General features: G+C 53.9%; 56 protein-coding genes, 1 tRNA gene and 1 pseudogene (2 of these 58 cut by a window edge). 26 read left to right on the plus strand and 32 right to left on the minus strand.

All coding sequences use genetic code 11. From position 1 onward, the window contains the following. From trkA to PGS25_RS09680, 3 genes are all read right to left on the minus strand, one after another. A protein-coding gene (gene trkA / locus PGS25_RS09670; protein ID WP_270418476.1) for a Trk system potassium transporter TrkA crosses the window boundary here: on the minus strand, positions 1-420 show its beginning. Its footprint begins 951 nt before the window's first position; 420 of the gene's 1,371 nt are visible here — the first part of the coding sequence; the start codon lies at positions 418-420; its stop codon lies beyond the left edge, outside the window. A 243-nt stretch (positions 421-663) separates the two neighbouring features. Next, positions 664-1,512 carry a hypothetical protein gene (locus PGS25_RS09675; RefSeq protein WP_270418477.1) on the minus strand — a complete coding sequence of 283 codons (849 nt, stop codon included), beginning with the start codon at positions 1,510-1,512 and terminating at the stop codon, positions 664-666. 128 nt (positions 1,513-1,640) lie between these two features. Continuing rightward, a complete protein-coding gene (locus PGS25_RS09680) occupies positions 1,641-3,368 on the minus strand; it encodes a phospho-sugar mutase (protein ID WP_270418478.1) in 1,728 nt (575 codons plus the stop codon). 330 nt (positions 3,369-3,698) lie between these two features. On the opposite strand from PGS25_RS09680, the gene PGS25_RS09685 reads away from it, so the two are divergent. Next, positions 3,699-6,278, plus strand: a complete 2,580-nt coding sequence (locus PGS25_RS09685) for a X2-like carbohydrate binding domain-containing protein (RefSeq protein ID WP_270418479.1) — start codon at positions 3,699-3,701, stop codon at positions 6,276-6,278. 257 nt (positions 6,279-6,535) lie between these two features. On the opposite strand, the gene PGS25_RS09690 is transcribed toward PGS25_RS09685, so the two are convergent. The 3 genes and pseudogenes from PGS25_RS09690 to PGS25_RS09700 all read right to left on the minus strand — a co-directional run bounded on the left by PGS25_RS09690 (position 6,536) and on the right by PGS25_RS09700 (position 10,959). After that, entirely contained in the window at positions 6,536-9,091 is a 2,556-nt protein-coding gene (locus PGS25_RS09690; protein ID WP_270418481.1) for an S-layer homology domain-containing protein, read from the minus strand. Positions 9,092-9,519: 428 nt separating this feature from the next. Continuing rightward, a pseudogene (locus PGS25_RS09695) lies at positions 9,520-10,684 on the minus strand (IS256 family transposase). A gap of 35 nt (positions 10,685-10,719) precedes the next feature. Beyond that, on the minus strand, positions 10,720-10,959 hold the full coding sequence (locus PGS25_RS09700) for an S-layer homology domain-containing protein (RefSeq protein WP_270418482.1): 240 nt from the start codon (positions 10,957-10,959) through the stop codon (positions 10,720-10,722). Between the two features lie 327 nt (positions 10,960-11,286). On the opposite strand from PGS25_RS09700, the gene PGS25_RS09705 reads away from it, so the two are divergent. Together PGS25_RS09705 and PGS25_RS09710 are read left to right on the plus strand one after the other, a co-directional pair. Then, entirely contained in the window at positions 11,287-11,478 is a 192-nt protein-coding gene (locus PGS25_RS09705) for a hypothetical protein (RefSeq protein WP_270418483.1), read from the plus strand. A gap of 53 nt (positions 11,479-11,531) precedes the next feature. After that, a complete protein-coding gene (locus PGS25_RS09710) occupies positions 11,532-12,125 on the plus strand; it encodes a stalk domain-containing protein (RefSeq protein WP_270418485.1) in 594 nt (197 codons plus the stop codon). A 45-nt stretch (positions 12,126-12,170) separates the two neighbouring features. Here the strand turns inward: PGS25_RS09710 and PGS25_RS09715 are convergent, their stop codons facing one another. After that, positions 12,171-13,544, minus strand: coding sequence for an S-layer homology domain-containing protein (locus PGS25_RS09715; RefSeq protein ID WP_270418486.1), 1,374 nt, complete (start codon positions 13,542-13,544; stop codon positions 12,171-12,173). A gap of 372 nt (positions 13,545-13,916) precedes the next feature. Here PGS25_RS09715 and PGS25_RS09720 point away from each other — a divergent pair. Beyond that, positions 13,917-14,003, plus strand: a tRNA-Leu gene (locus PGS25_RS09720). Positions 14,004-14,054: 51 nt separating this feature from the next. Here PGS25_RS09720 and PGS25_RS09725 read toward each other — a convergent pair. Then, entirely contained in the window at positions 14,055-15,329 is a 1,275-nt protein-coding gene (locus PGS25_RS09725) for a dicarboxylate/amino acid:cation symporter (RefSeq protein ID WP_118761681.1), read from the minus strand. Continuing rightward, complete coding sequence (gene rfbD, locus PGS25_RS09730; protein WP_118480617.1) at positions 15,326-16,189, minus strand: dTDP-4-dehydrorhamnose reductase; 864 nt, start codon at positions 16,187-16,189, stop codon at positions 15,326-15,328. Before rfbD ends, PGS25_RS09725 begins: the two co-directional genes overlap by 4 nt. A 131-nt stretch (positions 16,190-16,320) precedes the next feature. Here rfbD and PGS25_RS09735 point away from each other — a divergent pair, with 131 nt between their 5' ends. The 8 genes from PGS25_RS09735 to nagA all read left to right on the plus strand — a co-directional run bounded on the left by PGS25_RS09735 (position 16,321) and on the right by nagA (position 23,075). Then, entirely contained in the window at positions 16,321-16,599 is a 279-nt protein-coding gene (locus PGS25_RS09735; RefSeq protein ID WP_270418487.1) for a hypothetical protein, read from the plus strand. A gap of 133 nt (positions 16,600-16,732) precedes the next feature. Further along, complete coding sequence (locus tag PGS25_RS09740; protein WP_118761683.1) at positions 16,733-17,503, plus strand: copper homeostasis protein CutC; 771 nt, start codon at positions 16,733-16,735, stop codon at positions 17,501-17,503. Then, positions 17,500-18,345, plus strand: coding sequence for a BglG family transcription antiterminator LicT (gene licT, locus PGS25_RS09745; RefSeq protein WP_270418489.1), 846 nt, complete (start codon positions 17,500-17,502; stop codon positions 18,343-18,345). The genes PGS25_RS09740 and licT overlap by 4 nt, the downstream gene beginning before the upstream one ends. 370 nt (positions 18,346-18,715) lie before the next feature. After that, on the plus strand, positions 18,716-19,210 hold the full coding sequence (locus tag PGS25_RS09750) for a PTS sugar transporter subunit IIA (RefSeq protein ID WP_270418490.1): 495 nt from the start codon (positions 18,716-18,718) through the stop codon (positions 19,208-19,210). A gap of 21 nt (positions 19,211-19,231) precedes the next feature. Beyond that, positions 19,232-19,489 carry an HPr family phosphocarrier protein gene (locus PGS25_RS09755; protein ID WP_270418491.1) on the plus strand — a complete coding sequence of 86 codons (258 nt, stop codon included), beginning with the start codon at positions 19,232-19,234 and terminating at the stop codon, positions 19,487-19,489. A gap of 123 nt (positions 19,490-19,612) precedes the next feature. Further along, complete coding sequence (locus PGS25_RS09760) at positions 19,613-21,091, plus strand: PTS transporter subunit EIIC (RefSeq protein ID WP_270418492.1); 1,479 nt, start codon at positions 19,613-19,615, stop codon at positions 21,089-21,091. 118 nt (positions 21,092-21,209) lie between these two features. Further along, positions 21,210-21,947: a glucosamine-6-phosphate deaminase gene (gene nagB, locus PGS25_RS09765; protein WP_110435539.1), complete on the plus strand. Its 738-nt coding sequence runs from the start codon at positions 21,210-21,212 to the stop codon at positions 21,945-21,947. Positions 21,948-21,962: 15 nt separating this feature from the next. Further along, the gene (gene nagA / locus PGS25_RS09770) at positions 21,963-23,075 is read left to right on the plus strand and encodes an N-acetylglucosamine-6-phosphate deacetylase (RefSeq protein ID WP_270418493.1); all 1,113 of its coding nucleotides are present in this window, start codon (positions 21,963-21,965) and stop codon (positions 23,073-23,075) included. Positions 23,076-23,174: 99 nt separating this feature from the next. Here nagA and PGS25_RS09775 read toward each other — a convergent pair whose 3' ends face one another. The 8 genes from PGS25_RS09775 to gap all read right to left on the minus strand — a co-directional run bounded on the left by PGS25_RS09775 (position 23,175) and on the right by gap (position 28,991). After that, complete coding sequence (locus PGS25_RS09775) at positions 23,175-23,333, minus strand: binding-protein-dependent transport permease (protein WP_117490033.1); 159 nt, start codon at positions 23,331-23,333, stop codon at positions 23,175-23,177. A gap of 66 nt (positions 23,334-23,399) precedes the next feature. Beyond that, the gene (locus PGS25_RS09780) at positions 23,400-23,978 is read right to left on the minus strand and encodes a flavin reductase family protein (RefSeq protein ID WP_117490031.1); all 579 of its coding nucleotides are present in this window, start codon (positions 23,976-23,978) and stop codon (positions 23,400-23,402) included. A 57-nt stretch (positions 23,979-24,035) separates the two neighbouring features. Next, entirely contained in the window at positions 24,036-25,226 is a 1,191-nt protein-coding gene (locus PGS25_RS09785; RefSeq protein WP_270418494.1) for an AfsR/SARP family transcriptional regulator, read from the minus strand. Between the two features lie 269 nt (positions 25,227-25,495). Continuing rightward, on the minus strand, positions 25,496-25,756 hold the full coding sequence (locus PGS25_RS15755) for a zinc-ribbon domain-containing protein (RefSeq protein WP_442865264.1): 261 nt from the start codon (positions 25,754-25,756) through the stop codon (positions 25,496-25,498). Further along, on the minus strand, positions 25,757-26,560 hold the full coding sequence (locus PGS25_RS09790; RefSeq protein WP_270418495.1) for a zinc-ribbon domain-containing protein: 804 nt from the start codon (positions 26,558-26,560) through the stop codon (positions 25,757-25,759). Between the two features lie 39 nt (positions 26,561-26,599). Then, entirely contained in the window at positions 26,600-27,376 is a 777-nt protein-coding gene (locus PGS25_RS09795; RefSeq protein WP_118480637.1) for a sulfite exporter TauE/SafE family protein, read from the minus strand. 1 nt (position 27,377) lies between these two features. Beyond that, complete coding sequence (locus PGS25_RS09800) at positions 27,378-27,812, minus strand: MarR family winged helix-turn-helix transcriptional regulator (RefSeq protein ID WP_118480639.1); 435 nt, start codon at positions 27,810-27,812, stop codon at positions 27,378-27,380. Positions 27,813-27,962: 150 nt separating this feature from the next. Further along, positions 27,963-28,991 (minus strand): type I glyceraldehyde-3-phosphate dehydrogenase, encoded by a 1,029-nt coding sequence (gene gap / locus PGS25_RS09805; protein WP_110435898.1) that lies wholly within the window; start codon positions 28,989-28,991, stop codon positions 27,963-27,965. A gap of 392 nt (positions 28,992-29,383) precedes the next feature. Here gap and PGS25_RS09810 point away from each other — a divergent pair, with 392 nt between their 5' ends. Beyond that, entirely contained in the window at positions 29,384-30,463 is a 1,080-nt protein-coding gene (locus PGS25_RS09810) for a sensor histidine kinase (RefSeq protein ID WP_270418496.1), read from the plus strand. Between the two features lie 50 nt (positions 30,464-30,513). Here the strand turns inward: PGS25_RS09810 and PGS25_RS09815 are convergent, their stop codons facing one another. The 3 genes from PGS25_RS09815 to PGS25_RS09825 all read right to left on the minus strand — a co-directional run bounded on the left by PGS25_RS09815 (position 30,514) and on the right by PGS25_RS09825 (position 33,620). Next, a complete protein-coding gene (locus PGS25_RS09815) occupies positions 30,514-30,831 on the minus strand; it encodes a hypothetical protein (protein ID WP_118480645.1) in 318 nt (105 codons plus the stop codon). A gap of 164 nt (positions 30,832-30,995) precedes the next feature. Then, positions 30,996-31,787: an S-layer homology domain-containing protein gene (locus PGS25_RS09820; protein WP_270418497.1), complete on the minus strand. Its 792-nt coding sequence runs from the start codon at positions 31,785-31,787 to the stop codon at positions 30,996-30,998. Positions 31,788-32,477: 690 nt separating this feature from the next. Further along, complete coding sequence (locus PGS25_RS09825) at positions 32,478-33,620, minus strand: iron-containing alcohol dehydrogenase (RefSeq protein ID WP_270418498.1); 1,143 nt, start codon at positions 33,618-33,620, stop codon at positions 32,478-32,480. Between the two features lie 1,481 nt (positions 33,621-35,101). Between PGS25_RS09825 and PGS25_RS09830 the strand changes: the two genes are divergently transcribed. Continuing rightward, a complete protein-coding gene (locus tag PGS25_RS09830; RefSeq protein ID WP_199667462.1) occupies positions 35,102-35,452 on the plus strand; it encodes an LPS biosynthesis protein in 351 nt (116 codons plus the stop codon). A gap of 103 nt (positions 35,453-35,555) precedes the next feature. Here the strand turns inward: PGS25_RS09830 and PGS25_RS09835 are convergent, their stop codons facing one another. Beyond that, the gene (locus tag PGS25_RS09835; protein ID WP_118286227.1) at positions 35,556-36,470 is read right to left on the minus strand and encodes a sugar phosphate isomerase/epimerase family protein; all 915 of its coding nucleotides are present in this window, start codon (positions 36,468-36,470) and stop codon (positions 35,556-35,558) included. A 183-nt stretch (positions 36,471-36,653) separates the two neighbouring features. Here PGS25_RS09835 and PGS25_RS09840 point away from each other — a divergent pair, with 183 nt between their 5' ends. The 3 genes from PGS25_RS09840 (at position 36,654) to PGS25_RS09850 (ending at position 39,578) form a co-directional block, all read left to right on the plus strand. After that, the gene (locus PGS25_RS09840; protein ID WP_118286228.1) at positions 36,654-37,520 is read left to right on the plus strand and encodes an AraC family transcriptional regulator; all 867 of its coding nucleotides are present in this window, start codon (positions 36,654-36,656) and stop codon (positions 37,518-37,520) included. Positions 37,521-37,677: 157 nt separating this feature from the next. After that, positions 37,678-39,066, plus strand: a complete 1,389-nt coding sequence (locus tag PGS25_RS09845; protein WP_270418499.1) for an MATE family efflux transporter — start codon at positions 37,678-37,680, stop codon at positions 39,064-39,066. Between the two features lie 269 nt (positions 39,067-39,335). Then, positions 39,336-39,578, plus strand: coding sequence for an HPr family phosphocarrier protein (locus PGS25_RS09850; protein WP_118361231.1), 243 nt, complete (start codon positions 39,336-39,338; stop codon positions 39,576-39,578). Between the two features lie 298 nt (positions 39,579-39,876). On the opposite strand, the gene carB is transcribed toward PGS25_RS09850, so the two are convergent. The 4 genes from carB to pyrR all read right to left on the minus strand — a co-directional run bounded on the left by carB (position 39,877) and on the right by pyrR (position 45,851). Continuing rightward, positions 39,877-43,062, minus strand: a complete 3,186-nt coding sequence (carB, locus tag PGS25_RS09855; RefSeq protein WP_270418501.1) for a carbamoyl-phosphate synthase large subunit — start codon at positions 43,060-43,062, stop codon at positions 39,877-39,879. Next, positions 43,062-44,156 (minus strand): carbamoyl phosphate synthase small subunit, encoded by a 1,095-nt coding sequence (locus PGS25_RS09860; protein ID WP_119214838.1) that lies wholly within the window; start codon positions 44,154-44,156, stop codon positions 43,062-43,064. Before PGS25_RS09860 ends, carB begins: the two co-directional genes overlap by 1 nt. A 214-nt stretch (positions 44,157-44,370) precedes the next feature. Next, positions 44,371-45,288, minus strand: a complete 918-nt coding sequence (gene pyrF, locus PGS25_RS09865; RefSeq protein ID WP_117752127.1) for an orotidine-5'-phosphate decarboxylase — start codon at positions 45,286-45,288, stop codon at positions 44,371-44,373. Between the two features lie 32 nt (positions 45,289-45,320). Beyond that, entirely contained in the window at positions 45,321-45,851 is a 531-nt protein-coding gene (gene pyrR / locus PGS25_RS09870) for a bifunctional pyr operon transcriptional regulator/uracil phosphoribosyltransferase PyrR (protein ID WP_110435909.1), read from the minus strand. 300 nt (positions 45,852-46,151) lie between these two features. Between pyrR and PGS25_RS09875 the strand changes: the two genes are divergently transcribed. The 5 genes from PGS25_RS09875 (at position 46,152) to PGS25_RS09895 (ending at position 49,370) form a co-directional block, all read left to right on the plus strand. Continuing rightward, entirely contained in the window at positions 46,152-46,334 is a 183-nt protein-coding gene (locus PGS25_RS09875) for a hypothetical protein (RefSeq protein WP_110435910.1), read from the plus strand. Between the two features lie 948 nt (positions 46,335-47,282). Continuing rightward, positions 47,283-47,834 (plus strand): cysteine hydrolase family protein, encoded by a 552-nt coding sequence (locus tag PGS25_RS09880; protein WP_110435911.1) that lies wholly within the window; start codon positions 47,283-47,285, stop codon positions 47,832-47,834. Further along, on the plus strand, positions 47,831-48,091 hold the full coding sequence (locus PGS25_RS09885) for a TIGR04076 family protein (RefSeq protein ID WP_270418503.1): 261 nt from the start codon (positions 47,831-47,833) through the stop codon (positions 48,089-48,091). Before PGS25_RS09880 ends, PGS25_RS09885 begins: the two co-directional genes overlap by 4 nt. A 25-nt stretch (positions 48,092-48,116) precedes the next feature. Beyond that, a complete protein-coding gene (locus PGS25_RS09890) occupies positions 48,117-48,938 on the plus strand; it encodes a 4Fe-4S binding protein (RefSeq protein WP_270418504.1) in 822 nt (273 codons plus the stop codon). Between the two features lie 81 nt (positions 48,939-49,019). Then, complete coding sequence (locus PGS25_RS09895; RefSeq protein WP_117489259.1) at positions 49,020-49,370, plus strand: cupin domain-containing protein; 351 nt, start codon at positions 49,020-49,022, stop codon at positions 49,368-49,370. 44 nt (positions 49,371-49,414) lie between these two features. Here the strand turns inward: PGS25_RS09895 and PGS25_RS09900 are convergent, their stop codons facing one another. Beyond that, entirely contained in the window at positions 49,415-50,086 is a 672-nt protein-coding gene (locus tag PGS25_RS09900; RefSeq protein ID WP_118480661.1) for a prepilin-type N-terminal cleavage/methylation domain-containing protein, read from the minus strand. Positions 50,087-50,502: 416 nt separating this feature from the next. Here PGS25_RS09900 and PGS25_RS09905 point away from each other — a divergent pair, with 416 nt between their 5' ends. Beyond that, the gene (locus PGS25_RS09905) at positions 50,503-50,691 is read left to right on the plus strand and encodes a hypothetical protein (protein ID WP_118361219.1); all 189 of its coding nucleotides are present in this window, start codon (positions 50,503-50,505) and stop codon (positions 50,689-50,691) included. Between the two features lie 64 nt (positions 50,692-50,755). On the opposite strand, the gene spoVAE is transcribed toward PGS25_RS09905, so the two are convergent. From spoVAE to PGS25_RS09930, 5 genes are all read right to left on the minus strand, one after another. Next, positions 50,756-51,112, minus strand: a complete 357-nt coding sequence (gene spoVAE, locus PGS25_RS09910; RefSeq protein ID WP_110435916.1) for a stage V sporulation protein AE — start codon at positions 51,110-51,112, stop codon at positions 50,756-50,758. Further along, entirely contained in the window at positions 51,109-51,537 is a 429-nt protein-coding gene (locus tag PGS25_RS09915; protein WP_227110006.1) for a hypothetical protein, read from the minus strand. The genes spoVAE and PGS25_RS09915 overlap by 4 nt, the downstream gene beginning before the upstream one ends. Beyond that, positions 51,521-53,179 (minus strand): recombinase family protein, encoded by a 1,659-nt coding sequence (locus PGS25_RS09920; RefSeq protein ID WP_270418507.1) that lies wholly within the window; start codon positions 53,177-53,179, stop codon positions 51,521-51,523. The genes PGS25_RS09915 and PGS25_RS09920 overlap by 17 nt, the downstream gene beginning before the upstream one ends. 112 nt (positions 53,180-53,291) lie before the next feature. Then, positions 53,292-53,507, minus strand: a complete 216-nt coding sequence (locus PGS25_RS09925) for a DUF6870 family protein (RefSeq protein ID WP_118480667.1) — start codon at positions 53,505-53,507, stop codon at positions 53,292-53,294. 212 nt (positions 53,508-53,719) lie between these two features. Then, positions 53,720-54,097, minus strand: coding sequence for a hypothetical protein (locus PGS25_RS09930; RefSeq protein ID WP_270418509.1), 378 nt, complete (start codon positions 54,095-54,097; stop codon positions 53,720-53,722). A gap of 173 nt (positions 54,098-54,270) precedes the next feature. On the opposite strand from PGS25_RS09930, the gene PGS25_RS09935 reads away from it, so the two are divergent. The 3 genes from PGS25_RS09935 to PGS25_RS09945 all read left to right on the plus strand — a co-directional run bounded on the left by PGS25_RS09935 (position 54,271) and on the right by PGS25_RS09945 (position 56,981). Beyond that, on the plus strand, positions 54,271-54,594 hold the full coding sequence (locus PGS25_RS09935) for a hypothetical protein (RefSeq protein WP_270418511.1): 324 nt from the start codon (positions 54,271-54,273) through the stop codon (positions 54,592-54,594). A gap of 445 nt (positions 54,595-55,039) precedes the next feature. Beyond that, a complete protein-coding gene (locus tag PGS25_RS09940) occupies positions 55,040-55,426 on the plus strand; it encodes a hypothetical protein (RefSeq protein WP_270418512.1) in 387 nt (128 codons plus the stop codon). 469 nt (positions 55,427-55,895) lie between these two features. Next, positions 55,896-56,981, plus strand: a complete 1,086-nt coding sequence (locus PGS25_RS09945; RefSeq protein WP_270418513.1) for a HipA protein — start codon at positions 55,896-55,898, stop codon at positions 56,979-56,981. 133 nt (positions 56,982-57,114) lie between these two features. On the opposite strand, the gene PGS25_RS09950 is transcribed toward PGS25_RS09945, so the two are convergent. Beyond that, a protein-coding gene (locus PGS25_RS09950) for a recombinase family protein (protein WP_270418515.1) crosses the window boundary here: on the minus strand, positions 57,115-57,338 show its 3' portion. Its footprint extends 346 nt past the window's final position; the window shows 224 of its 570 coding nt (coding positions 347-570); the start codon falls outside the window, past its right edge; the stop codon is at positions 57,115-57,117.

Below are 57,338 nucleotides of genomic sequence, written 5' to 3' on the forward strand. Positions count from 1 at the left end.
GATGGCCGACGGGAAGCGGATCAGACGCGAAACAACACGCGCGGTGGACAGCTCGGGGTTGATGACCATCGAAATACCCAGCTCATCGCGGATAAAGCCGAGGTCGGATACATATTCCGGATCGCGCACACGCGCAATGGCGTGGCAGCCGGATGCTTTACGAGCGATCAGGCAGGAAAGCAGATTGATTTCGTCATGGGTGGTAACGGCGATTAGCAGGTCGGTATCCTGCACGCCGGCTTCACGCAGAACGTGATAGCTGGTGCCGCTGCCCTTTACTGTAGCAAGGTCGTACATATTGGAAAGCTCGTTCAGCCGGCGTTCGGACAGGTCAATCAGTGTCAGGTCGTGTCCGGCCGCGCTGAGCTGTCCTGCCAGCTCCGAGCCGACTTTGCCGCAGCCTACAATAATGATGCGCATAGCGCACCTCCGATCTATTTCTCTATAGCTGTGCTCTGTTGACACAGTCTTGATACGCATATAGCGATTATAGCTGTTTGACCGGGAAAAAGCAATATCCAGACAGGAATTTTGCAGGAGTTTAGCGGAAAACCGACAAATAGGGAGAAATGGTCGGTGTATAGCTGATAATAGTATGTCCGGGAAAAAGGAGAAACCACCCGAACGGGTGGTTTTCACTGCGGATTAAAGTTCCGCGACAGGTCACTTAAACTGTGTATAAGTGGTATCGCTTGCGTAGCCGTCGCTGTCGGTCTGGTGCATGGAGACCAGATTGCCGTTATCATCAAAGGTACGGGTATCGGTCGAGAGGGTGCCGCCTTCGATGGTCGAGCGGGTGGTCTGCGTTTTGCCGTCCACCGAGTACACGGTGAGCACCTCGAACACGACGCCGCTCTCGTCTACGGTGACCGACTGGATGAGTCGCCCCTGACTGTCGTAGCGGTTGTCGGTGGAGGAGGTGATATTGTCCTCGCCCTCGTAGGTGCGGGAGGACAGCACGTCGCCGTTGGTGTTCATGCCCATGCGGACGACCATCAGCTCGTTGCCGTCTGCGTCGTAAACCGTGTTGACGGCAGAGGACTGACCGTTGTCAACCTCGGTGTAAACCGTCTCGGAGGAGGCCGAAAGTTCGCCGTCCTCGTAGTTTTCCGTGCGCAGAACGCGGCTTTTGTCGTCATAGCTGCGGCGATACTCCGAGGTGGAGTTGTTGGTCTTGTCGGTGGTGACAGCATCCGTACAGTTGCCGTTGTCGTCGTAGGTGTAGTCCGTGTAGGTGAAATTAAGCGGTTCTTCCTCGCCTTCCACGGTCTGCATGGTGTAGGAGCGGAAGGTGCTGCCGTCCTTGTCATGGCAGTTGACCGTGTAGCTGCGGTTGCCTTCCTCCGTGCGCAGCTCCAGTTCGTAGGAGGCAGCACGCGGCAGAACGGAAGCCAGCTGTGTCGGCACCTGCTCCATCACGGCAATGCGGCATGCAGGCGTGCGGTCATACGCGATAGTGGCGCCGAGCACGATGACCGTGCTTACAATACAGGAAATAATGCGTTTGATCATATTTTTGTTCCCCTAAAATAATTAAGGTATAATAATTTCGGTAATCAAGGTGATTCCGGAAAAATGCAGCCGAACCGGAATTCGGCTGCATTCAGCGTTGATGGATTTTTACTGCGGTGTTGCCTCAGTTACTTTACGATTTCCTTCGCTGCAGCGGTCAGAGCCTCGACCTTTTCTGCGGCCTCGGCCTTGTTCTCGCCCTTGGCCATGATGTAAACCTTGACCTTCGGCTCGGTGCCGGACGGACGGATGATAAAGGTTGTGCCGCCCTCGAGCTCGTAGTACATCACGTTCTGACCCTTAAGCTCCATCGGCTCGGACTTGCCGTCTGCCATGCAGGTGCGGGTGCCCGGCATATAGTCGCGGGTGTAATCGACCTTGTGGGTGCCGATCTGGGTCAGCGGCTTGTCGCGCAGCTCCTGCATGAGCTCCTTCATGCGCTGCAGGCCGGAAACGCCCGGCATAACGATCGAAATGGTCTGCTCGCAGTAGCAGCCGTACTTTTCGTACATCTCTTCCATTGCGTCGTACAGGGTCTTGCCCTGGGTGCGGTAGTAAGCCGCCATCTCGGCGATCAGCATAGAAGCGGTAACGGCATCCTTGTCGCGGGCATAATCGCCGCACAGGTAGCCGTAGGATTCCTCAAACGCGAAAATGTACTCGTGCGAGCCGTCCTGCTCGAACTGCTTGATCTTCTCGGCAAGGAACTTGAAGCCGGTGAAGGTGTCGAAGCACTCAACGCCGTTCTTTTCAGCCGCCGCGCGTGCCATCTCGGTGGTAACGATGGATTTGAGCACCGCCGGATGTGCAGGCATGGTGTTCGTCAGCTTCTTTGCGGTGATGATGTAATCGGTGAGCAGCACGCCGACCTGATTGCCGGATAGGGTGACATACTCGCCGGACTTGTCCTTGAGGACGATGCCGGTACGGTCGGAGTCCGGGTCGGTGCCGATGATCAGATCAACATCGTTCTGCTTTGCCAGCTCGATGGCGAGCGTAAAGCCTTCCTTGTACTCCGGATTCGGGTTCTTAACGGTCGGGAAGTCGCCGTCGATCTTCATTTGCTCCGGCTCACAGATAATGTGCTTGTAGCCCAGACGGCGCAGGATCTCGGGCACCAGACGGTAGCCGGCACCGTGGAACGGCGTGTACACCAGCTTGAACTCATCGGCAACCTGCTTTACGCAGTCCGGATTTACCGCAACCTTAATGACTTCGCCGAGGTAAGCCTCGTCGGTCTCCTTAGACAGAATACGGATCAGACCGTTTTTGACGGACTCATCGTAGTCTGCAGTTTTTACACCGGTGAAGATATCGGTCTTTGCCATTTCGTTGGCAACCACGTCTGCCTCGGCCGGAGGAAGCTGTGCGCCGTCCTCCCAGTAAACCTTGTAGCCGTTGTACTCCTTCGGGTTGTGGGAAGCCGTGATGTTGATGCCTGCGATGCAGCCGTAGTGACGGACAGCGAAGGACAACTCCGGGGTCGGACGCAGCTCATCGAACAGCAGCGACTGGATGCCGTTTGCGGCCATGATGCACGCAGACTGCTTGGCGAACTCGGCCGAGAAATGGCGGGAGTCATATGCGATGGCAACGCCGCGGTCCATTGCGGCCTGACCGTTCGATACGATCAGGTTTGCCAAACCCTGTGCAGCCTGACCGACGGTAAAGCGGTTCATGCGGTTGAGGCCGACGCCCAGTACACCGCGCAGACCGGCCGTGCCGAACGACAGCGGCGCAAAGAAACGGCTTTCGATCTCTTCCTGATTATCTGCAACAGCAGCCAGCTCGGCATGCTCGTCCGCAGAGAGGGCAGAGCAGTCCAGCCAACGCTTGTATTCCGACATATAATCCATTGGTATCACCTCATCGTGTTAGTTGGCGCATCGCCGCTTTCAGCCGACGGATTGCCACTATCTAAATTATACAATATCCGGCTGTCAATGCAAGGGGTTTTGCGCGAATTTGTGAAAAGATTCCATGAAGAAGAGTAATGATATACAAAACGGCAGAGCAGAAATTGTACGTTCTGTGAGGATACCGGAAAATTCTGCGAAAATGCGGAACCAAAACCGGCAGCAGGCCGTCTATTTAGTCAAAAGCCCTGTCTCAAGATAAAAATAACAGTACACAAATAAACAAAAGAATGGTAGAATAAAGGTAAATTATAATAAGAGGTGATAGCTTTGAAAAAAGTCCTTTCCGCCGTACTGACAGCGGCGCTGCTGGTCAGCACCGTGCCGGCTGCCTTTGCGGCTTCGGATATTGATGGCCACTGGGCAAAGTCCTACATTACTGAGCTGCATGAAAACGGCATTATCAATCCGTCTGCCAGCACGGGCAACTACGGCCCGGATGACAAGGTAACGCGCTGGGAGTTCATGCGATACATCAACCGCGCGTTCGGTTTTACCGAAAAGGCGGATATCAGCTTCTCGGATGTCAATTCGAGCGATATTTTCTACGAAACCGTGCAGATTGCGGTCAAGCAGGGCTATATCAACGGTGTCGGCAACAACCGTATGGCGCCGGAGGGCACGCTGACCCGTGAGCAGGCGGCAACCATCCTCGGCCGACTGCACAAGTACACGCCGACGGCTAACCTGTCTGCGCTGGATATGTTCTCTGATCGGGCCAAGCTGAGCGATTACAGCAAATCCTACGTTGCGGAAGCGGTCAAGCAGGGTTATATCAACGGCTACACGAACGGTACCTTTAAGCCGCAGGGCACGCTCAGCCGAGGCGAAATCGCCAAAATGCTGTACGGCTATATGGGCACCTCGCTGAATAAGAACGGCAACGTGTACTCGCAGGCTACGCTCAAGAGTGATACCAAAAACGTTACGATTTCTGTACCGTGCACGCTGGCCGATGCGGATATCAAGGGCAATCTGTACATCACCGAGGGCGTTCTGGCGGGCAATGTAACGCTTGAGGATGTTACCGTTGCGGGCGATATCATCGTCAGCGGCGGCAATGTAACGCTGGACGGTGTTTCCGCACTCGAGATGGTCGTCTCCAACCCGACCGGCCTGACCCCGCAGGTCATTGCGACCGGCAATACCAACATCGGCACCACCGAGGTAAAAACCTCTGCAACGCTGACCGAGAGCAATCTGGCAGCGACTGCAGGCGGCTTCTCCGATCTTAAAATGAACGGCAGCAGCGTCAGCCTGACGCTGGATGCAGCTGTCTGGGACGTTGCCAATGAGCAGACCGGCACCATCTTGACGACCGGCAGCACCTCCATCAGCACGCTTACCGCGAACGGAAGAACCACTGTCACCGGCGGCGGCTCGGTCCAGAAGGCGGTGCTCAACTCCAACGGCTGTGAGCTGACCATGCAGCCGACCAGCGTTGAGCTGGCGAGCGGCGTTACCGCGAAGATTGCCGGCAAGGACGTTGCGGCGTCCACCAGCGTTTCGGTTTCTCCGTCCACGCTGTCTATCGACGTGAACAACAAGGACGCGATCGCGTTCTCCTACGAGTTCACCTTCAACGCGGACAAGAACGATCTGACCCGTGTTTCGGTCAACGGCACCAATCTCAAGCAGGGCACGGATTACAACCTGCTGAGCGATAAGAACGGCATCCGTGTGTACAAAACCTATCTGTCCACGCTCAAGGCGGGCACCTACACCGCAGAGCTGACCTTTGAGGACGGCTCCAAGGCAGCCATCGGTCTGGCGGTCAGCAACTCGGCGCAGAGCGCAGTCAGCCCGAGCCAGATTACCTTTGACAAGTACGAGCAGTCCGCAAACTATGCCGATCAGACGGTAAACGTCGTTCTTCCGGCGGGCACGCGTCTGGATTCCGTCAAAATCGGCAGTACGGTGCTCGAGCGCGGCACGGATTACACCTATAATGCAACGAACGGCACGATCCGTCTGCTCAAGGAGACGCTTGCCAAGAAGAGCAAGGGCACTTATACGGTTACATTCGTACCCAATCAGGGTTCGTCCTTTACCTGCTCGCTGAGCGTGGTAGATACCGCGCCGGTGAACGAAGTACAGCCGTCCACGATCGATTTTGACGCGAACACCTCGTCCGGCGGATACGCCGATCTGGTGGTAACACTTAACATGGTAGACGGTGCAAAGCTCAAGAATATCCGCTCGAACGGCAAGACGCTCGAGGAGAACTGGCAGTACAAGATCGAGGGCAGCAAGGTCACGATCAACAAGTCTGCGGTTGCGGAATTCGGCAAGAGCGGTGCATCCTATGCGGATTTCGTTTTTGTGATGAGCAAGGGTCAAAGCCCGACGCTGCGTGTCAACTACGTTACCACTTACGCGCTGACGGCTTCCGTGGTAGATGATCTCGGTCTGCCGATTTCGGGTGCGTCCGTCACCTTCACGCCTTCGGACGCGGAGAGCGGTACGGCAGCGCAGACGCTGACCACCGGCTCGGACGGCACGGCAACCGTTTATGTCAAGCGCGGCTCGTACGTTGTAACGGCAACGCATTCGCGCTTTACCGCGGCGGTTACGCAGACGGTCAAAATCTCTGCAGGCCGCACGGTCAAGCTGACCGGCGAGATTCTCGAGAATGTACAGCTGGTTGTCACCAACGCGTACGGCGCACCGCTGTCCGGTGCGGTTGTCACGGTTGGCGGCAAGAGCATCACCACCGGCACGGACGGCACGGCGTCGTTCAGCCTCAAGCGCGGCAGCTATGTGGCGCAGGTGGCGTGCACCGGCTACTCCGCACAGAGCGTACAGCTTTCCGTAACCGATTCGATTCGTGAGCGCGTACAGCTCAAGTAATTTCTCAAAAATGCAAGCCGCCCGGTTTTCCGGGCGGCTTTTTTGCGCGCTTTTACAGGCGGATGAGGGATAGGGCGCAAGGGCGTCAGAACGGCGCACAGCGGCTTGCGGTTGGGGCGCGATAGGGAAATAAGGGCGGCCTGCGGCACGGCGCAGAGCGGCGGCAGACCGCTGGCGGGTGAGGGGGTAAGAAAACCCCCGAGGAGGTTTTCCTCGGGGGTTCCTTTTGCGTAAAATCGAATCGCGGGATTCAGAGATTACTTGGTGATGTTGCCGTCAACGTCAACGAAGATTGCAACAACGTTCTTAGTAGCGTCGTTGTCCTTGAATACGATGTAAGCATTCTTGGTGCCCTTAACGCCATCATACTCGATTGCGCCGTTGTTATCAGCAGCCTTGTCATCATCGCAGCTTACGTAGATGATCTTAACATCATCGTCAACCGCCTTGGTGATCAGCTTAGCCTTGTCGCCGATATCATTGGTCTTATCCCAGTAAGATACGATCTGACCCTTTTCATCGTACTCGTCGATAGCAGCCATGGTGCTCGGCTTGTGGTAGTCAGTATTCTCGTTCTTCAGGTAGATAGTGATATCAGATGCAGAGTATACCTTATCAGAAGCCTCATCGAAGCTTACCAGATAGCCTTCCTTCAGAGTGGTGTCGCTGTCACCCTCGATCAGAACGGTCTTCTGGGTGTTAGTATCAACATCAACAGTGTAGGAGGTGTAGGTGGTGTCGCCATCCTTAACAGTGCCGTTTTCCTTAGATACGATACCGTAAACAGTGTCTGCGGTAGAACCGGACGGCTTGGTGGTCAGCTCAACATAAGCTGCAACAACCTTGTTGTCGTCCAGAATGGAAGCAACAGCTGCACCAGACTTAGCCTTGATATCGTTCAGGTTGCGGATGGTGTATGCGTAGAAGTCACCCGGCTTACCATAAATAGCGGTCTTATTTACGAATACAACAGCATCAGAAGTAGCAACCTTGTTGTTGAAGGACTTAGTGTCCTTAACATATACGGTGGTGTCCTTATTCAGAGCCGTAGAACCCTGAACCTCGGTGATCTTGATCTTGTTATCGGAAACATTCGAATACTTGATCAGAACGCCAGTCTTAACATCGGTAGTCTTCAGCTTGGTAGTACCCTGAGAAGTGGAGTCCTTATGAACAACAAACTTGCCTTCGGAACCGTCAGCCTTCAGGATCTTAACTTCCAGCGGATCGAAGCCAGAGTCAATAGTCTGAGAGTCATTGGTGTCCTCTACGATTGCATAGTTCTTGGTGCCCTCAGAGGTCTGCTTAGCAGCGTAAACAAGACCGCCAATCGTGTACAGGGTGTAGGTCTCGCCAATCTGATCCTTGAAAGAGGTCTCGAAATCAGAATCAACAGCGGTGGTAGCCAGAGAAGCGATATCATAGGAAGTGCCGTCAATGCTTACCTTGCTGGTGCCCTTGAAGCTGGTCAGCTTGCCTTCAACGGTAGCTGCCTTGGTAACAATGCTCTTAGCAGCAGAGTTGGTAGCCTTGGTGTTGTACAGAGTGGTAACAACAACGATATCGTCCTTCTTAACGCCGTCGTAAATGTCGTTATCCTCAAACTTGATGGTACCAACGCCATTGTTGATGGAAACCTTCTCGGTGTTTACAGCAGTAACGCGAGCCAGATTGGACTCAACAACGTAAGCCTTTACGATATCACCGTCATCGTTGCAGATGAACTTAACAGTGTCAGCAGAAGTAGCCTTCAGCTTGGAGATCATGTCATCAGCAACCTGATCAGCGGTCATAGCTGCAGCAGCAGTATCCTTCTTAGCGCCGTAGTTGTAGTTGATGTACTCGTCGTCCTTAGCAATCTTTGCTACATCGTAGTTCTTGTCGCCAAAACGAACAGTGCCGTCATCCTTCTGGGACTGCAGGTCATCCTTGGTGATGTTGTAAACCTTGGTAGTACCGGTTACATAAACGCCGTAGATGGTGTCCTTCTTGTCCGGCTTGTTAGCGGTACCGCCAGTAGCGTCCTTGTACAGTACGGAAACTTCCTCGCCGATGTAGGAGAGATTCAGCTTGCTGAACTTGAAGTCAGCGTTAGCCTTTGCAACGTCCTTGCCGTCCGGAGTGCCGTATACACGGATCAGACCGGTGTCCAGACCGCAAACGTCCTCGTTGCCTTCGAAGGTACCAACCCACTTCTTCATGCTCATGTACTTCTCGCCAACGGTCTCCAGCTTGTCAGTGCCAAGCAGGTTCATGTTGGTGTACTCGCCGTCACGCAGGGTAACAGTGTGAGCAAAAATGGTGTTGTAGATCAGCTGTGCAGCGTACTGACGCGGGCAAGCGGAAGTGAAGGAAGTGTTAACGTCCTCCAGCAGGCCGTTCTCGTCAGCCAGTGCGTTGGTCTTGGATGCCCAACCGGTGCCTACCAGACCAGCCTTCTGAGCGTTGTAACCCAGGGTTACGAGCAGCATCTTAGCTGCTTCCTGAGCGCTTACCTTTTCGTTCGGAACGAACTTGGTGTTGCTCTTACCAGCAATGATGCCCAGAGACTGGCAGTACTTGATGTAGCCGCGTGCCCAGTGGGAGCCAATGTCGGTGAAAGAGGTCTTGTCATCGTTGTACGCAGAAGCGTCAGAGTTACCGGTGCGCAGAACGTAGATCATCTTCGCCATCTCCGCACGGGTTACGGTACCGTTCGGCTTGAAAGAGCCATCGTCGTAGCCGTTAACTACGCCCAGCGATACCAGAGTGTCCACGACTTCGGTGTCAACCTTAATGTCGGCCGAATCCGTGAACGCTGCACCAGCAAACATGGTGAATGCGCAAGCAAACGCCAGTACCAGTGCAAGAACCTTTTTGAGATTCGCGGGAAAATCGCAAAAAGACTTTAAACACCTGAAAATGCCGGAAAATAGACGGTGCATGCAACAATTTCGCAAAAACAAAACCGCTGCAAACATCCACAAACTGGATATCTGCGGCGGAATATGTACCGAAAAATCAACAGAAAAAATTTTAATATTGCTTCACAGCCTGAAACCGCCCATTGGGACTATCCCGAATTCTGTGTAACCGCCCAAATGCGGTGTAAAATAGAGCTTAATATTTCAAGGCGGGAACGGCGTTGGCTGCGCCCGCCTTGTCTACAACATAACGCCGACATGGGCGGAAGTCAAGGGGCACCCTCGTCCATTGGAGCCTCGGCGGCGGCGCAGCGCCCCTTGCCCTTCGAGCCGGATTGTTAATCCGGCATCCGATCCTCGAAGTAGATTGCCAGCTGGACATGAATCATGCTCCAGTCCTGTCTGCGGCCGGTCCACTTTTTCGTGATGTCGATCATCGCCAGATACAGCATTTTGAAAAGGATGTCATCGGTCGGAAACACGGATTTCGACTTGGTTACCTTCTTGAGCTGACGGTTGAATCCTTCGATAGTGTTGGTTGTATAGATCAGCCGCCGAAGTGCCTGAGGAAACTTAAAATAGGTACTGAGATTTGCCCAGTTATCCCTCCACGACTGAGAAATCTTAGGATATTTCTTGTCCCAGTGTTCTGCGAACGTGTCTAACGCAGCCAAAGCAGCCGGTTCATCTACCGCTGCGTAGACTGCTTTCAAGTCAGCCATAAGTGCCTTCAAATCCTTGTAGGAGACATATTTGCTGGAATTTCGAAGCTGGTGAATAATGCAGTTTTGAATCTCAGTTTTAGGGAAAACTGCCTCAATCGCCGCAGAAAAACCGGTCAAATGATCCGTACAGGCAATGAAAACATCCTCGATGCCCCGATTTTTCAGGCTGTTCAGTACGGTAGCCCAGAATTTCGCACTTTCGTTCTCGCCAACCCACATTCCCAGAACATCCTTCCGACCATCAAGATCAATACCGATGGCGATATAGACGGCCTTCTTTACAATCTGTCCTTCACTGCGGACATGGTAGTGAATCGCATTCAGAAAAACAACCGCATAAATGGACTCCAGCGGCCTCTGCTGCCACTCTTTCGCTACGGGAAGGTTTGGAAGGTTTTATCTGTGATACGGCTTACTGTGGTATCAGAGACATCTACGCCGTAAATATCCTGAATATGTGCTTCGATATCGCTGGTCGTCATGCCCTTGCATACATCGACAGGATCTTCTCCTCGATGTCCTGGCTGACGCTGGTCTGATTTTTCCGCAGCACCTTGGGTTCGAATTCGCTCTTGCGATCCCGCGGCACAGATACCTCTACATCGCCAAAGCTGGTGCGCAGGGTTTTTCTGCTATGCCCATTCCGGCCGTTATCCGTGTCCTTGTTCTTGTAGTCATACCGGTTGTAGCCCAACTGATCGTCCAGCTGATCGCCCAGCTCGGCCTCCAGACCGTTTTCCATGAACTCCGCGATAGTGTCCTTGAACGGTTCCTGAATGTCATCCTGCTTCTATTCTACACCTTGTTGGAGGTTTACACAAAGTTTGGGATGGAGTCCGCTCGTTCCACCGTTACAACAGCCTGCTCCTGCGTATACCCATCCTTAGGACGGAACCGGTTATTCTCCTTGCCCTGCATAATGCCGATCTCGCGCATCGCATACACGCTGCTGCGTGCCCAATCGCCAAGCTGGGTATCATCGGCGTTTGGTTTATCGCTTGCAGCACCGACTCCCGCCGCCATGCTGCTCGCGATCAGCGCGGCTGCACACAAATAACGCCGCTTTTCATAAAAAATACCTCCTGCCTGTGAAATTCTTCACTTACTATAACCGGTAGACGGGGGAAGTGTGACAAAGTTCTCTCAAAAAACTTATTTTCATGTCACAGTTGACAGGGGCAGAAGGGTTATATACTATATATAGTATATAAATTCATTTGGCAAGGGGATAGGGAGCATGAAAAAACGAATGGTTATGCTGTCCGTGCTCGTGCTGTGCGGCTGTATGCTGATGCAGGTACCGCATCGCTCGGCATCGTCACCGGCTGCGAGAATGGCACGTTTCAGCTGACGCGCGAGCTTTTGCATTAGGAGGCAGCAGTGATTCTGCATCGACTGTACAACGTGCTGTACGGCACGGTTTCGAGCGGAAATTCTGCGAAAATCTACGCCGACAACGGCAGTATCGGCCTTTGGGCGAAGAATTCGGTTTACGTGATGCAGCAGGGCGGCATCCTGCAGGGCAGGAGTGGCAGCAAATTCTGCCCGAAGGATGGCTGCACCATCGAGTAGGCGCTCGTCATTATGCTGCGCATGACGCAGAGACGTAATCAGGGAGGAAAATCATGCGTATTGTGAAAAAATACTGGCTGCCGCTGCTGGCGCTTGTGCTTGCGATTGGACTGGCTGTCTGGCGAATCGGCTATCTGGAGCGGACGAACACGTCGCTCAGCATAGAAATCGGCAGCAGGGAAGCCCTGCAGAACGGAGAGCCGATCACGCTGGAGAATCCGGTTGTTCTGTATGAAAACGAGCCATATATCCCACTTTACGAGGTCGTAGAGCGTCTCGGCGGTACGACAGACGGCAAAACCTACACACTGCACGGTGCTGAGACCGCTGTCTCCGGCGTGGAACGAAATGGTATACTGTACACACCGTTTTCGTACCTGTGGGACAGTCATATTCCGCAGATACGGTGGGATAAGAGCCGCAACCGCGTTATCATCACCGAGGCACCGGATGAAATTCCACTGACCCGCCGGTGGCTGTTCTGGCGGCACAAAACTGTGCGCGGACTGCGTGTCGGAGACAGCGAAGCACGGTTCCTCGATCTGTACGGCTCACTTGACGCACGGGACGAAATGATGATTGACTTGCTGCATGTCACCATCGAAAACGGTGTCGTCACCGAGATTTCCATGGGACGTTATGAGTAAGCAAAAAGGACTTCGTAAAAACGAAGTCCTTTTTGGTATGGCTGGTTATTTGATGATTTGATACATGCGCTCGATGGTCAAAATGGACTGCTCTGCGGTGTAGCCGTCGGTTGGGCAGAACCGATTATTTTCCTTGCCCTGCATGATGCCGGTCTGGCGCATTGTGTAAACGCTGTCGCGCGCCCAGTCGCCGATTTTGGCATCGTCGGCGAAGGCCTTTTCGGAAACCGCGTCCGTTTTGCCGCCGAGTACCTGATACAGCCGGTCAAGCATGGCGGCAGCCTCCTGACGGGAGATGGTCTTGTACGGACGGAAGGTGCCGTCCTCGTAGCCGGTGACAATGCCGAGTGCGGCGGCATTATTCACGTTCGGGTTGTCACTGCAGTCGGCGAACTTGGTTTCCAGAGCCGGAATCTCCTTGTTGGGATAGATCTTGTTGTACAGGTTCATCGCCAGCATGGTGAAGTTTTCGCGGGTAATGTCCAGCCTGGGATAGGAGAACGACTCGATGAGACCGTGCTCTTCTGCGGCAGCTACTTCGGTCTTGGCCCAGCTGCTGTACTCCTTGACGTTTGCGGGCAGCAGGGTTTCGCCGCCCTTGCCATCCAGCAGATAAGATTTTGTGCCTCTGCTGCGTGTGCCGATAAAGTGCTGATCGTACCAGAAAATCTGGTTAAAATCGTGCCTGCCGACAAATTTTTCGGTTTTCGGGTCAAACAGACCGCAGGTGCCGTTGCCGCTCGTATTTGACTTGTCAATACGTTCCCACTTGGTGCTGCCGGTCTTTGCGATGAAGAAATCGGCGTACCAATCCGGTACCATGTCGATGTCATCGAGGATGATGTTCATGTCTTTGTCGGCCAGAGCAAAGAAGGTGACATCCTCAACCTGTGTGGTTGGACCATCGCCGGAATACGGGTCATATACCGGCTTTTTCTCGTTTTTGAAGAGCACGAACACATTGCTGTTTGGCTCATACGTCGCAAGCTCATAACCGGACGGCAGCTTCATCGGTGTCAGTTTGCCGGTTTCATCGGCGAACCAGTAGCTGGGGTGATGATCCGCATCGTACTGGCTAACCAGTGTTTCCGTGCCGCCAAGCGGAATATAATAATCGTACTCCACCGGAACGACCAGCTTTCCGGTCGTTTTGTCCAGAATACCATACTTGTGTGTGCTGTCAGATGTTAGGTTAACCAAATACTGTTTCGCGTTGAGATTCGAGAGGATAATCTCACAGTTTTCACCGGTAAAGCCGAGTGTTTTCAACTGACCGTAATCCTTGATCTCCTGCTGTACCTTAGTCATAGCCGACTGTAGCGTATCCTGTGCCGCACTGGGCAGTTCCGCCGCCTGTGCCGAGAACAGCAATGCACCGCTCACCACAACACCGAGTAACGCCTTCTGAAACCGTTTCATATTTTTCCTCCTTTTCACTGTTAATGCTTATACTCTCTATCCTGTATATGACAATAACGAATGCCATCGACAGCACGGCCGCTGCTGCGGTGGGGTCATTGCCATATATCAGCTTAGACGTTTGTTCCGTATGGTTTGTTCCGCCTGTTTCAAAATTTTTCTCGGACATCGAACCGGTACGCCAAATGCATAGCCGGAACGCATGGAACGCGTACCGTATGCGCGTTTCTGCACAGGAGAACTGTTATATTTATTGTATAGCTTTTTCCGGAAGGACGCAACAGGAAAGCAGCAGAGGCGGGATTGAAAAATCCTCAAACCGGCGGCGCACATGTTTGACAGACCGTGCCCGTTCTGGTATAATATTTACACGCCGCCATGGCGGAACTGGTAGACGCAGGGGACTTAAAATCCCCCGGAGTTAAACCCGTGCCGGTTCGATTCCGGCTGGCGGCACCAGAAAAACCCCGTATTTCTTACGAAATACGGGGTTTTTCCTGCCAATTTGATTTAATTCTTATTAAATACAGACTTATTCAGTGCGCCGTCCTGATGCGCCACGATCGTGGTGCAGACAGCGTCGCCGGTGATATTAACGGCAGTACGCGCCATATCGAGGATACGGTCGATACCCATGATCAGACCGATGCCAGCAACCGGCAGACCGACCGAATCGAATACCATCGCCAACGTAACCAGACCAACCGACGGCACGCCTGCGGTACCGATGGAGGCGAGCGTTGCGGTCGCAATGACGGTCAGATAATCCGCAGGGGTCAGATGGATGCCGAACGCCTGTGCAACGAATACAACGGCAACGCCCTGCATGATGGATGTACCATCCATGTTGATGGTCGCGCCGAGCGGGATGGTGAAGGACGAAATACGGCGGTTAACGCCGATTTTTTCCTCCAGCGTGTCGATATTCATCGGGATAGTGGCGTTAGAGGTTGCGGTCGAGAACGCAAAGCCCATAACCGGAGCGAATTTCTTGAGGAAACGCAGCGGATTGAGTCTCGTAAGCAGCGCCAGCAGAATCTGGTATATGCCGCAGCACTGGATGAACAGCGCCAGCAGCACCGCGCCCATGTACTTGAACATTGGCACCATGGCGGAGAAACCGAGACCGGCAAAGGTCTTAGAGATCAGGCAGAATACACCAATGGGAGCCAGACCCATGACCATCATGGTCATTTCCATCATAATATCGTTGCCCTGCTGGAAGAAGTTCGTTACCAGCTGGGTCTTATCCTGCAGCTTGGCGAGGATAACGCCGATGATGAGCGCAAACACGATAACCTGCAGCATTTCGCCGTTGGCCAGTGCGCCGATCGGGTTTTTCGGGATGATGTTCAGCAGGGTTTCCGCAAAGCTGACCGAATCCGAAGAAGCGGTGACTTCGGCGGTCTGGATCTGCGACATATCCAAGCCCATGCCCGGCTTGATCAGCAGACCGATGCCGAGCGCAACGGCAACTGCCATCATCGTGGTGAAAATGTAGAAGCCGATGATTTTTACGCCGACCTTGCCGAGCGTTTTACTGTCGCCGATGGCAGTAGCGCCGCAGATCAGCGAGCAGAATACCAGCGGTACGACCAGCATCTGCATCAGGCGGATAAAGCCCTGACCAACAACATAAAATACGCCGTTTACCAGCACGTTCTGCACAAAATCCACATCAGCTGCAAACATATTGAGTGCAATGCCGACAATCGCACCGGCGATCAGCGAGATGAAGATCTTTGTAGTCAGACCGAGTTTCTTTTTCTCTTTTACTTCATTCATTTATTTACTCCCGTCTTCCGGTGGGCCATGTATTCGCTCAGCGCGTCATGCCAGTCCGGCATTTGATACAAACCAGTGATACGCAGCATCATGTTATCCAACAGCGTAAAGCGCGGACGCAGCGCAGTGTTCTCGGAGGCCGAGGTGACCGGCACATTTTCCTTGCCGGCGAGACGCAGAATTTCGCGGGCGTACTCTGCACGGGAGCACGAGCCGTCGCACGATGCGTGAAACAGGCCGTACTCGCGGCTGTGCATCAGGCAGTCGATAAAGCCGGCGAGCGCTTTCGCCGAGGTCGGGGAGGAAATCTCATCCTCCGGCAGATGGACCGCGCCTTCCTTTGCCGCCGTATCGAGCACGCGGTCAACAAAGTCGTACGAGCCAACGCCGTACAGCCACGACGAACGCACGATAACATGCTTGTCGGTCAGTTCGCGCACGAGCTTTTCACCGGCGTACTTGCTCTTGCCGTACATCGTGGTCGGATGGGGATCGTCAAACTCACAGAAAGCCTTGGCCTCGTCGCCGCCGAATACGTCGTCGGTCGAGATCTGAATGAATTTTGCGTCGATGCGTCTTGCAGCGGTCGCCAGATTGCGGGCTCCGATGGCGTTGATCTTATACGCTTCTTCGGGGTTCTCCTCGCAGGCCTGCACGTCGGTCAGGCCGGCACAGTTAATGATGACATCCGGATGGTTGATATCGGCGAAACGGCCGACAACGGATACATCCTCAACCGGTACATCGCGGTCGCTGGTTACCAGCTTATATGCTGTGTTGCCGCCGAAACGATGACTAAGCGCGGAACCCAGTCTGCCGCTTGCTCCCGCGATCCAAACGCGGGTCGTAATACTGTTCATAAAACACCTCTCCTGTCGGCTCGGTGCAGCGGAACTGCTCCGGCGCGCATTACCCATTTTATGGGCTGTATATTTAGTATAGCACAAAATTGTTAAAAAAACAACAAAATATGAGGTCTCTTTGCATAAGTATGCTCGAATTCCTGCAAACTATCCGATTTGTGCAAAACTTGCTTGCATTTTTATACAAACTGACAAGACAGCTCAGCCGAAGAAAAGAAACAGCCAAAAGCGCGGAGAATTTTTTGGGAATATGGACGGCAAATATCTGTCAGCGCTATGATATCCGTACACCGATCGACGGTATCCGCGGTATGGTCGAGATCAGCCGCCATTATGCGGAAAATGCTGTAGATCACCTCTCTGCATACGAAGCGGGGAGATGGTTTATTTTATATGAAAACATCTGATTTTTATTGTGCAGAATGCTGTAAAAACCTGCGTTGACCTATGTGGTTTTCGGTGATATAATTAACGGATAACAGTGTGGATTGAATCACATAATTTGCCAAGCGTTATTTTGTCTCGAAGGAGGAGCAGGAAATGAAACCGGTTCTGGAGGTTTGTGCCCACTCGGTCGAGTCTGCGGTAAGCGCGGAGCGCGGCGGTGCTATGCGGCTGGAGTTATGCGCAAATTTAATGATCGGCGGTACTTCACCGGATGAGGATCTGTTCCGCATGGTGCGGGAACGGGTTTCCGTACCGGTTCGTGTGCTGCTGCGTCCGCGCTGCGGCGATTTTTTGTATACGGAAAGCGAATTTGAGCTGCTCTGCCGTCAGGTGAAGCGCTTTGCCGCGCTCGGCGCGGACGGCATTGTTATCGGCGTGCTCACACCCGAGGGCGATCTTGACGAGGCGCGCATGGAAAAACTGATCGCGCTTGCAGGCGGCTGCGGTGTGACGCTGCACCGTGCGTTCGATGTCTGCCGCGACCCGTTTGCGGCGTTGGAAACCGCAAAGCGGCTAGGTGTGGATACCATTCTGACCTCGGGGCAGCAGGCGGACTGCACCGCAGGCGCGGATTTGCTGCGCGCGCTGGTTGCAAAAGCAGGAGAGGATGTGCAGATTCTGGTCGGTGCAGGCGTAAATGCTGCGGTAATCCGCGCATTGCAGCCGAAAACAGGCGCGAATGCCTTTCATCTTTCCGCAAAGCGGGTGGAAAACAGCAGAATGCAGTTTCGGCGCGAAAATGTGCCGATGGGACTGCCCGGATTGAGCGAATTCAGTCTGTGGCGGTGCGATGAAAATGCAGTCCGTGCGGCGCGTGAAGCGTTTGATGCGTGCTGCGGTGCGGGGCAGGAGGCGCGGACGTGAAAATAGAAAAGGTACTCAACAACAATGTTGTGGTTGCGCTGGATGAAAACGGTGCGGAGACCGTGCTGATGGGGCGCGGCCTGGGCTTCGGCCGCCGCGCAGGTGACGAAGCACCGCTGGACAAGGTAGAAAAGCGGTTCACGCTGCACTCGGATCAGCTTTCCGACCGGTTCCAGCAGCTGATGACAAGCATTCCGCTGCCGCATTTCCTGATGAGCGAACGCATTATCAACCATGCGAAGATCGCGCTCGGCAAGGAGCTGTCGGACAGCATTTACGTTACGCTGCCCGATCATATCTCGGCGGCCGTCAACCGCTACAAGGAGGGCATTGTGCTGCCCAATCCGCTGCTGTGGGACATCCGGCAGCTGTACAAGGACGAATTCCGCGTGGGTCTCAAGGCGAATGAGATCGTCAAGGAGGAGACCGGCGTGGAGTTCACGGATGATGAGGCAGCGTTTATCGCGCTTCACTTTGTCAATGCACAGCTCGGCGGTGAAATCCGCGATATTTACGACATGACCTATCTGCTGCAGGCGGTTTTTCGTATCGTCTGTGACGAATACGGTTTTTGTCCGGACAGTGAATCGCTCAATTACTACCGGTTCGTCACGCACCTCAAGTTCTACGCGCGGCGTATCGTCAGCGGAGAAGGCTACGGCGACGAGGACGGCGATCTGCTTGATGTGGTGCGGTTCAAGTATCCGAAGGCGTATGCCTGTGCGGACAAGATTCGCGCGTACGTCCAGAGGGAGAAAAATTTCCACTCCGGACAGAATGAGCTGCTGTATCTCACCATCCACATCGCCCGTGTGATGGAGCACATTGATGATAAAAAATAATCACGGAGTCCGTGCTGTACAAGCAGTGCGGACTTGCTTTTTGTGCAAAATGCAGAAAAACAACGAGAAAATTTGGTAACTAATTCGACAGGTTGCTCTTGCCAAGGCGAGAAAAGTTTGTTATACTGCAATTAACAAGTAAACAGTATCCGTTTGAAATGGATTGTTACCGCTTCGGCGGGCAAAACCAGATTTCTCGCAGAAGTTGCTATCAAAGAGCAAGTTGTATCTGCGCAGAAGTTTGGTTCTTTTTATTTTCTGTATGTTTTCGGACAAAACAGGCATACTTAAGGCAACACCGCACAATTTACTCGCAAATCACTCGTGTTCAATCATGCGGTATTGCCGAATCAAAAAGGTTGTGAGCTAAATGTTTGGTAAACTGAAAAATCTGTTTGGCGGCGACAGCGGCATCGAGATAACGGCGCCGGTTGCCGGCAAGGTGGTAGCACTGGAGGACGTACCCGATCCCACGTTCGCACAGGGCATTCTCGGTCCGGGCATTGCAATCGAGCCGACCGAAGGACGCATTGTTGCTCCGGCGGACGGCACGGTGGATGTGATGTTTGAGACCGGTCACGCGGTATCGCTGACCACGACGAGCGGTGCAGAGCTGCTCATCCACGTTGGCATCGACACCGTACAGCTGGAGGGCAGGCATTACAAGGCCTGCTGCAAGGCCGGTGATCAGGTCAGGAAGGGCGACACGCTGATCGAATTTGACCCGGAGGCCATCAAGGCCGAAGGCTACAAGATCGTAACGCCGGTTTTAATCTGCAATCCGGATACGTTCAAGGACGTAAAATCCGTGGCAGGAGAAACGGTTTCTGCAGGCGACGCACTGCTGCATCTGGAAACCAAGTAACGGAAAGGAAGTAATTCTGAGATGAAGACCATTGAATATACGATTACGGATGCACTGGGTATCCACGCTCGGCCGGCCGGACTGCTGGTCAAGGAGGCAGGCAAGTTTGCCTCGAAAATCATGATCGCCAGCCCGAAAAAGGAAGTCGATGCCAAGCGCATCATGGGCGTGATGGGACTCGGCGTTAAGGGCGGCGATACCGTAAAGCTTACCATCGAGGGTGAGGACGAGGAGGCCGCTGCAGCCGCAATGCAGGCGTTCCTCGAGGGTAATTTGTAAGGATTTCATTCCGCCGGGTGTGAACGGCGGTGAAATAGGGGGACGGAAACGGAGTTCGGCTCTCCTATCCGTCAACACAATCGGCCGCTTCGGCGGTCCACAAAATAAGGAGGGGAAACTCTTATGATGAAAAAACTGCAAAAGCTGGGCAAGGCCTTGATGCTGCCGGTAGCTGCGCTGCCGATCTGCGGTATCCTGATGGGTCTCGGCTACGCGATCGCTCCGGGCGTTATGGGCGTGCCGGGTGCGGCCACGAGCGGTGCACTGTATAACATTGGCTTCCTGTTGATAAAGGCAGGCGGCGCGCTGATTGACAATATGGCATGGCTGTTTGTCATCGGTGTTGCAGTCGGACTATCCGACGACCGCGAGGGTACCTCGGCACTGGCCGGTCTGGTATCCTGGCTGATGATGACCAACCTGCTGAGCACCGGCGTTGTTACCACGCTGATGCCCGCAATCGCGGATGATCCGGTAAAAACGCTGGCATTTGACAAGATCCAGAACGTATTTATCGCTATCATCGCCGGTATCATCGGCGCAAGCTGCTATAACCGCTTCAAAAACGCGAAGCTCCCGGACTGGCTGGCATTCTTCAGCGGCAAGCGCTGCGTTGCCATCGTAACCGGTCTGGTTTCCATCGCGGTATCCGTTGTCCTGCTGTTCGTATGGCCTGTCATCTTCAGCGCTCTGGTAGCTGTTGGCGAAGGCATCATCGGCATGGACGGTATCGGCGCCGGCATCTATGCATTCCTTAACCGTCTGCTCATCCCGACCGGCCTGCACCACGCGCTGAACAATGTATTCTGGTTTGACACCATCGGCCTGGGCGACCTGTCCCACTACTGGGCCGGCGACACCTCCGCAAACGTAGGCTGGAGCCTCGGTATGTATATGTCCGGCTTCTTCCCCTGCATGATGTTCGGTATTGCCGGTGCGGCTCTTGCTATGATCAAGGCTGCGAAGAACAAGAAGGCTGCTATCGGTCTGGTCCTGTCCGCTGCCATCTGTGCATTCATCTGCGGCGTTACCGAGCCGTTTGAGTTCGGCTTCATGTTCCTGTGCTTCCCGCTGTATGTTGTTTATGCAGCTCTGTACGGCATTTTCACCATCATCACCTACTATGTCGGCTTCCGCGCAGGCTTCTGCTTCTCCGCAGGCGCGACCGACCTCGTATTCTCGTCCTTCCTGCCGGCAGCGAACAACACGCTGATGATCATCCCGCTGGGTATCGCAGCATTCGTTGTATTCTATCTGGTATTCTACTTTGCGATTACCAAGTTCAACCTCAAGACCCCGGGCCGTGAGGATGAAGAAGCCGACTTCGCAGAGGTTGACAAGAATGCCAAGCTGGCAAATAACGACTTCACCGCAATTGCAGCTGCAGTCCTCGAAGGTCTGGGCGGCAAGGAAAATGTAGAATCTCTGGATAACTGCATTACCCGTCTGCGTCTGGAAGTCAAGGACGGCACGCTCGTCGACGAGAAAAAGATCAAGGCTGCAGGCGTGGCTGGCGTAATGCGTCCGTCGCAGACCGCAGTTCAGGTTATCATTGGCACCAAGGTCCAGTTCGTAGCCGACGAAATGGCAAAGATGCTGTAAAATCTACGCAACCAAACCTATCTTGTTTGCATATCACGAAATTGCGCTCCGCGCAATGGAAAGGGCGGGCACATTGCCTGCCCTTTCTATTTCCGGAGACAGAAGAAAGAGGTATTCCATGAAAATCATTCGCGCTAAGGATTATAACGACATGAGCCGCAAGGCAGCCAACATCATTTCGGCACAGGTTATTCTCAAACCGGATTCCGTACTCGGTCTGGCGACCGGTTCGTCGCCGATCGGCATTTACGAGCAGCTGATTAAATGGTATAACAAGGGTGATGTGGATTTCGGCGGCTGCACGACCTTCAATCTGGACGAATACCGCGGCCTGACGCCCGATCACGACCAGAGCTATCACTATTTCATGCACAAAAACTTCTTCGACGCGGTGAATGTGCCGGCAGAGCGCATCAATCTGCCGGACGGCGCGCAGCTTGACGCCGAGCGGGAGTGCAAGCGCTATGATGCGGCCATCAAGGCGGCGGGCGGCATTGACCTGCAGCTGCTCGGCATGGGTCTGAACGGACACATCGGCTTCAATGAGCCGGACGAGTATTTCTCCAAGGGCACGCATTGCGTGAACCTGACCGAGTCCACCATCGAGGCCAACAAACGCTTTTTCGCGTCGGCGGATGACGTGCCGCGGCAGGCGTACACCATGGGCGTGCAGACCATCATGCTGGCACGGCGCATCGTGCTGGTGGTTTCCGGTGAAAACAAGGCAGAGACCGTCCGTGAAGCGTTCTTCGGCCCGGTAACGCCTCAGGTTCCGGCATCCATCCTGCAGCTGCACACAGATGTTTCCATTGTAGCGGACGAGGCGGCACTGTCTAAGTGCGGCGATTTGCTCTAAAAAGGAAGAGAAGTTATGGAATTTAGCAATTTGAGGGTATATCAGCCGGACGGCACGTTCAAAACCGGCGGACTGTCCATCTCGGGCGACCGGATTGCATCCGCAGAGGTGAGCGCGGATGCGGTGGATATGGGCGGTCTGTACGCCGTGCCCGGACTGGTCGATCTGCATTTTCACGGCTGCATGGGCCGCGATTTCTGTGACGGCACGCATGAAGCTATCTCCACACTGGCAAAGTATCAGGCACAGATCGGCGTGGCCGCCATCTGTCCGGCGACTATGACTTATCCGGAGGACAAGCTGACACAGATTGCCGAAGCCGCCGCAACCTATCAGGTGGAGAGTAATGACGCGGCGCTTGTGGGCATCAACATGGAAGGCCCGTTCATCTCCGAGGCGAAAAAGGGTGCGCAGAACGGCGCTTACCTGCATGCACCGGATGCAGCCATGTTCCGCCGGGTACAGGAAAAATCCGGCGGCCTGTTCAAGCTGTGCGACCTGGCACCCGAGCTGCCGGGTTCGATGGAGACCATTGACGAGCTGGCAGGCGAGGTGCGTATCTCGATTGCGCACACGACAGCGGATTACGACACCGCCTGCGAAGCCTTCAAGCACGGCGCGCGGCAGGTGACCCATCTGTACAACGCCATGCCGCCGTTTTCGCATCGGGCACCGGGTGTGATTGGTGCGGCCTTTGACAACGATAACGTGGCGGTTGAACTCATCGCGGACGGCGTGCATGTGCATCCGTCGGTCGTTCGTGCGACGTTCCGGCTGTTTGAGAACCGTGTTATCCTGATCTCGGACAGCATGATGGCGACCGGTCTGGAGGACGGCGAGTATTCGCTCGGCGGACAGGCAGTTACCGTGCGCGGCAACCTCGCTACGCTGCACGACGGCACGATTGCGGGTTCCGCAACCAACCTGATGGACTGCGTGCGCTCGGCGGTCAAGATGGGCGTTCCGCTCGGTCAGGCGATTCGGTCCGCGTCCACCAATCCGGCGCGCGCTATTGGCATTGAGCACGATTACGGCTCTCTCGAGCCGGGCAAGCTGGCCAATGTGCTCCTGCTGGATGAGGAGCTGAACATTCACACGATTCTGCTGCGCGGCAGAATGTTGGGCTGAACAGCGCTTTGATAAAGAAATGAAATGAAAAGAACCGGCATCGAAAGATGCCGGTTTTGCGCTGTTTGGGTTGCATGGTGCGGAAAACTGGAAGTCGTCTTACTTCTTGTCATTGAAGTAGATGATAAAAGCACCCATTACTGCAATAGCAATGAGCAATCCAAACTCATACCAATTACCTAAAAGTTCAACTCCTACGACCGTACCTAAATAACCAACAATCAATGTAACGATTGCTGCCAAAATCGCTTTACCCATATAATCACACTCCTTTGTCAAATTTCGATTTAATATTTCAACCAATAGTATGCAGTTGAAAACGCCTTACTTCTTCCTCTTTTTCTTCTTCTGCACACTGTATCCGAATTTGCCGAGATACTTGCCAAGCGCAAAATACTCGCCGTGGGAGTACATAATCAGGTTCGCATCGTTGATATGAAACCGGTCGTTTTCGTCCAGATATTCGTCATCAACCGTCACGCCGACCACCTCGGCAATGAACATGGTATGGCTGCCGAGTGCGCGACTCTCGGTCACGCGGCAGGCAATGTTGACCGGACTTTCCGCGATAGCGGGTGCGCTGACATGCTCGACCGGCATGGGCGTCAGACCGGTTTTCGCAAATTTGTCTACATCACGGCCGCTGACAACGCCGCAGTAGTCGCAGGCGCGCGCCAGCTTCTCGGTGGTGAGATTGATGACAAATTCACCGGTTTTCTCGATAATATCGTAAGAATACCGCGACGGACGGACCGAAATCGACACCATCGGCGGGTTGGTGCAGATCGTACCGGCCCACGCTACCGTGATGATGTTGGGACGGTGCGCTTCATCGGCAACGCTGACCATCACCGCCGGAACGGGATTGAGCATGTTGCCGGGCTTCCAGCTTTGTTTACCCATGTTTATCTCCTTTATTGTGCGCGGGATAGACGGCACGCAGTTGTTTTGAAGGTCTGATTACGTCAGCGGCTGCACCGTATAGCGGAGCCGCGCAGGCGAGTGCGGATACCGACGGTAAAACGCGCTTACCAGTCGGTCGGCAACCATGCGGCTGTTTTCGTAATTCGCCTGCGGCAGCAGGATGATATACTGCGAAATGCTGCATCGAGCGATCACATCGCCGCGGCGCAGATTGTTCTGGACAAGCACTTGCAGATTGTTCATTGCGGGGTCCAGACTGCGGCGTGCAAGCATTTCGCCGTCCTTGCCGGAGACCGACAGCAGGCAGATATTCGCTGAATGGCCGTTTCGTGCGATCGAACGGGCTTCGGCACGGTACAGGATCTTGAAAAAGTCGTATTCGCATACCATGGCGCCGCCGTGCGGCGCGGGCTCAGCAAGCTGCGAGCAAACCTCGTCCATGGTCAGTGTGCGGTCGTTTACGGTGCGTGTTGCCTGACGATACAGCGTGCGCAGCGTCTCGGACGGCATAACGCCGAAATGCGCAAACAGCAGCTCGCTCATTTCCTCGTAGACCGACATAGTGCCCTTCATATCGCCGGTGCGGAGCAGACCACGCATGAGGTGCTCATACAGGTCCTCCTGATACGGCTCAATATGAATCGCCTGATGGCACAGCGCAACGGCTTCGGCGGTGCGCTCCTGCTTTTCAAGCAGTTCGATCGCCCCGGCTGCCGTACGGGTGTACAGGCTGTGATAGTAGGCCACGATTGGAATGGTCCAGATTTCATCGGTCATGCGCGGAAGCGGATCGCCGGCATACAGTGCCAGTGCAGCCTGATACTCTGCCAGACGGACATCGTCGTCTTCGGCGGCTTCGGCGGCATGAAAATGCGCCTCAAAGTCCTCAATATCGAGGGAAAGCGGTATAACGTTGTTCCAGAAGTATCGTCCTGCTTTGCGGCGGATGAGCAGGCGGCCAAGTCCCGGCTGCAGTTTATCCAGCGCGGTACGAATGCGGTGAAAGATTGATTTGAGCGCATTTCCGGGATCCGCGCTTTTCTCGCCGTTGCTCCAGTATAGATGGATCAGCTCCTCCTGAGCGAACGAGCGGCCGTGGTTATACAGCATATAGGCCAACAGTGACCATACCCGGCGGGAACGGTCGTCGCTGTCGGAAATGGTGCGGTCGCCGTATCGAAGGGTAAACTGTCCGAGCATCTGCACTTGTAATGTAGGTCCGTTCATCTTTGCTCCCCACCTTTGTATGATGTGTTCGCAGATTGACGCGCATGACCGATTACGAAGTCATACGGCATATATTAAAAATATACCACGAAACCGGCAAAAATGCAAACCGGAGAACAGGGAACAGAGGAGTTCCTGCAGGTGCAGCCGCAGATTTGAGGGAGAACTGCCGTTGAGAAGCGAGCGCATAAAATAACATAGTATATGGATTGATTCTGAGGAAAATACGAAAATGCAGTATGATTTGCGATAAAAAGAACATGCATTCTTTATTGAGTGTTCAATTTACTCTGTACGGATAGGAGCAAGGGCAGGGTAGCAGGCTTGCAGACAATACGCTCTGCTTGGACGCCGACCGGAACAATATGGACAGCCATCCCCGCGAATCCGCTTGCTGATGGAACTCTGTCAGACATGTCCCTTCTCGCATCGCCACTCATGGCCTTTTCACATTTCCACCCAAGTTTCTTATTGGATTGCCCTGCTATCTCACTGGGCAAAAGCGGCAAGTTCTTTGTGGGGTGCCAGATTCAAATAAGCGCAGGCTCCGGCGGCCTCACCAAGCCGCATCGCGTCCCAGTTCTCGGATGACAGATAGGGCATCTGCTTTTTCGGGAATTGGTGCGGGAACAGATGGCTGCTTTCCAAACATGTCCTTCCGAACAGATCCAGTATACTTTCTTTTCAGAGCCGGGCACTACATCATAAGGTGTCAGAGGGGAATTTAACGCAGAATGCCACTCTGCGGCAATTTCCGGCCGGAGCACTGCCAGGCAGTTTTTCTCATACGCCTGAAGATTGGCACAGAACGGACAGTTGGAGCGGCGCTTGGTCTTGTTAGCGATCTTGGCTCGATATTTCTGCTGACATTTTGGACAGTGCCACCAAACTTTTCGAGGTGAACCGCTGAATACAGTATCAGGCTTGTCGGCGTTGCGGGTGCTCCACTCCAACGCGATTGCAGGATATTCTACCGCCAGAGTGCGTTTCTTTCGCTCATGAAAATACATTTGATTAATTGCATATTGATCCCGCCGGTGATGAAAATCGAGCGGCGGTAAATCAAGATAGCAAAATACAGAGGCGATCATTTGGTCAAGATGCCTGTCCTGCTCATCAAACCGATACAGAATTTTCGTCTTCTGCAATACAACCGGCTCAGATAGCTCCCGGCTGTCACAGATTCGAAGCACCTGATATCCCGCCTCTCGCAGGGCGCGGTCTTTCCGTTCTGCCCTCTCTCTGGCCGCCAGACTGCTGTGATAATAGTACCCATCATGTTCCAGCACCAATTTGTGTTCAGGCAAAAAAATATCCATATTCTCAATTTTCAACTGAAAAACCCCTTTCCGACAGAGCGGAAAGGGGTTTGTTTATGCGATTTTGGAGAACAACATAACAGCAAGGCCGAGCACGACAAGAATCACGCCGGTGGCGCGGTTGAGCGTTTTCGGGCTGGCCTTATTGGCGAACACGGCAGCGATGCGTGCCCACACGAGCGTGAAGATCACGCACAGAGCCCAGATCAGCGGGTCAGGCATTCCGCCAATGGCGAAGTGCGAGGCCGCGCCTGTGAGCGCTGTGAACGTCATAATGAACACGCTGGTGCCGACGGCGGTTTTCAGCTCGTAGCCGAGCACCGAGGTCAGGATGAGCAGCATCATCATGCCGCCGCCCGCGCCGATGAAGCCGCAGATAAACCCGATCAGCACGCCGCAGACAATGGACTGCACAGCTCGTTTGCGCGCGGACACGTTCATCATCGCCTCTTTGGTGGTCATGACCGGACGGACGATGAACTTCACGCCGAGCAGGAACGTCATAAACACCGAGAAGCTGCCCATCGTTCGCGAGGGGAGCAGGCTGGCGATATAGCTGCCGACCACGGTGAATACAAGCACGCTGAGCATTATCAGCAGGCCGTTTTTGACATCCAGATTTTTGTTTTTGCCGTAGGTATAGGCCGAAACGGCGCTCGCCAGTACGTCAGACGAGAGCGCGATGCCGACCGCCATATACGGGTCCATGTGCAGAAAGGTGATGAGAATGGGGCTGATAACGGCGGCGGCGCTCATGCCCGCGAAGCCGGTGCCGAGGCCAGCGCCCATGCCGGCGAAAAACGTGACGAGCACGGTGAAAAGCATCGTCATATCAGCGCACCTCCTGCAAGAGCTGGTCGAGATTGCGGTCGATGACACCGACGGCATCGCCAAACGCCTGCCGCTGTTCATCACTCATGCCGGAGAGCAGACGGTCGATGAACTGCGCCTGCAATGCGCGGCCGCGGTCGATGATGGGAAGCGCCTTGTCGGTACATATCAGACGGGTCTTGCGGCGGTCGCCGGGAATGCTCTCGCGGCGCAGATAGCCCTCCTCGACCAGCCGGTTGACGTTGACTGATACGAGGTTCGCCTTGATCCGGCGCAGCTCCACGATGTCGCTGGCGGTGTCATGGCCGGGGTTGTTGGCAAGGAACAGCAGGATGTCAAACGCCGTCTGTGTCAGCTTGAGTTCGCGGCACAGCGGTCGGCACATTGCGCTGTATGCCAGATCGGTCTTGTGCGTAAATTCCATATAGGGATTCATGTATATCACCTGCTTCAAAAATAGATAGTCTAAATTTGAACTAAGTATAGCATGATATGCCTGTGCCGTCAAGCCGGAGAGAAAGAAAAAAGCTCTTGTTCCGCAGAACAAGAGCTTTTTGAAAACATTTTATACGCCAGTGGGCAGCAATTACTTGTTGTCAACCTCTGCCATGTGCTCGATGAGCATCAGCAGCTTGTTGGAGTAGCCCCACTCGTTGTCGTACCAGGAAACAACCTTTACGAAGGTGTCGGTCAGGTAAACGCCAGCGTTAGCGTCGAAAATGGAGGTGCGCTCGTCGCCCAGGAAGTCAGAAGATACAACAGCATCCTCGGTGTAGCCCAGAACGCCCTTCAGGCCGCCCTCAGACAGCGGCTTCTCGGAAGCAGCCTTCATAGCAGCGCAGATGTCTTCCTTGGTAGCCGGCTTAGCCAGGTTAGCAGTCAGGTCAACAACGGAAACGTCCAGGGTCGGTACACGCATGGAGATACCGGTCAGCTTGCCGTTCAGCTTCGGGTAAACCTTGCCTACAGCCTTTGCAGCGCCAGTGGTGGACGGGATGATGTTGCCGCAAGCAGCACGGCCGCCGCGCCAGTCCTTCTTGGACGGGCCGTCAACAACCTTCTGAGTGCCGGTTGCAGAGTGTACGGTGGTCATCAGGCCCTCGGTGATGCCGAATGCCTCGTCCAGTACCTTAGCGATCGGAGCCAGGCAGTTGGTGGTGCAGGATGCGTTGGATACGAAGGTCATATCCTTGGTGTAAGTGTTCTGGTTAACGCCCATTACGAACATCGGGGTGTCGTCCTTGGACGGAGCAGACATGATAACCTTCTTAGCACCGCCATCGATGTGAGCCTGTGCCTTCTCCTTGGTCAGGAATACGCCGGTAGACTCTACAACGTAGTCAGCACCAACCTTGCCCCACGGAATGTTCTTCGGGTCCATCTCTGCAAAGAACTGAACCTTCTTGCCATCAACGGTGATGGAGTTGTCATCATACTCGATGGTGCCGTCGTAACGACCGTGCATGGTGTCATACTTGAGCATGTATGCCATGTAGTCCGGAGTCATGAACGGATCGTTTACCGCTACGAACTCAATGTTCGGGTTCTTCAGACCAGCGCGGAAAACCATACGGCCGATACGGCCAAAGCCATTGATACCTACTTTGATACCCATTTTACAGTGTTCCTCCTAAATGTTTTGATGAAGTTCTCTGTTGATGTTTTTATTATACACTAAATGCGCAGTTTGCCGCAAGGTGTAATATTTGTGATTTTTTTGTCATTCTGCCCGGTATTTTTGTATAATTTTCTTTGCAATGACAGTAGCGGCAGTGGTATAATAAACACATCGTACAAAATATGGGGATTCGGTTTGTATAATCCCCCGATTTTCGGGATGAGAAAAGCACAGCGCGCGCCGTGCTGTTTTTTCACATCCGCGAAGACAGAGATTAGTATGCCAAATACCGCGCAGCATATACCGGACGCAGGAAAACACGATCGAGAATGACAGCAGCTTTCCCACAGTACAAAGGTAAAATTACACGGTGTTTTGGGAGGATAATGATGGAAGACGCATTTTTTTCGCAGTTGGACGGCAACGCAGTCCGCGAGCTGTTGCTGCGCACCGAGCTGCGGCATGCGGCGCTGTTCGCAGTGAGCGATACGCTGCGTATCGAGCGGTGCAGCGACGCGGCACAGCAGCTTTCCGGTCTGCACCCGATGGAGGAGCTGGATCCGTTCCTGAGCGGCAGCACGCGGAATATACTGCTCCGGTGCATAAATACACAGTCTGCCTGCACCGCAGAGGAGGACATCGACGGAACGGTCTACACGGTCGAAATGATCCCGCACCGCGGCGGTGCACTGCTGGCATATCTGCGGCGCGATCGTGCCGCCTATGACGGCAGCCTGCGGGTCATTCAGGACAAAAGCTCGCGTTATCTGGGTGCTTTGATGGCCGAGGCAGAGCAGGTGGAGGATCCTGCATTGGCAGACGGGCTGCGGCGGCAGTGTATGCGGCTGTACCGGCTGCTGACGCACTCGGATTTACTGCACGACCCGCTGCTGACCGAGCAGCTTTCTCTGCGGCGCTGCGACCTGTCAGCGCTCTGCCGCGATGCCGTACAGCAGGCTGAGACGCATGCGCCTGCGGGCAGTGCAAAATTCATCGTACAGGTGCCGGAGCACGCAGACGCGCTCATTGACGCGAGACTGGTGCGTACGGCAATCTATAACCTGCTGACAAACGCGCTGCGCGTAACACCGGAGGACGGCGAAATCACGGTTTCGCTGACTGATACGCGGGATTTTGTGACGATTGCGGTTGCCGATACCGGTCCGGGACTGGATCCGGCGAAGTTCGATGACCTGCTTTCCGGCTGGCGGCGCACCACCTCGATGGACGATTACTGGGCGCTCGTGCGCGGCGGCACACCGCTTGGTCTTGGCCTGCCGCTCGTCAATCAAATCGCGCAGGCGCACGGCGGACGGCTGCTGCTCACGCAGAGAGAGGGCGGCGGCAGCGTGCTGCACCTGTGTCTGGCGCATTTGCCGCATACGCTCGAGGATGACCTGTTCCGCGCACCGACTATCATCGAGGACGGCTATACCGTCGAAGAAATTGAATTTTCTATCATGGAATGAAATAAAATAGCCTCAGAGGCGTGCAAAAATCACGCTCTGAGGCTGTTCTCTTATGTGTTGTCGGGAGAGGTGTACGAACCGCGGTAGACCTTAATGGACTCCGGCAGCCAATGCCCGTCCACAGGCTTCTGAATCTCGGTGATGGTGTATGCCAAACCGTGGTATTTCGCATATACGATGGAGGTTTCGCTGTTATAAACGGCGATTTTGGTGCCGTCAGGCATGGTTTTCTGCCAGACAGTGAGTTCATCGTCCGGCGTGCTGCTGACAAAAAGCAGGCCGCCGGTCGGCATATAGCTGATGTTCAGACTTGCAGCCAGCACGCACAGCAGCGGAACGATCAGCAGGAATGCAATGCGTTTTTTCATGAGCTGTTACCTCTTTCGCGGAAGCTGTCTCTCGGTATCTGCATTATAGCAGATAAACCGTATTTTGATAATTCGCGTTTTGACTGAAAACTGTGACGTGAAATTGACGCCCCAAAGACATAGAAAAACCACCTGTTATCAGTGATAACAGGTGGTTTTGCACATTATTTGATCTGCTGAGACAGGTTGTACAGCACCTGTGCCAGCTCAACCGACTTAATCTGTCCCTTGGGATTGAATGCGCCGTGATTGTCGCCGTTCATCAGCTTGTTGGTCTGACAGAACGCAACGGCATCCTTCGCCCACGGAGCGAGCGAAGAAGCATCGGTAAACGCGGTATTCACACTTGTATCAGTCGAAACCGTAATCTTTCCGGCCTTTTGGAGCAGCGTAATGTAGCGCTGCAGCACTACCGCAAACTCCTGACGGGAGATGGAGTCATAGGGACGCAGGTAGTGCTGGCTGTCGCCGGTCATAATGCCGGATTCAAAGCAGAATGTCATGCCGGGACGATCAGATTCATAAATCTGGTTGTAGTCAGGTGCTTCCTTGATGGCCATGCCCGCGTAGGATGCAGTCAGTTCAGGGTCAACGAGCTTTGCACTGTTGTAAATCGCTTCGGCAACCGTGCAGCGGTTTTCCGCCGGATTGAACCACGGGAAATATTCTTTACCGTCGATATGACCCGCCGGCAGCATGATGTTGTTCTCAATCACATAGCGGACTGCGGGCGTGAACCACGAGTTCTCCGGCAGCTCGTATTTCTGCTCGAACTCGGCATCGGTCAGGTCCTTGTCGCTCTTGGTGTAAAGGTTGTTTTCCTGCTTATCGGCGGCCTGTGTGGCGGATACGGTGGTATCAACGTTATCCGGAAGGTCGGCAGCGAGCGCGGTGGTGCTCATGGAGAGTGCCACTGCACCGGTGAGGAAAAATGCCATTACCTGTTGAAATTTCATAGAGTGTACCTCCTTGTCTGCGGCAGAGCCGCAAGCTAATAGATGTATGACGTATATCATACTCTGTGACTATTATAGCATGATCTGGCGGCAATACAAGCAGTGTAACACAGATGTAACGCAAACGACACAAAGTCGTCCGAAAGTTCCGCCCGTTGGTTGAAACTTTCTCCCTCTCAAAGTCAAAAAGTCAGCGCTATCCTTGCGCGGCTTCTTGGCCGCGCTGCGCGGCACACGCCCCGACTTTTGCTCTCATTAAATATTTTTAAGGATAGAGGCCTACGGGCTGGCATTTGCAATGCAAATGCTATTTAACACGCGCTATCGCGCGAAAATGTGTTAGCAACTGCTGTTATCGAAAAAAGAGCGGACCAATCGGTCCGCTCTCAGCTTGTCGAAAAAGCAATATTCGATTTTTATGCTTCGTGCGGCAGCACACATTCAATCGAATTTGCTTTGCAAATTCATAAATTCCGGGAGCATGGTCCAGACCACCCTCTCTTGCCGCTATGCGGCAATTCACCTTGTGTATCTCGGAATTTATACAAGGGAAGAAAAAATGTGTCCGCAGGACGCGGTTTTTCTTCGAGATTCGCTCGAAAGCGTGGTTTCGAGCGAGAGGCTGTTCGAAAAACAAAGTTTTTCGACAGCCTGAGAGCGGACCAATCGGTCCGCTCTCAGCGTATTCGCTTAAATGCTTTCGGTGATGATGTCCATAATCTCCTCGCGGGACAGCGTGCGCGGATCGACACGGAACAGGGCGCCCATGGTGCTTGCTGCGTTGTCAGCGAGTTCGCCTGCATCCTCCGGCTTTACACCGTAGTCGGACAGGCGCAGCTTGTCCACGCCGCACGCCTGCTGCAGCTCAGCCAGCGCAGCGAGAAAATCGCCGTCCGCACGTCCGAGTGCATGTGCAATGGCCTGCAGGCGGTCAGCCGAGGTGTTCTTGAAGCGGCTCCAGTATGCCTTGGACAGCATGATCAGACCCGCGCCGTGCGGCAGATCGGGATGGAACGCGCTCAGCGCATGCTCGATGGCGTGCTCGCCGCTGCAGCTCGACAGCGTTTCGACAAAACCTGCCAGCGTGTTCGCCAGTGCCACATCCGCGCGTGCATCGGCGTTGCCGCCGTCCTTAACAGCCGTTGCCAGCGATTTGCCAATCAGCGTAATTGCCTGCAGCGCGAACATGTCGCTCATCGGGCTTGCAGTCTTAGCCAGATAGCCTTCGGCCGCATGGAAGAATGCGTCAAAGCCCTGGTATGCCGTCAGATGCGGCGGAACAGTCATCATAAAGTCCGGATCGACGATCGAAATGGTCGGGAAGCACTTCTCGCCGCCGCCGCCGATCTTTTCCTCGCCGTTGGTGATAACCGTGAACGGGTCGGCCTCCGTGCCCGTGCCTGCGGTCGTTGGAATGGCAACAATCGGCAGTCCGGCATTGGCCATGCGCTTGCCGCCGCCCGTGCCGCCGTGAATGTAGTCCCACCAGTCGCCGTCGTTGGTCGCCATAATGGCAACCGCCTTGGCCGTGTCGATGGACGAGCCGCCGCCGAGGCCGACAACAAATGCAATGTTCTGCTCACGGCAGAGCGCAGCGCACTCGCGTACGCCCTCGATCGTCGGGTTTGGCTGTACCTTGTTGTATACCATGGTCGGGTGACCGGCTTCCGCCAGCGTATCCGCCACCTTGGCCACATAACCCAGTTTGGTGGTGGAGGTGCCGCCGGTGATGATCAGACCCGTGCCCTGCGGCAGACGTGCCTTGGCCAGACGCTTGACCGATCCGGCACCGAAAAATAAGCGTGTCGGCATATAAAAGCTAAAGTTTTCCACTGCAATAGCCTCCTTTTGGGATTAGTAGTTAGTGATTAGAAATTAGAGTGAAGAGCTCCTACCAAGTGGGAGTTAAGACAATACCGCATAATTGAACAAGAGCGATTTGCAAATAAATTTTGCGGTGTTGCCTTAAGTAATGTCCTCACGTTGCGTGGACGGCCAATGACCGCCCCTGCGATGCAGATGGTGCAGTTCAGAAAGTAACGGTGTGCCGAGGACGTTGCACCCTACGGTAAAGATTACTGATAATTGTAACTCGGAGGTGTCATCCGTTATATCCAGACCAACGAGTTGCGCGACATACCCATGCCGCGCCCCGCGCGGCGTCAGCGCAGATTCCGCTCGCTTCGCAAGCCCTAACACTTTTATTATACCAAATCCCACACTTGGAGAAAAGAGCCAAATCACCGAAATGAACGGATTTTTGTTGTGCAATATGCAACCTAAAAAGTCGTAAAAAACGCTTGACGTTGTGCAATATTGATGATATTATAATGACACAGAAAAGATAAAGGCAAACACCAAAGGCAAAGTAAAACAGGGGTTTTACTCCAAAAGGCGCAAACCTTCATCTAATCTGAAGGATGTCAATCCGGTTTGATACCCATGAAAGAGGTGAGTCCAATGGTATCAGAAGAGGCATCTTACCAGTTCGCGGGACTCGCCGCGGCGCTGTGACCGAAACGATCAAGGTGATAGCTGAAAAAATGAGCGAGTTCCAATTCCACAATTTGAACCGCCTGAAAAGCGCGATCGGCTTCTAAGCAAAGGTAACAACAACGGTAACTTTGGGGAAGCTATCCTCGTGAATTTAACTATCCGTACATGGCATACTAAGACAGTCAAGCGGATCGAGGCAGCAGGAAAGTAAGGTTCATACATGACAGAACCCTGATATTTGATGCGCCGGCGAACAAAACGAAGTATCTTACGATACCTGCCGGATGCTGCACCCGCCGATGGGCATACTGATGAGTATCTGCAGCATAGACATACCGCATCGGAACGAGATAATATCAAAGTCCGAGTAACATCCGGTTCGACAAGGCAGGCTGTATCACATCTTCCGCCGAGCAGTGACGCATCACCCACTGGAAATAGAGTTCCCGAATGTAGGAAAGGCAACCAAACGGACTATGTAGTTTGTGCAGTAAACGAACCTTAGCCGGGCGGTTCCGCGAACGTAAGATCGAAAGATGCCGAAAAAACAACCGAATACCAATCCAAATGCGATGGGAAATATCCTGTCGGGAAAAGAGGATCTATGGAGATTTGGAAGTAAAAGCCCTCGTTCATGTGTCTGTGAATGAGGGCTTTATTTTGTCCTTTTTGTCAATGGCAAAATAGATAAAATGAGTGTTGAAAATCTGTATAACTGCACGAAAACACGGTTTTGGATAAAGTTGCTTTGACGAAACTGTCAAAACTCTGCTATGATGGAAATGCAATACAGTGCAATATATAGAGGAGCGATACTTATGAAAATAGACGGAAACGAGCTGGCCATCCTGCAGAACGACCTTGACCGCGAGGGCAAGAAGGAAGAAGCGCTCAAGATCAAGCTGGAATTTCTGCGTCAGGTGCGCGAATCCGGTGATCACTGCCCGTGTAAGGAGGCGTGCCGCCATCACGGCAACTGCTTCGAGTGCGTGACTATCCACCGCGGGCACCGCGACCATTTGCCGATGTGCCTGTGGGATATGGTAAACGAGCGGCTGGCGGCTCTCAGCCACATAACCGAAGGCACGCTGCGCGCCTATGAGGACCGTAAGGCCGCAGAAGGTATCGAGTGCGGCGACTGTTCCGACTGTCCCGGTTGCGGAGAATAAAAATATAACGGACAAACCAAAGCGGTTTGTCCGTTTTTATCTGCCGAATGAAAAAGGACTTGAGTGAAAACTCAAGTCCTTTTGTGTATTCAGAAAGTATTCTTTACAGCAGCTCGTGCTTAATGCGGTCGAGTGCCTCCGGAGCCTGCTGATCCATCTTCTCCGGGAAGCCGAAGTAGGATACGCAGATGATATTGTCGCCGCCAACCTTCGGTGCGTCCGGCTTCAGCTGCTTGTTCGCGAAGTCCATCTCACGCAGGGTCTCGAAGATGCCGTCGAAATCAACCTCGCCTTCACCCATAGCGGTGTGCTGATGGATGGTGTAGTCAGCACGGCCGCGCTGGTTCAGCCAGGGCGGATTTACGATGTAGCGGCAGTCCTTGGTCTGGTTCCAGGTGTCAGCCAGAAGAACGTGGGTCAACTCATCGCCGGCGTACTTCAGCATGTGGCGAACGTCGCCCTTGCCCTGATCGTAGAAGAAGCCGTGAGATGCGGAGTAAACGTAGCCCAGGTTCTTGGAACGGAAGGACTTAACGATGTCGCAGGCCTCGTCGTTCAGCTCTACGAAGTCATACGGATGAGACTGGCACTCTACGCGGATGCCCTCACGCTCGATAATCGGGAGAAGCTCCTCCATAGACTTGAAGAACATGCCGTTGCAGATCTCCTGCTGGTTCGGGTCGCCGGAGAACTCGGTGTTGATGACCGGTACACCCATGTCAACCGCGATCTCAATCATGCGCTTCCAGTTTGCAACTGCGTGCTGGCGCTGCTCCTCGGTCGGGCCGGACCAGCGGTAAACAACGATGAAAGAGGAAATCTCTACACCGGTCTCCTTGAGAGCCTGCTTGTACTCCTGCTGGCACTCCTTGGAGAACAGCGGGTGCTTGTAGAACGGGTTGATGCGCGGATGCGGGGACTGTTCGATGTATTTGTAGCCCCAGTCAGCTACCTTGTGAACATAATCGTTGATGGACATCTGCTTGGCAAGAACGTCAACGTCAAATGCGATTTTCATAAGAATGATCCTCCTTGTCTGTTTGCCATATCAAGGGTGGCTTCCCTGTTTGATGGCTCTATTATAAAGCGTTTCTGCCGTCTTGCCAATGATACAAATCACCCTAAACCTGCGAAATCCTGCTATTCGCTATTGCATCAAACGGATACTTCTGATAGGATAGAGGCAAGGAGAGTGACCGCTATGCTGATTCCCGAATTAGGTGTCCATCAGACCTCGGAACGGTACTTTTTTACGCCGTCTTCGCTTGCAAAGGAGCTTTTTTATTACCCGACGCGGCTCGGACATTACTTCTGCAACAGCCGGTATTCCTTCAATCACCGGTCGGAAATTGCCCTGCAGGGTGACCACAACCAAAATATCATGCTGTTTTTTGTGCATGATGGCGCAATGGAACTGACGCTGAACGGTACGCCTGCCATCGCCGGAGCCGGACAGATTGTGCTGTTCGACTGCCGTGAGCCATACAGCTATGCCGCCTCGGACGGACTGGAGTTCACCTGGCTGCTGTTCAACGGCCTGAATGCCCGCGCGTTCTATCAGAAAATCCTGCAGGCACGCGGCCGCAGGGCATTTTCGCCGGCCGCACCGGCGGAGATTGCGCAAATGCTGGATTCTCTGCGGAGCGCCTGCGCCGAGGACGCGCGGCTGAGCGAGGCACGGTGCTCACAGCTGATCCACAGGCTGCTGTGCCTGCTCCTGCTGGACGAGACCACCGAGAGCACCGCAGGCGGCGACCGTATTGCACAGGCCATCCGCTATATGAACCGGCATTTGTTCGAGCCAATCGGCGTGCAGGACGCGGCAGCAGCCGTCAGCCTGAGTCCATCGCATTTCTCACGGCAGTTCAAGGCGCGGACCGGCTATTCACCGTATGAGTACATCGTGCTGCGCCGCATCGATAAGGCGAAGTATATGCTGGCCTCCACCGAATTGTCGGTCAAGGAAATCGCCTACGCGACCGGCTACAACAGCGAGGAGAATTTCATTCACAGCTTCCGCAAGAACGTTGGCGTTGCACCCGGAATCTTTCGGAAGTATCCGGTCTAACCGCTTGACAAGTGTGAAAAACGCTGATAAAATAAAGCAGTCGAGTAGCAGAAGTGCGTAAATCCAGATGGATTTACGCACTTTTTTCTTTTGTGCAAAAGACAGGTTGTGGCAGCTTTCCGTAAAGACTCCGAAAATCCAATCAGGAGGTTTCGATATGGATCGGAACAAGGCAGAAAAACGAATGGCGACCGCGCCGGTAGGACGGCTCATGCTGCAGATGGGCACACCGATGATACTATCCATGATGCTGCAGGCGGTCTACAACATCGTGGACAGCTATTTTGTGGCAAACATGGCGGAAAACGGTGAAATCGCGGTCAACGCGCTGACACTTGCGTTTCCGGTGCAGATGATGATGGTCGCCGTCGGCATCGGCACCGGTGTCGGCGCAAATGCGCTCATCGCACGCGCACTCGGTCAGGGTGACCGAAAGAAGGCGGGGGCAGCGGCAGGCAATGCGCTGACGCTCATGGGGATTATTTATGCGGTGTGCCTGCTGTTCGGCGCGTTCGGTGCGGGTGCGTACATCGGCTCGCAGACGAGCGACCCGACCGCTCTGGCGATGGGCAGTCAGTACCTGCGCATCTGCTGTATGGCATCGTTCGGCATTCTGTTCTTCTCGGTGTTTGAGAAAACCCTGCAGGCGACCGGCCGTTCGCTTTATTCTACAATCGCACAGGTGACAGGCGCACTGACGAACATCGTGCTTGACCCAATCATGATCTACGGTCTGCTCGGCTGTCCGAAACTGGGCGTGGCAGGTGCGGCATGGGCGACCGTGCTCGGTCAGATTGCGTCTCTGGCTCTGGCGGCCGTGTTCCATTTCCGGCTGAACAGGGAACTGCCGTTCAGCCGCAAGGCTCTGTGCCTGCGCCGCAGTATCGTCGGCGAGATTTACTCCATCGGCGTACCGGCCATCATAGCACAGGGCGCGATGAGCGTGATGAATTATTGTGTCAATCTGATTTTCGGCAGTCTGGACAGTTCGTATGTCACCGCTTATGGCATTGTTTACAAAATTCAGCAGTTCGTTTTGTTCGCGGCGTTCGGTCTGCGTGACGCGATTACGCCGATTGTGTCGTTCAGCTACGGCATGCAGAACGCGAAACGCATCCGTGAGGGCGTGCGCTGCGGTCTGATGTACACCATTGTTCTCATGCTGGTTTGCACTGCGGCTGTAGAAATTCTGGCGCAGCCGCTGGCAGGTATTTTCTCACTGTCCACAGGCACGATGGGCTTGTGCGTGATCGGTCTGCGCGTGCTGGCGGTCAGCTTTGTGTTCGCAGGTGCAAACATTGCCATACAGGGCGTGTTCCAGGCCACCGAGGGCGGTGTGCAGTCGCTGCTCGTGTCGCTGCTGCGCCAGCTGATCTTTGTGCTGCCGGCGGCATGGCTGTTCGCGCACCTGCTGCCGGCCGGCGTGTGGCTGGCGTTCCCCATCGCGGAGGTGCTGACCGCAGTAATCGCCGCCGTGCTGTTGCTGCATACCGCAGGGAAAGGCCGCCTGTCACAGCGGGATCACGCTGTTTCACTGGGTAAGTAAAATCCTGCCTGACAAAACATACGATTTTCTGTACAGCTTTTTGTCGCTTCTCACGAATCATCCGATCGAGAGACTCAACACTATGCACAAACATACAGTCTATAATCTGTGAATAGTGCCTAAATAATTGAGAAATTGTGCTTATGTTAAGCGAAAAACGCTGAAAAATGAGAAAATCTACAAAAACCTCTTTTCTTTCTGCTGTTTTATGCTATAATGAAACTAACATAAAAGGGTTTCACGAAGTACAATCTCAGGAGGTAGTTATTATGACCAGAGGTATCCGTGTAAAGAATACGGACGACATTCAGAAGATCAACAAGATCGTAACCCGTTACGGTTTTGATATTTGGATTCACGGCAAGAGCGGTATGGTAGACGCAAAGAGCCTGCTCGGTATGTTCCTGCTGTCCCTGAACGAGCCGCTTCAGATCGTTCTCGAGGACGATGTTGATCCGACCGCACTGTTCAAGGATCTTGAGGATTACCTGGAGATCGACGACGAGGACTAATTTTTCTCGTACAACAGCCTAATAAAAAGCAGTCGATTTTGGGCATCATCCACAAAGAAGATGCTCCAAGACAGCTTTGCAGCTCAATTTAACATTTTTCGGAACGGTGCAGTCTTATTGACTGCACCGTTTCTGTTTTCTTACGCTATACAAGAGACTAAAATGATTTTTCCATTTCCTTTGCGCGTTTCCGGATGCTGTTCATGCGGCGCACCCATTCCGGCGGATTACAAAACCCGAAGGGAGAAACTTCTTTACGAAGTTCCTCCCTTCGGGTTTCTGTTTTATTTCACTGCAATCAGATGGTGTTGATATCAACCATTTCGCAGTTTTCGATCTTAACATCGCCCTCGAGGCAGCGCAGCAGCGCGGAAACTGTATCCATCGAGGTCAGGCACGGGATTGCACGCTCTACCGCGGTACGGCGGATGTGTACCGAGCCAAGCTCCGGATGACGGCCCTTGACCGAGGTAGCAACAACGTAGTCGATCTTGCCGGACTCGATCAGGTCGATGATGTTCGGGGACGGCTCATCCACATTGCGGATGGAGTTGGTTGCGACCATGTGACGGTTGAGCACGTTTGCGGTGCCGCTGGTAGCGTAAATATCAAAGCCGAGAGCCTCGAAGCGCTCACCGATGCGGATTGCCTCCTGCTTGTCCGAATCACGGACCGAGATCAGGACAGCGCCCTTCTTCTTCATCTGGAAGCCTGCGCCGGTCAGACCCTTGAGCAGTGCCTCGCGGAAGGTCTTGGCAACGCCGAGCACCTCGCCGGTGGACTTCATCTCAGGGCCAAGCTGGGTATCCAGATCACGCAGCTTCTGGAACGAGAATACCGGAACCTTGACGGCGTAGTGGTCGCTCTCCGGATGCAGACCGGTGCCGCAGCCCATGTCCTTCAGCTTTTCACCGAACATGCAGCGGGTAGCCAGATCGACCATCGGCACGCCGGTAACCTTGGAGATGTACGGCACGGTACGGGACGAACGCGGGTTTACCTCGATAACGTAGATCTGATCGTTGTACAGAACGAACTGGATGTTGACCAGACCGAGAACAGCGAGGTTCTTTGCCAGAGCCTCGGTGTACTTAACGAGGGTGTCCTTGTGCTTCTGCTCGATGTTGATGGACGGATAGATGGAGATGGAGTCGCCGGAGTGAACGCCTGCGCGCTCGAAGTGCTCCATGATACCCGGGATGAGGATGTCATCGCCGTCACAGATGGCATCGACCTCGATCTCGCGGCCCATCATGTACTTATCGACCAGAACCGGGTTTTCAACCTTGTTGCGGGTGATAACCTGCATGAACTCGCGGACATCGGCCTCCTTGTAGGCAATCTCCATGCCCTGACCGCCCAGAACGTAGGATGGACGAACGAGAACCGGATAGCCAAGCTCGTCAGCCGCCTTGACAGCCTCCTCCTCGGTCATAACCGTGTGGCCTGCCGGACGCGGGATACCGCACTTTTCGAGGATAACGTCGAACTTTTCACGGTCCTCAGCGGCGTCGATCGACCATGCCGGCGTGCCGAGGATCGGAACACCCAGCTTCTCAAGGTGCGCCGCAAGGTTGATGGCGGTCTGACCGCCGAACTGTACGATTGCATAATCCGGCTTCTCTGCCTCAACAACACCGGTAACGTCCTCGGGCGTCAGCGGCTCGAAGTACAGACGGTCTGCGGTATCAAAGTCAGTGGAAACAGTCTCCGGGTTGTTGTTGATGATAACGGTCTCGCAGCCGAGCTTCTGGAGCGCCCAGACAGCGTGAACCGAGCAGTAGTCGAACTCGATGCCCTGACCGATACGGATCGGGCCGGAACCAAGTACCAGAACCTTCTTCTTGCCGGACGGAGGTGCAACCTCGGTCTCCTCATCATAGGTGGAGTAGTAATACGGGGTCTCTGCCTCGAACTCGGCGGCGCAGGTATCAACCATCTTGTATACCGGCAGACGCTTAACATCCGAAATGTCCTTGCCGGACAGCTGCTCGATGGTCTTGTCGAGGAAGCCCATCTTCTTGGCACGGATGTACAGATCGGAGTCGATCTTGTCAGCTGCAGCCAGTTCCTTCTCCATGTCGATGATGTTCTGGAACTTGTGCAGGAAGAACACGTCCATCGTGGTGATGTCGTGAATCTCCTCAATGGTCATGATGCCGCGGCGCAGAGCCTCGCAGATGTGGAACAGACGCTGATCGTCTGTGCGTGCCACGCCCTTCTTAATCTCGGCGTCAGACTGCTTCTGGATGTGCGGGGCGATCATGCTGTCCAGCTTGATCTCACAGCCGCGGACGGCCTTCATCAGTGCGCCCTCAAAGCTGTTGTCGATGGCCATAACCTCACCGGTGGCCTTCATCTGGGTGCCGAGAGTGTTGTCTGCGTAAACGAACTTGTCGAACGGCCAGCGCGGGAACTTGACAACGCAGTAGTCGAGGGTCGGCTCGAAGCACGCCTTGGTCTTGCCGGTAACGGCGTTGGAAATCTCATCCAGGCCATAGCCGACTGCAATCTTTGCGGTTACCTTTGCAATCGGGTAGCCGGTTGCCTTGGAAGCCAGTGCAGAGGAACGGGAAACACGCGGGTTTACCTCGATTACGGCGTACTCGAAGGATTCCGGGTTGAGCGCGTACTGCACGTTGCAGCCGCCCTCGATGCCCAGCTCGGTGATGATGTTGAGCGCGGAGGTGCGGAGCATCTGGTACTCCTTGTCGCACAGGGTCTGCGACGGCGCAACTACGACAGAGTCACCGGTGTGTACGCCGACCGGGTCAACGTTCTCCATGTTACAGATGGTGATGGCGTTGCCCTTGTGGTCGCGCATTACCTCGTACTCGATTTCCTTCCAGCCTGCGATGCACTTCTCGACCAGAATCTCGTCAACACGCGAGTACATGATGCCGGAGGCCGCAATTTCGCGCAGCTGCTCCCATGTGTAGGCGATGCCGCCGCCGGTGCCGCCGAGCGTGTACGCCGGACGGATGATGACCGGCAGACCGATCTCACGGGTGAAATCAACCGCATCCTCAACCGAGTGAACAACCTTGGAGGCAATGATCGGCTCGCCGATCTTCTCCATGGTGTCCTTGAACATCTGGCGGTCCTCTGCCTTTGCGATGGTGGTCGGATTAGCGCCGAGCAGCTTTACGCCCATTTTATCAAGGAAACCGTTCTCGCACAGCTCCATGGCGAGGTTCAGACCGGTCTGACCGCCGAGGTTGGGCAGCAGAGAGTCCGGATGTTCCTTTTTGATGATCTCCTGAACGGCTTCGACGGTCATCGGCTCGATGTAAACCTTGTCCGCCATAGCCTTGTCGGTCATGATGGTTGCCGGGTTGGAGTTTACCAGAACAACCTCCAGACCCTCTTCGCGCAGTGCGCGGCACGCCTGCGTGCCTGCATAGTCGAACTCGGCAGCCTGACCGATAACGATCGGGCCGGAGCCCAGTACCATTACCTTATGAATATCCTTGCGCAGCGGCATTACTGAGCGCCTCCTTTCGACTTTTCAATATTTTCGATGAACTTATCAAACAGATACGAGGTATCCATCGGGCCGGGGCATACCTCCGGGTGATACTGAACGGTGAATACCGGACGGTCGATGTGCTCGAGACCCTCGACGGTGCCGTCGTTCAGGTTGACATAGCGCACGCGGGCAATCTGCGGGTCAACCGACTCGCCTACAACGGCATAGCCGTGGTTCTGCGAGGTGATGTAGGTGCGGTCCGCGTCGATGTCCTTTACCGGATGGTTGACACCGCGGTGGCCGTACTTCAGCTTGGTGGTCTTTGCGTCGATAGCCAGTGCCAGCAGCTGGTGACCGAGGCAGATGCCGAAGATCGGCATATCGGACTTCAGCAGCTCCTTGAGGTTTGCCACGATCTCAACGTTCTCCGCCGGGTCGCCGGGGCCGTTGGACAGCATCACGCCGTCGTACTTGCCGACTACGTCCTCCGGCTTGGTGTACGCCGGAACAACGGTGACTTCGCAGCCGCGCTTGCACAGTTCGCGCTCAATGTTGTACTTTACGCCGTAATCGAACAGGGCAATGCGGTACTTGGTCTCACCGTCAGCGGGATAAACGATATTTTCGTCACAGGTTACGGTCTTAACCGCATCCTTTACGACGTAAGCCTTCATCTCCGCAATGGTCTGCTCATCCGGCTCGAAGCCCTCGGTGTAAATAACGCCGTTCATAACGCCTTCGCCGCGCAGCTTGCGGGTCAGTCGGCGGGTATCGATGCCGGCAAGGCCAACGACCTTCTGTGCCTTGAGGTACTCATCGAGCGTTACCTTGCAGCGCCAGTTGGACGGGTATTCGCACATCTCGCGCATGATAAAGCCGGAAACCCAGCTTTTGCGGGACTCATAATCCTCAAAGTTGATGCCGTAGTTGCCGACGAGCGGGTAGGTCATGGTAACGACCTGACCGTAGTAGGACGGGTCGGTCAGAACCTCCTGATAGCCTGCCATGCCGGTGTTGAATACGACCTCACCGATGCTCTGTCCTTCGTAGCCGACTGCGGTACCCTCGAACAGAGTGCCGTCCGCCAGCAGTAAGTATGCTTTTTTCACTATATCCACACGCTCCTTAATTCTTCGATTGAAACCACGGTTTCAATCGAGGGGACATACCGCGCTGAAAGCGCGGATATGTCCAGAACTGCACAAAGTTCCGACGAGCGAAACTTTGCTCCGTACTTGTATAAAAACCTTGATACGTGCTCCAGGTTTTTATGAATTTGCAAGGCAAATTCTATTTTAATGCGCGCCGATGGCGCGGTTTATATTATTTAATCGCGTTTACGATGTCATCGCGCATACGGATGGCTTCTGCGCGGGCAGCTTCCTTATAGTCCTCGCCGTTATTGCCGGTCTTCTTCCAGGCGCACATGATGCCGCGGGAGGAGTTTACGATAGCACCGAGACCGTCGTCGTTGAATGCATTTGCAATGTCCTTTGCGGTTGCGCCCTGCGCGCCGTAGCCCGGTACGAGGAAGTAGCTCTTCGGCAGCAGCTCACGGATGATCTTCTGCTCCTCCGGGTAGGTCGCGCCGACTACCGCGCCGATCTGGTTGTAGCCGCACGGCGTATCCAGACCCTCGCCCCACTTTGCTACCATCTCGGCCATGCGGGCGTAGAGCGGCTTGCCCTCCATATCGCGGTTCTGGAGCTCGCCGGAGGACGGGTTAGAGGTCTTTACCAGCATAAACAGGCTTTTCTCGCGGCTGCGGCACTCTTTGAGGAACGGCTCTACACCGTCGGTGCCGAGATAGCCGTTTACGGTAACCGAATCGCAGCCGTACGGTGCGATCTCGGTATCGCCAACGCGGGTCTTGCCGAGGTAAGCCTCTGCATAAGCGGTTGCAGTAGCGCCGATGTCGTTGCGCTTGATATCGCCGATAACGTACATGCCCTTGGCGTGTGCGTAGTCGATGGTCTCCTTGAGCGCCATCGCACCGTAGGAGCCGAGCAGCTCGTAATACGCAGCCTGCGGCTTTACGGCCGGAACAATGTCGCACAGTGCGTCGATCAGGCCGCAGTTGAAGGCTACGACGCTCTCAGCGGCAGCACGCAGCGTTTCGCCGTGCAGCATCATGTTGCGTCCCGAAATATGCTGCGGGATGTACTCCAGTCGAGCGTCCAGGCCGGCTACGGTCGGGTTGCCCTTTTCCTTGATCTTTTCTACTAAGGTTTGGATAGACATTCGGTTCTTCCTTTCTCAGGTGCGATGTTGTTTTACGGATTGCGAGCTTGTATGTTTACACTGTCTTCGCCGTCCACTTCGGTCAGGCGGACAAAAACGCGTTCATCACGCGCGGTAGGCAGGTTTTTGCCGATATAATCCGGCCGCAGCGGCAGTTCGCGGTGACCGCGATCGACCAGCACAGCCAGCTGTATGCGCTCGGCGCGTCCTCGGTGAGAGATGGCTTCGATGGCGGCACGCACGGTGCGTCCGGTGTACAGCACATCGTCCACGATGATGACGGTCGCGCCTGCAATACGCGGATCGAGATCGGGCAGAGGAGCGTCCGTGCGCGGCACGTCATCGCGCCACGGCGTAACGTCCAGCTCGAGTACAGGAGGTGCCTTGCCTTCGACCTCGCCCAGCTTGGCAGCAATGCGCTGCGCCAGATAGATACCGCGTGTTTTCACACCGGCGAGCAGCAGGTGCTCCGCGCCCTTGTTTTTCTCTACGATTTCGAACGCGATGCGGGTCAGTGCACGGCGAATGCCATCCTGATCGAGTATGATCTTCGGTTCGGTCAATCTGCCGCCTCCCTTCAAAAATGCAAAAAAATGACTCTCTGCCACAACAATTAGCAGAAAGCCGCACGAGATACTACACCTGTCCCCCTTGTCTTACGGCTGACGGCGTATGCACTGTTTTCTGCCTTGCGCGGCTCACGGGCCGCACCTTAAAGGCGGATTGTTAGATATATTATATAATATGAACATGCGATTGTAAATAGTCGATTGTGCCAAACAAGCAATTTTTTGCTGTGTAAAATTTGAGGGACGAGCGGGCATACTGATTCTATAAACTTTATGAAAGGCGGTAGATCTTTTATGCGAATTTCACCTTTTGTTTCCGGCATTGCAACCGGAGCGATGGCAGGCGCGGTGGTTTCGATGGTAGCGGCCGGCGCGATGCTCAATCCGTCGATGCGGCGGAATGCCAAGCACGCGGCGCATAAGGCGGAGCATGCGATGCACAGGGCGGCAGACCGGGTGGAGGATTTCATCGGGTAACGGCTGTTTTCTGCACAGGTTTTGCAGGGCACACGAACTGCGTAAGCGTGTTCGCCTTTTCCGGGCAGCACCTTTTGCTGCACCAGCTGAGCGGGGTATTTGAACCGCGCAGGCGGTTCACCCTGACGGGCGGGGAGGTTTTCGCTGACATTCAGAGGGAAATTGCGCTCCGCGGAGCGCGGGAGACTGCCGCGTCCGCGGCGGGGACAAAGAGGAAGGGACACCTGCGGTTTGCCCGTAGGCTGCTAAACCTTTTTCCCGCGCCGTGCGCGGATTAAATGAGTGCCCTTCCTCTTTGTACTCCTACCTTTCCCTTATTAGTTAGTCTGGCGCAGATTGCCGACATGTGACCGCTTCGAAAAAGGTGAACGGCAGAGGATTTTTACTACAGTGTCTTTCGCAACCTGTTCGCAGTGTCAGATACATTACTGCTACACAGACCGGAAAGTCTTCGCAGGCGCAACATGACCGTGTTGCGCAATTCGTGAGCACGTTATTATAGACAGCACCTGCGAAAATAAATGGCACCGAACACCTAAATTCGCAGGTGCCGTGCGTTATAACGTGCCAAAGAGTTGTGCGGCACTGCTATGCCGCGCTCTGCGTAGATGAACCCGCATGCGTAGCAGTAATTTATCTGTGAACTGCGAAAAGGCGGGGAAAGATACGCAACGGCAACCCGACTGCCGTTTTCCATTTTCGCAGCGGTCACCGGTCTCCGGTCTGCGCCAGACTTTCTAAGGGAAAAGGGGAGATTCATAAGAGGGTGGAAAACCGCAGGTTGTCTACCCTCTTATGCGCCCGCGCGGCGTTAGCGCAGTTCCGCTCGCTTCTCAAGCGAATAATCAACTATTAGCACTCGCTAACGCACAAGCCACACAAACTTCATTGGAAAACCCATCAAACAATGCTATACTATAACCACTACACAAAGGAGAACCGTAATTTATGAAAATTCTTATCGTAGTGGATATGCAGAAGGATTTTATCAGCGGCCCTCTCGGTACGGCTGAAGCGCGCGCCATCGTGCCCTATGTGGCAGAGAAGGCAAAAAATACACCGCGTGAGAACCTGTTTGTCACGCTGGACACCCACCAGCCGAACTACATGGAGACAAACGAAGGGCGTCATCTGCCGGTGCCGCACTGCATCGAAGGAACGGAAGGTCATGCACTGGACAATGCTATTGCTGCCGCTGTGGACGGCATTCCGGCGTCCCGCATTATCCGCAAGCCGACGTTCGGCTCGGTGGCCCTGCCGGACATGCTCCGCGCGCTGCCGGAACCGCCGACGGAAATTGAATTTGTCGGCGTATGCACTGGCATTTGCGTGATTTCCAACGCCATGTTGTGCAAGGCAGCATTCCCGGAGGCAAACATCGTAATCGACGCGGCACTGTGCGCGTGCGTCACGCCGGAGTCGCACGATACCGCGCTGAACGCGATGCGTCTGTGCCAGATGGAAATTCTGCATCAGGGTGAGGAGCCGTGGCGCAAATGAGCAGACCCAAGATCAAAATTACGCTGATCGACCGAAAAGGCAAGCATGGCTGTCACCGCGGGCACAAGATAGGCGACAGCTTCGATTTTGACACCGAGCGCGGGCAGCTTTGCCCGATGGCGATGCACGTTGCGTTCCTATACATCGACATTCTGCGTTACGGCGGTCATCTTCCCGGGCAGGAGGACGGCACGGCGGTGTTTTGCTGCCCCGATGTGGACACGATTAACGTATTCCGTATTGAAATTGTAGAATAATCGTAGGACGGAGGGCGAAAAGAATATGGATATCAAAAAAGTTACGGGTGTGTATTTCAGTCCGGCAGGAAGCACAAAGACCGTTGTTGAAACAACGGCGGATGAACTGGCGCGTCTGTTTAAGGCAGAGTGCCGGTACATATCACTCAACACGCCGTCTGACCGTGCGCAGGAGTATCAGTTTGCCCCGGATGAGTTGGTGGTATTCGGCTGTCCGGTGTATGCCGGTCGGCTGCCGAACAAGATTTTGCCGGACTTTGCTCGCTGCCTGCACGGTGAGGGTACACCGGCGGTGGCGCTTGTCACCTACGGCGGCAGAGCATATGACAACGCGCTTGCCGAAATGTGCGAGCTGCTGACAAAAAACAACTTCAAACCGGCGGCAGGCGGCGCTTTTTTGTGCCGACATGTATTCTCGGACAAGCTGGCGGCAGACCGTCCGGACGCGGCTGACCTCAGTGAGCTGCGTATGCTGGCTCAGGGTGCGGCGCTCAAGCTGAGAAGCGAGGGAGAGATCAAGCCGCCGAAGGTACCGGGTAACGCGCAGGCAGCCTACTACACGCCGCTCAAGACCGACAAAACGCCCGCAAAGTTCCTGAAGGCCAAGCCGAGCACGATGATGATGCTGTGTGAGCACTGCGGTCTGTGCGCGGAAATCTGCCCGATGGGTGCGATTGACCCGAATGACCCGTCTAATATTCCGGGCACCTGTATTAAATGCTGTGCCTGCACGACCTACTGCCCGAGCGGTGCAAAGAAATTTGATGATCCGGATTTTCTGTCGCACACCGCTATGCTCGAGCAATTCCAGACTGAAGCGCGCAAGGAAAATTCGATTTTTCTGTAAATGTTGTGCGGACAACAGAAATCGGCGGCTTGGCGTGGTATACTGTCCGCATAAAGCAAACGACAGGAAAGAGGAGAAGCTATGGACAAGTTCATCCGCAATATCGACCACGAGAGCGTTGTAAGGCTCGCCGAGCTGGTTTCCGTTCAGTCGGGACAGGTGGTCAGCAAGACACTGGCGCAGAACAAGGCGGTCAGCATTACGCTGTTCGCGTTTGACAAGGGCGAGGAGATCGGCACGCACGACTCCACCGGCGACGCAATGGTGACCGTGCTCGAGGGCACCGGACGCTTTACGGTCGGCGGTGTGCCGCATATCGTCAAGGCTGGCGAAACGCTGGTCATGCCCGCCAAGGTGCCGCACGCCGTTTACGGCGAAGAGGCGTTCAAGTGGGTGCTGACCGTTGTGTTCCCGGATGGGTTTGAGGCATAATATCATATGGTAAAAGAAATCCCCGCCGAGTGGCGGGGATTTTGTTATGATGGGAAAACAAGTTCGCTGATGTTCAGCATACCGCGGATGCCGGTGCAAGACCACCAATAATAGTTCTTGTCGTTGTAATTGCCGTTGGAGTCGGGCACGGCATCAACGGCGGCATTATAATAAACCGAACTATAATAAGAACGGAACATGTTATCACTTATTTTACCGCCTTCAGCGGTTTCGCCAATTTTATAGGCACTATATTGGTTGGTATCACTAAAGTAAAGACCGAGATAGCCACGGTCGGAGTGATAAATAATCGCGTGGATTTGTGCCTTACTATTGATAAGAACGAGAAATTGTCCAGAACCGCCTTTCTGCAGACAAGGTACTTCGGAAAGTTTTGCAATTTTATCGTAGTTGGCTTTCAAATCATAACTATTAGGATTACCATTAGAATTGTTACCAATTACTGTACCTGTACTGTTTGCAAGTGTGGTGTAGGAATTAAGTTTCCAATTTGAAGAACCATATAGTTCGGACATCTCCGTCTGCACGGCCTCATGCAGCATGCGGGTTTCCGCGATGACCTGATCTTTTTTCGCCTTATCAATATATCCTGTCAGTGCCGGAATGAGCAGCGCCGCTAGGATCGCCAGAATGACCAGCACAACGATCAGCTCCACGAGCGTGAAGCCGCGTTTTTTGTTTTTGGAGTACAGCATTTGAAAAAGTTCCTCCTTCCCAATTGCGGGATAAAGTTCGTCTTTCCTAGTATACTCGAAAATATGCAATAAAGCAAGGAGATAGATACAGATAAAGTGCACAAAAATAAAGGGTTCTTGCCAAAAACATAAAAAAGAAATTGGTTAAATTGGAGAAAGTGTTTTGTAAAGCCGCAGAAACATTGAGATTTTCAGCGGGATGTGATAAAATAATATCAACCTGATAAAAAAGAATCACCTGCAGAGACAGGCGATGAGCAGGTTTGCACCGCGTATACAGACGCAGGTGCGCGAGCGGCAGATACCGACGGATTGCAGCCGGTCGGTTAGTGCCGCAGCTTTCGGCAGACGGAAGCAGGAGAGAGAAATGAAGAGAGAGTATTGGGTTACGGAAATGAAGAAATGGGGCATTGAAAATGCAAATCTATGACTGGGTCAGCATAGGCGTATTGTTCGTTCTCGGTATCTTGTTCTATTTCCGACCGGCATGGCTGTTGGGTGAAGACCGGCAGCAGGCCGATGGCGCGGTAAGCAAGGTACGCACTGTCAGCGCGGCTGCGGTGGTATGCGCCATGATAATGACCGTGATCTGCGTAATCGGATAAAGAAAGAATTGGCTGCAAAAATGCTCCCGCTTGGAAGGTGGATTCCGAGCGGGAGTGTTATTTTTTACGACTTCGATTGCGGTCTGGACAGCAGCGCGAACAGACAGCCGAACACGATCGCGGCGGCAATGCCGCCTGCCGCACCGGTCACGCCGCCGGTGAACACGCCGAGCAGGCCGCTTTCCGCAACTGCTTTGGCAACGCCTTTTGCCAGCGAGTATCCGAAGCCGAGCAGTGGCACAGTCGCGCCTGCACCTGCGTAGTCCACGACTGCCTGATACCAGCCGAGCCCCTGCAGGATAACACCGAGCACCACCAGCGAAACGAGAATACGCGCCGGTGTCAGCTTGGTTTTGTCAATCAGCACCTGACACAGCGCACAGATCAGTCCGCCGACCCAGAAAGCGTTCAGGTAGTTCATGCTTCGCTCCTTTCCAACACGACGGCGTGGCAGATACCTGCAATCGGCTGTCCCTGCTGCACCGAGGTCGGACTCATCATCGCACCCGTGCCCGCAAACACCAGCCGGTGGATTTTGCCGCGATGCATATCGCGCAGCAGCGGTCCGCAGAGAACTGCCGCTGAGCAGCCGCAGCCCGAGCCGCCTGCATGCGCGTCCTGCTCGTCACCAAAAATCAGGCTGCCGCAGTCCGAGTAGACAGGGGACAGGTCGATGCTGTCACCGCGCAGCAGCGTCAGCAGCAGATCCGCACCGATGTGACCGAGGTCGCCGGTAACGATGCAGTCAAAGTCCCGCGGCTGTGCGCCGAGATCCTCCAGCAGTGCGGAAAGGGTGTCGGCAGCAGCGGGGGAAGATGATATTTTAGGACTATGCGGTCTTTCCATGCTTGCGGATATAGTCCTGTGCTGCCGCATAGGCATCCGAAAATTTGAATTTTATTGTGATTTTACCGCCTTCGTGTACATAAATCATGTCGATCAGTTCGACAACGGCCTCGCGTGTCAGCGTTTGCAGATTGCGGTATTTGACGAACTGCGACAGGAACGAGTTGGTTTCATCTACGCCGTTCTGCGTCTCGTCGATGCGCGCTTGCAGGGACGCAAGACGTGTGTCCAGTTTGGCCTGCTGCTGCTCAAACTGCTCTTTCAGCCGATGGTATTCCTCACGCGAAATATCTCCGGCTTTCCAGTCCGGATACAGGGACAGCTTCATCTGCTCGATGCGTTCGCGCTCGGTTTCAAGCTGTGCCCGCTCGTCAAGCAGAGGCTTAACGGAACGGTTTCGCGTGCCGCTGCGGTTTATCTCGGCAATCAGCTCATCCATCTCGACCGCCAGAGCAATCTGGTGACGGAGCGTTTCCAATACAGCCTGCTCCAGCCGGTCGCTGCGGATGGTATGCTTCGTGCAGGCGCCGCTGTGCTGCTTTTTGAACGTCGAGCAGATATAGTAGTAATAGTCGCGATGCGGCTGGGAAATCAGCTTTCGGTTCATTGCCTTGCCGCAGTCCGCGCAGCGAAGAAAACCGGAGAACAGGTAGACTTTGGGCTGTGTTGGTGAGGTGCGCGTATCACGGGCGAACAGGGATTGCGCTTTGGCGAACAGCTCGCTTGAGATGATAGCCTCGTGTGTCTGCTCGACAGTGATCCAGTCCTCCTCGGGCACGGCCTCGCTGACATGCAGCTTGTAGCTTTTCGTGCGGTTTTTGCCCTGCACCATAGTGCCGGTATAGAGAGGATTGCGCAGGATACGGCGAACCGAACTGTCCGGCCACAGATCGTCCAGCTTGTCCGAGGCCGGATGGCGGTAGTTCATGCCCTGCTGCCGTTTGTAGGCAGATGGATTCGGAATGCCCTCAGCATTCAGCTTTTTGGCAATACCGAGTACGCTTGTTCCGGCGAGAAACCAGTTGAAAATATCGCGGACAACGGCGGCAGCCGGCTCGTCAATCAGCAGCCGGCTGTGGTCGTTCGGGTCTTTGCGGTAGCCGTAGGACGCAAATGAGCCGATAAATTTGCCCTGTCGGCGCTTGAGATCGAGCGAAGCGCGGACTTTATTGGAGATATCGTGCGCGTACTCGTCATTGAGGATGTTGCGGAACGGCACGATCAGGCTGTCCGCCGAGCGCGGGTCGGCAACGCTGTCGATGCGCTCGCTCAGCGCGATGAACCGCACGTTCAGCAGCGGAAACGTGTGCTCAAGGTACTCGCCGACCTTGACGTAGTTGCGTCCCAGTCGGGACAGATCCTTGACGATCACGCAGTTGACGATGCCGGCGCGCAGGTCGTGCATCATGCGCCGGAAATCCGGCCGGTCGAAGTCGGTGCCGGTATAGCCGTCATCAACGTACAGCCGGGACGCGGTCATGTCGGTTTGCGTATCTGCAAACTCGGTCAGCAGCTCGCGCTGACTGATGATGCTGTTGCTTTCCTCGCTGTCGCCGTCCTCGCGGGAAAGACGGATATAGAGCGCGGGTTTCCACAGGACTGTGGATAACTTTTGGGGTTCGTATTTACTTTTTCGTGCCATTGAGTGCCTCCTAAAAAACGGACGGCACGCCGCAGGCTGTGTTTTGCACGTATAGTGTATCACAGCACACGGCGTGCCGCAAGGCTTCGCTTCGGTTATCCGGCTTTTACCATCACTGGAGCCGCTTGCACAGGTTGGTCAGGCAGGATTGCAGACTGGGTGCGCCGTCATCAAACAGCACCTCAACCGCAGTGTCGCCTACGCGGAAGCGGTGTGGGTCGCTGACAGACGAGGCGAACAGGCGCAGGCGCTCGTTCACCGGCAGGGTCGGGTCGATGCGTGCCTCGCGGATGTCGGGCAGGGGACAGGTGGGTGTGGGCTTGAACATAAGGGTTGACCTCCTTTGGTTTGTGTAGATGGTGGGTGTATTGTATATTCTTTCCATTGTTATACTATATATACGACAGTTCGGGATAACCGGATTTCGCCGTATCAGACACCTGCGGAACCGCGCCTGTATTGCGGCTCGATGCCGCAGGGGCTATACTAAAAATAGGGGAATTCCTCCACCTGCTTGCGGACAGAGCAGTGAATGGCCTCCTAAAATTTTTCGTAGAGCGCATGCTCATTGCTGGAAGGTAACTCCATGCGCTCTTTGATCATCTCGACCATGCATAAGAAAGACCACCGAAGCAGAGCGAGATTGGCCTGGATACGGCGTTCGCGCGTGAGTAGATCAGCGAACTCATCCGAGCCATCGACCCACAGATGGGACAGGATGTCCGGCTTGTCGGCAATCTGATGCAGCAGCGCAATTGCATGTTCGTAGTTGTCCGCGAACCAGTTAGCGAACTCCTCGAGGGCTGCTCCAATCAGAGTCGGGCAGACGTCATCGGTCAGATTGAGCGGCTTACCGAGGTACACGAAAATGCTTCGCGTGAGTTCGGAAACGCCGTCCAACACGAACTCGGCTGTCAAGGCAATTCCGGCGGTGCAGTCGCGATGATCGGTCTTGCCGGTTTTACCCTTCTTGTCATCGTGCGGTGGAGTGGCCCAGTGGTTATAGTGTTTGAGAAGTTCTGTAATAGCGCATTTGATTTTGAAAATGCTAATTTGTCAAAGAAAAACTTCGGCATAAGATTGAACAGCAGATGACTGAATTTGCGGAATTCGTTGAAAACAGCAATATTCCTGGGTACAAAGATAGGAATTTCCGTATTCTTACAGATTTTCTGACTGAGTCCGGAAAAAGAGAAGACTTGAGCTCGGATGAGCTTCAGTTTCTCTATACGAGACTTGTTTTTTGGGGGACTGAAGAAGATATTACAAAAATTAACATGCGTAGCTATGATGATGAAGCTGACATGAAGTCTTACAAACCGCTGTTTAAAATTCGTGATGAAAATGATTACTTGTTTCAGGTGATCAGTAATATGGTGCATCTGCTGAGCCGTTCAGAGACGAGCGATAAATAGCATGACTATGAGGATAATGGAAAAGAAAACCTAATAAAGAAAATTACGGAGGATATCAATAATTGCTATCGGCGATTTGATAACGAACTACTGTATAAAGGTGTGCCTGTAAAGAAGAGAACAGTTTGCAGTAAGACAAGGTGTAACGCAGTTTTTTCGACACCATATATTTACCCTGCACTGCCATTGCTGTTCGTATTAAATGCCATATATAAAGTTAAGGGAGACGGGAATAAGCACGATAAAGAGGAACTGCTGAAGTACTCTTTAATAGATAATGTGTATGAAACTTTTGTCATAAGTGAAGCGTCAGAGCACTTGCTGGAGAGAGTAGAGGATGTACTGGTAAAACATCTGGTTCTGTATAAAGAACTGTATTTTACACTCGAAAAGATTGTTACTCTTTCATTCAGCACCGTATTACCCGCTGTATGGGAAGGAACGGGTGCTGCCTGAACATTACAAAAAGCTGGTTCATAAGTTTACAAATAATTGCCGAAAAGATGAAGACGAAGATAGAGAAGAAATGTTCGAGGATATCAAATGGGAAACTGTTAAGGAAATGCGTCCATGCCTAAAAAACGATATTCTGCGTTCTTTTACGCCTCGGAGTGCTATAGATTATCTGCTTGCTGATCTTAATCGAAAACCCAACGATGAATCAGATTTACTGCAGCAGAGGAATGAGAAAGAAGGGGGACATATGTTGAACTGCCCCCATTTGTTAGACAGTATGATATACTATCTAACCAGATGGAGTGATTTATTATGCCAAGAGGAAAAAATGAACAAACGGGACACGCCAGAATTTAAGGCAACACCGCACAATTAAAGCAGCGGCGCTTTGCGGAAATTTTGTATTCTGATTTTGTTGCGATTTCTTGCAATACGGCAAGTATTGCTGCGAAACCGCGCCTCATCAGTACGCAAAATTTATTCGCAAATCGCTCTTGTTCAATTATGCGGTATTGCCTTAAGAAACTGGTCGTGCAAAACATGATGAAAGAAAAGTTGAGTTACTGCGAAACAGCGAGACGATTTGCAGTAAAGGGCCGGAGGCATTTGCCATAGAGCGCAGAGGACGCAGAAGATCTGCTAGCAGAAGTTCAGCGGCTACGCACGGAGAATGAATCTATGACACCAAGATCGCCATCCTCGTTCTTGATAAGGAAAACAGTTTTTTTGCGGAGTGGCACAATTTATCAATTACATTGTAGTTCTGGCGGATGCTATGCTACTTTTGCCATTCTGTGTTCAATATGCTATAATTACCTCACCAAAGTGCGAAAGGAGGGCGCCTTATGCGATACATCTTAATGAATAAAGACGAGCCGTGGGCATTGTTCTCCTGTATACAGGACGAATTTGGAGAGGAAAGCGCGGTTCTGCAGGAGTGGTACACCGAGCTGCGCCCGCTCGGTCTACAATCGCTGACGGCGTGGCTTGAGAAGCGTAAAGCACCCAAGCACCGCAAGCACATTGAGCAGCTTCTGGAGCAGTACGGCTGCATCGGTCTGGAGGGCTTTCTTCGTGTGACGCATGCGCTGTCGCTCAACGATACGTTTTGGGTGAAAGAAGAGTCGGAAACGCTCGGCTGGGACAAGGTTTCCCTATATCGAAACGAGTTTGATGCTCTCATCGCGCAGGCGGCTTTCAGCGGCGTGATCAGCGGAGAGTCCCTGTTCTCCACCTCGCCGGAGTTCGGCACGGACGGCTATTACGCAAAATGCTGGGTGCGTGAACCGGACGGAATTTACCTCTACAAGGGCGGCAGCGACACCTATGAAATCGAGCCGCTGTCCGAATTCCTTGCGTGCCAGATTGCGGCACAGATTTGTCCACAGGCTGTGGATTACGACCTGGATTTCTACCATCATCGACTGATATCCAAGTGCCGTCTGTTTACCGATGAGCAGGCCGGACTCATCAAAATCAGTGACTTTCCCGACCGCCCGAATAGTGTATCGGGACTGCTGAAATTGTATGAAAAGTTCGGAGCTGAGGATGTGCTTCGGCGCATGTTCGTGCTCGATGCACTGATTTTGAATACCGATCGCCACCTCGGCAATTTCGGTTTCCTGTTCGACAATCAGACGATGGAAATTAAGAAGCCTGCGCCGGTCTTTGACCACAACTGCAGTCTGCTGTTCGATCTGGACGAAGATCAGCTGGCCAATCCGGACTGGTACATCGGCAAGTGCCGTCCGCGTATCGGCGTGGATTTTATCAAGACGGCACGCGGCATGCTGACCGATGAAATCCGGCAGGAGCTGAAAAATCTGGACGGCTTCCGCTTCATGCTGCATTCGGACATCGAACTGCAGGAGGAACGGCTGAACCGGCTGTCTGAAATTGTGGAGCAACAGAGAAGAGCGATTCTGGCATGACAGGGCTTTGCCTTAGGTCTTGTCGGAAGCATGGATTGAATACAAAAAAACAAATCCGCCGAACCTCGTGCTGTTTTGAGGTTCGGCGGTTAATGTTTAAGGTATAGCGGTAACTAAAGTATACAATGGAATCTTAGTTGTTTGCGGTTTGTTTCGATTTCGCACACCGCCGGTAAAACGTATTCGGCTTCAATCCGGTCTGCCGCATGGCCTCGGTCGCGGTGATCTCGCCGGTACGCCAGCGTGCAACCACTCGCTCGAAATTGTCCGGCAACGGCAGTGGCTTGCAACCGGTGTACTTGCCCTGTTCTTTCGCGATAGTAATTCCTTCGCACTGACGCTGGAGGATGTACTCGC

The sequence above is a fragment of the Butyricicoccus sp. AM78-15b2TA genome (assembly GCF_027665985.1).
GTDB classification, from domain to species: domain Bacteria; phylum Bacillota; class Clostridia; order Oscillospirales; family Butyricicoccaceae; genus Agathobaculum; species Agathobaculum butyriciproducens.

Excerpts from the sequence above, each read along its gene's own strand:
- PGS25_RS09905 (WP_118361219.1), top strand. The coding sequence starts at position 50,503 with ATGCAAATCTATGACTGGGTCAGCATAGGCGTATTGTTCGTTCTCGGT.
- PGS25_RS09945 (WP_270418513.1), top strand. The coding sequence starts at position 55,896 with ATGCGATACATCTTAATGAATAAAGACGAGCCGTGGGCATTGTTCTCC.
- PGS25_RS09900 (WP_118480661.1), bottom strand. The coding sequence starts at position 50,086 with ATGCTGTACTCCAAAAACAAAAAACGCGGCTTCACGCTCGTGGAGCTG.
- PGS25_RS09710 (WP_270418485.1), top strand. The coding sequence starts at position 11,532 with ATGCGTATTGTGAAAAAATACTGGCTGCCGCTGCTGGCGCTTGTGCTT.
- PGS25_RS09890 (WP_270418504.1), top strand. The coding sequence starts at position 48,117 with ATGGATATCAAAAAAGTTACGGGTGTGTATTTCAGTCCGGCAGGAAGC.
- PGS25_RS09785 (WP_270418494.1), bottom strand. The coding sequence starts at position 25,226 with ATGAACGGACCTACATTACAAGTGCAGATGCTCGGACAGTTTACCCTT.
- PGS25_RS09755 (WP_270418491.1), top strand. The coding sequence starts at position 19,232 with ATGAAGACCATTGAATATACGATTACGGATGCACTGGGTATCCACGCT.
- PGS25_RS09715 (WP_270418486.1), bottom strand. The coding sequence starts at position 13,544 with ATGAAACGGTTTCAGAAGGCGTTACTCGGTGTTGTGGTGAGCGGTGCA.
- PGS25_RS09845 (WP_270418499.1), top strand. The coding sequence starts at position 37,678 with ATGGATCGGAACAAGGCAGAAAAACGAATGGCGACCGCGCCGGTAGGA.
- nagB (WP_110435539.1), top strand. The coding sequence starts at position 21,210 with ATGAAAATCATTCGCGCTAAGGATTATAACGACATGAGCCGCAAGGCA.
- PGS25_RS09850 (WP_118361231.1), top strand. The coding sequence starts at position 39,336 with ATGACCAGAGGTATCCGTGTAAAGAATACGGACGACATTCAGAAGATC.
- PGS25_RS09885 (WP_270418503.1), top strand. The coding sequence starts at position 47,831 with ATGAGCAGACCCAAGATCAAAATTACGCTGATCGACCGAAAAGGCAAG.
- PGS25_RS09740 (WP_118761683.1), top strand. The coding sequence starts at position 16,733 with ATGAAACCGGTTCTGGAGGTTTGTGCCCACTCGGTCGAGTCTGCGGTA.
- PGS25_RS09760 (WP_270418492.1), top strand. The coding sequence starts at position 19,613 with ATGATGAAAAAACTGCAAAAGCTGGGCAAGGCCTTGATGCTGCCGGTA.
- PGS25_RS09880 (WP_110435911.1), top strand. The coding sequence starts at position 47,283 with ATGAAAATTCTTATCGTAGTGGATATGCAGAAGGATTTTATCAGCGGC.
- PGS25_RS09875 (WP_110435910.1), top strand. The coding sequence starts at position 46,152 with ATGCGAATTTCACCTTTTGTTTCCGGCATTGCAACCGGAGCGATGGCA.
- PGS25_RS09780 (WP_117490031.1), bottom strand. The coding sequence starts at position 23,978 with ATGGGTAAACAAAGCTGGAAGCCCGGCAACATGCTCAATCCCGTTCCG.
- spoVAE (WP_110435916.1), bottom strand. The coding sequence starts at position 51,112 with ATGAACTACCTGAACGCTTTCTGGGTCGGCGGACTGATCTGTGCGCTG.
- PGS25_RS09840 (WP_118286228.1), top strand. The coding sequence starts at position 36,654 with ATGCTGATTCCCGAATTAGGTGTCCATCAGACCTCGGAACGGTACTTT.
- carB (WP_270418501.1), bottom strand. The coding sequence starts at position 43,062 with ATGCCGCTGCGCAAGGATATTCATAAGGTAATGGTACTGGGCTCCGGC.
- PGS25_RS09800 (WP_118480639.1), bottom strand. The coding sequence starts at position 27,812 with ATGAATCCCTATATGGAATTTACGCACAAGACCGATCTGGCATACAGC.
- pyrF (WP_117752127.1), bottom strand. The coding sequence starts at position 45,288 with ATGTCTATCCAAACCTTAGTAGAAAAGATCAAGGAAAAGGGCAACCCG.
- PGS25_RS09915 (WP_227110006.1), bottom strand. The coding sequence starts at position 51,537 with ATGGAAAGACCGCATAGTCCTAAAATATCATCTTCCCCCGCTGCTGCC.
- PGS25_RS09925 (WP_118480667.1), bottom strand. The coding sequence starts at position 53,507 with ATGTTCAAGCCCACACCCACCTGTCCCCTGCCCGACATCCGCGAGGCA.
- PGS25_RS09735 (WP_270418487.1), top strand. The coding sequence starts at position 16,321 with ATGCTCGAATTCCTGCAAACTATCCGATTTGTGCAAAACTTGCTTGCA.
- nagA (WP_270418493.1), top strand. The coding sequence starts at position 21,963 with ATGGAATTTAGCAATTTGAGGGTATATCAGCCGGACGGCACGTTCAAA.
- PGS25_RS09810 (WP_270418496.1), top strand. The coding sequence starts at position 29,384 with ATGGAAGACGCATTTTTTTCGCAGTTGGACGGCAACGCAGTCCGCGAG.
- PGS25_RS09895 (WP_117489259.1), top strand. The coding sequence starts at position 49,020 with ATGGACAAGTTCATCCGCAATATCGACCACGAGAGCGTTGTAAGGCTC.
- PGS25_RS09830 (WP_199667462.1), top strand. The coding sequence starts at position 35,102 with ATGAAAATAGACGGAAACGAGCTGGCCATCCTGCAGAACGACCTTGAC.
- PGS25_RS09725 (WP_118761681.1), bottom strand. The coding sequence starts at position 15,329 with ATGAATGAAGTAAAAGAGAAAAAGAAACTCGGTCTGACTACAAAGATC.
- PGS25_RS09920 (WP_270418507.1), bottom strand. The coding sequence starts at position 53,179 with ATGGCACGAAAAAGTAAATACGAACCCCAAAAGTTATCCACAGTCCTG.
- PGS25_RS09935 (WP_270418511.1), top strand. The coding sequence starts at position 54,271 with ATGACTGAATTTGCGGAATTCGTTGAAAACAGCAATATTCCTGGGTAC.
- PGS25_RS09680 (WP_270418478.1), bottom strand. The coding sequence starts at position 3,368 with ATGGATTATATGTCGGAATACAAGCGTTGGCTGGACTGCTCTGCCCTC.
- PGS25_RS09675 (WP_270418477.1), bottom strand. The coding sequence starts at position 1,512 with ATGATCAAACGCATTATTTCCTGTATTGTAAGCACGGTCATCGTGCTC.
- PGS25_RS09750 (WP_270418490.1), top strand. The coding sequence starts at position 18,716 with ATGTTTGGTAAACTGAAAAATCTGTTTGGCGGCGACAGCGGCATCGAG.
- gap (WP_110435898.1), bottom strand. The coding sequence starts at position 28,991 with ATGGGTATCAAAGTAGGTATCAATGGCTTTGGCCGTATCGGCCGTATG.
- PGS25_RS09835 (WP_118286227.1), bottom strand. The coding sequence starts at position 36,470 with ATGAAAATCGCATTTGACGTTGACGTTCTTGCCAAGCAGATGTCCATC.
- rfbD (WP_118480617.1), bottom strand. The coding sequence starts at position 16,189 with ATGAACAGTATTACGACCCGCGTTTGGATCGCGGGAGCAAGCGGCAGA.
- PGS25_RS09820 (WP_270418497.1), bottom strand. The coding sequence starts at position 31,787 with ATGAAATTTCAACAGGTAATGGCATTTTTCCTCACCGGTGCAGTGGCA.
- PGS25_RS09690 (WP_270418481.1), bottom strand. The coding sequence starts at position 9,091 with ATGTTTGCTGGTGCAGCGTTCACGGATTCGGCCGACATTAAGGTTGAC.
- PGS25_RS09815 (WP_118480645.1), bottom strand. The coding sequence starts at position 30,831 with ATGAAAAAACGCATTGCATTCCTGCTGATCGTTCCGCTGCTGTGCGTG.
- PGS25_RS09775 (WP_117490033.1), bottom strand. The coding sequence starts at position 23,333 with ATGGGTAAAGCGATTTTGGCAGCAATCGTTACATTGATTGTTGGTTAT.
- PGS25_RS09795 (WP_118480637.1), bottom strand. The coding sequence starts at position 27,376 with ATGACGATGCTTTTCACCGTGCTCGTCACGTTTTTCGCCGGCATGGGC.